The organism is Vibrio sp. FF145 (assembly GCF_041439075.1).
GTDB lineage: Bacteria > Pseudomonadota > Gammaproteobacteria > Enterobacterales > Vibrionaceae > Vibrio > Vibrio tasmaniensis_A.
Genome location: NZ_JBGONH010000003.1, coordinates 1 through 57,671, shown reverse-complemented (window position 1 = coordinate 57,671; position 57,671 = coordinate 1). Strand labels below are relative to the sequence as shown.

Annotated in this window: 56 protein-coding genes and 2 pseudogenes (1 of these 58 running past the window's edge); 27 read left to right on the top strand and 31 right to left on the bottom strand. The window is 44.3% G+C overall.

The features are described 5' to 3' along the window. The 5 genes from ACED42_RS02025 to ACED42_RS02005 all read left to right on the top strand — a co-directional run. Positions 1-783, top strand: partial view of a LysR family transcriptional regulator gene (locus ACED42_RS02025; RefSeq protein WP_017097581.1) — the 3' portion only. Its footprint begins 114 nt before the window's first position; the window shows 783 of its 897 coding nt (coding positions 115-897); the start codon falls outside the window, past its left edge; it ends in the stop codon at positions 781-783. A 185-nt stretch (positions 784-968) separates the two neighbouring features. Next, a complete protein-coding gene (locus ACED42_RS02020; RefSeq protein ID WP_059017662.1) occupies positions 969-2,507 on the top strand; it encodes a sulfatase-like hydrolase/transferase in 1,539 nt (512 codons plus the stop codon). 72 nt (positions 2,508-2,579) lie between these two features. Continuing rightward, on the top strand, positions 2,580-4,028 hold the full coding sequence (locus tag ACED42_RS02015; protein WP_371701200.1) for a DUF1254 domain-containing protein: 1,449 nt from the start codon (positions 2,580-2,582) through the stop codon (positions 4,026-4,028). 176 nt (positions 4,029-4,204) lie between these two features. Beyond that, positions 4,205-5,449: an NADH:flavin oxidoreductase/NADH oxidase family protein gene (locus ACED42_RS02010; protein ID WP_012600116.1), complete on the top strand. Its 1,245-nt coding sequence runs from the start codon at positions 4,205-4,207 to the stop codon at positions 5,447-5,449. Between the two features lie 217 nt (positions 5,450-5,666). Beyond that, positions 5,667-6,581, top strand: a complete 915-nt coding sequence (locus tag ACED42_RS02005) for a LysR family transcriptional regulator (protein WP_248382721.1) — start codon at positions 5,667-5,669, stop codon at positions 6,579-6,581. Positions 6,582-6,687: 106 nt separating this feature from the next. Here the strand turns inward: ACED42_RS02005 and ACED42_RS02000 are convergent, their stop codons facing one another. Then, a complete protein-coding gene (locus tag ACED42_RS02000; protein ID WP_371701198.1) occupies positions 6,688-7,728 on the bottom strand; it encodes a DUF1214 domain-containing protein in 1,041 nt (346 codons plus the stop codon). Positions 7,729-8,395: 667 nt separating this feature from the next. Between ACED42_RS02000 and ACED42_RS01995 the strand changes: the two genes are divergently transcribed. Next, positions 8,396-8,632 carry a YdcH family protein gene (locus tag ACED42_RS01995; RefSeq protein ID WP_012600119.1) on the top strand — a complete coding sequence of 79 codons (237 nt, stop codon included), beginning with the start codon at positions 8,396-8,398 and terminating at the stop codon, positions 8,630-8,632. Positions 8,633-8,913: 281 nt separating this feature from the next. On the opposite strand, the gene glpD is transcribed toward ACED42_RS01995, so the two are convergent. The 5 genes from glpD to ACED42_RS01970 form a co-directional block, all read right to left on the bottom strand. Then, positions 8,914-10,473 (bottom strand): glycerol-3-phosphate dehydrogenase, encoded by a 1,560-nt coding sequence (gene glpD / locus ACED42_RS01990; RefSeq protein ID WP_371701196.1) that lies wholly within the window; start codon positions 10,471-10,473, stop codon positions 8,914-8,916. Positions 10,474-10,743: 270 nt separating this feature from the next. Next, positions 10,744-11,529 carry a DeoR/GlpR family transcriptional regulator gene (locus tag ACED42_RS01985; RefSeq protein WP_017100307.1) on the bottom strand — a complete coding sequence of 262 codons (786 nt, stop codon included), beginning with the start codon at positions 11,527-11,529 and terminating at the stop codon, positions 10,744-10,746. Between the two features lie 275 nt (positions 11,530-11,804). Then, positions 11,805-13,325, bottom strand: coding sequence for a glycerol kinase GlpK (gene glpK / locus ACED42_RS01980; protein WP_017108454.1), 1,521 nt, complete (start codon positions 13,323-13,325; stop codon positions 11,805-11,807). Between the two features lie 59 nt (positions 13,326-13,384). After that, positions 13,385-14,239, bottom strand: a complete 855-nt coding sequence (locus tag ACED42_RS01975) for an MIP/aquaporin family protein (protein ID WP_004732234.1) — start codon at positions 14,237-14,239, stop codon at positions 13,385-13,387. 448 nt (positions 14,240-14,687) lie between these two features. Further along, a complete protein-coding gene (locus ACED42_RS01970; protein ID WP_371701194.1) occupies positions 14,688-15,119 on the bottom strand; it encodes a PACE efflux transporter in 432 nt (143 codons plus the stop codon). 131 nt (positions 15,120-15,250) lie between these two features. Here ACED42_RS01970 and ACED42_RS01965 point away from each other — a divergent pair, with 131 nt between their 5' ends. After that, positions 15,251-16,141, top strand: coding sequence for a LysR family transcriptional regulator (locus tag ACED42_RS01965; protein WP_371701192.1), 891 nt, complete (start codon positions 15,251-15,253; stop codon positions 16,139-16,141). Positions 16,142-16,243: 102 nt separating this feature from the next. Here the strand turns inward: ACED42_RS01965 and arsB are convergent, their stop codons facing one another. Together arsB and ACED42_RS01955 are read right to left on the bottom strand one after the other, a co-directional pair. Then, positions 16,244-17,299: an ACR3 family arsenite efflux transporter gene (arsB, locus tag ACED42_RS01960; RefSeq protein ID WP_371701190.1), complete on the bottom strand. Its 1,056-nt coding sequence runs from the start codon at positions 17,297-17,299 to the stop codon at positions 16,244-16,246. Positions 17,300-17,401: 102 nt separating this feature from the next. Beyond that, on the bottom strand, positions 17,402-17,743 hold the full coding sequence (locus ACED42_RS01955) for a helix-turn-helix transcriptional regulator (RefSeq protein WP_017092734.1): 342 nt from the start codon (positions 17,741-17,743) through the stop codon (positions 17,402-17,404). 319 nt (positions 17,744-18,062) lie between these two features. On the opposite strand from ACED42_RS01955, the gene ACED42_RS01950 reads away from it, so the two are divergent. From ACED42_RS01950 to ACED42_RS01940, 3 genes are all read left to right on the top strand, one after another. After that, entirely contained in the window at positions 18,063-18,860 is a 798-nt protein-coding gene (locus ACED42_RS01950; protein ID WP_371701187.1) for a Cof-type HAD-IIB family hydrolase, read from the top strand. Between the two features lie 181 nt (positions 18,861-19,041). Next, positions 19,042-19,689: a DsbA family oxidoreductase gene (locus tag ACED42_RS01945; protein WP_081229299.1), complete on the top strand. Its 648-nt coding sequence runs from the start codon at positions 19,042-19,044 to the stop codon at positions 19,687-19,689. Positions 19,690-19,723: 34 nt separating this feature from the next. Beyond that, a complete protein-coding gene (locus ACED42_RS01940) occupies positions 19,724-20,932 on the top strand; it encodes a winged helix-turn-helix domain-containing protein (protein ID WP_371701185.1) in 1,209 nt (402 codons plus the stop codon). 27 nt (positions 20,933-20,959) lie between these two features. Here ACED42_RS01940 and ACED42_RS01935 read toward each other — a convergent pair whose 3' ends face one another. Continuing rightward, positions 20,960-21,817: a LysR substrate-binding domain-containing protein gene (locus ACED42_RS01935; RefSeq protein WP_371701184.1), complete on the bottom strand. Its 858-nt coding sequence runs from the start codon at positions 21,815-21,817 to the stop codon at positions 20,960-20,962. A gap of 106 nt (positions 21,818-21,923) precedes the next feature. Here ACED42_RS01935 and ACED42_RS01930 point away from each other — a divergent pair, with 106 nt between their 5' ends. The 3 genes from ACED42_RS01930 (at position 21,924) to ACED42_RS01920 (ending at position 23,762) form a co-directional block, all read left to right on the top strand. Continuing rightward, positions 21,924-22,247 carry a putative quinol monooxygenase gene (locus ACED42_RS01930; RefSeq protein ID WP_371701182.1) on the top strand — a complete coding sequence of 108 codons (324 nt, stop codon included), beginning with the start codon at positions 21,924-21,926 and terminating at the stop codon, positions 22,245-22,247. A gap of 3 nt (positions 22,248-22,250) precedes the next feature. After that, the gene (locus ACED42_RS01925; protein WP_102249464.1) at positions 22,251-23,225 is read left to right on the top strand and encodes a Gfo/Idh/MocA family protein; all 975 of its coding nucleotides are present in this window, start codon (positions 22,251-22,253) and stop codon (positions 23,223-23,225) included. 198 nt (positions 23,226-23,423) lie between these two features. Then, on the top strand, positions 23,424-23,762 hold the full coding sequence (locus ACED42_RS01920) for a hypothetical protein (RefSeq protein WP_017102298.1): 339 nt from the start codon (positions 23,424-23,426) through the stop codon (positions 23,760-23,762). A gap of 85 nt (positions 23,763-23,847) precedes the next feature. Here the strand turns inward: ACED42_RS01920 and ACED42_RS01915 are convergent, their stop codons facing one another. After that, positions 23,848-24,747, bottom strand: coding sequence for a GyrI-like domain-containing protein (locus tag ACED42_RS01915; protein WP_371695349.1), 900 nt, complete (start codon positions 24,745-24,747; stop codon positions 23,848-23,850). Between the two features lie 416 nt (positions 24,748-25,163). Between ACED42_RS01915 and ACED42_RS01910 the strand changes: the two genes are divergently transcribed. Then, positions 25,164-27,395 (top strand): hypothetical protein, encoded by a 2,232-nt coding sequence (locus ACED42_RS01910; RefSeq protein WP_102249463.1) that lies wholly within the window; start codon positions 25,164-25,166, stop codon positions 27,393-27,395. Positions 27,396-27,448: 53 nt separating this feature from the next. Here ACED42_RS01910 and ACED42_RS01905 read toward each other — a convergent pair whose 3' ends face one another. The 3 genes from ACED42_RS01905 to ulaR form a co-directional block, all read right to left on the bottom strand. Continuing rightward, complete coding sequence (locus ACED42_RS01905; protein ID WP_009845904.1) at positions 27,449-27,691, bottom strand: hypothetical protein; 243 nt, start codon at positions 27,689-27,691, stop codon at positions 27,449-27,451. Positions 27,692-27,759: 68 nt separating this feature from the next. Then, the gene (gene ulaG / locus ACED42_RS01900; RefSeq protein WP_017089479.1) at positions 27,760-28,827 is read right to left on the bottom strand and encodes an L-ascorbate 6-phosphate lactonase; all 1,068 of its coding nucleotides are present in this window, start codon (positions 28,825-28,827) and stop codon (positions 27,760-27,762) included. A gap of 119 nt (positions 28,828-28,946) precedes the next feature. Further along, entirely contained in the window at positions 28,947-29,702 is a 756-nt protein-coding gene (gene ulaR / locus ACED42_RS01895; RefSeq protein WP_017096290.1) for an HTH-type transcriptional regulator UlaR, read from the bottom strand. 339 nt (positions 29,703-30,041) lie between these two features. Between ulaR and ACED42_RS01890 the strand changes: the two genes are divergently transcribed. The 6 genes from ACED42_RS01890 to ACED42_RS01865 all read left to right on the top strand — a co-directional run bounded on the left by ACED42_RS01890 (position 30,042) and on the right by ACED42_RS01865 (position 35,583). Next, positions 30,042-31,865 carry a PTS ascorbate-specific subunit IIBC gene (locus tag ACED42_RS01890; RefSeq protein ID WP_371701180.1) on the top strand — a complete coding sequence of 608 codons (1,824 nt, stop codon included), beginning with the start codon at positions 30,042-30,044 and terminating at the stop codon, positions 31,863-31,865. A gap of 66 nt (positions 31,866-31,931) precedes the next feature. Further along, entirely contained in the window at positions 31,932-32,399 is a 468-nt protein-coding gene (locus tag ACED42_RS01885) for a PTS sugar transporter subunit IIA (protein ID WP_009845900.1), read from the top strand. A gap of 16 nt (positions 32,400-32,415) precedes the next feature. Beyond that, a complete protein-coding gene (locus tag ACED42_RS01880; protein ID WP_029222802.1) occupies positions 32,416-33,108 on the top strand; it encodes an L-ribulose-5-phosphate 4-epimerase in 693 nt (230 codons plus the stop codon). 111 nt (positions 33,109-33,219) lie between these two features. Further along, complete coding sequence (locus ACED42_RS01875; RefSeq protein WP_371701178.1) at positions 33,220-34,041, top strand: pyridoxal phosphatase; 822 nt, start codon at positions 33,220-33,222, stop codon at positions 34,039-34,041. Positions 34,042-34,045: 4 nt separating this feature from the next. Next, positions 34,046-34,693 carry a 3-keto-L-gulonate-6-phosphate decarboxylase UlaD gene (locus ACED42_RS01870; RefSeq protein WP_054541612.1) on the top strand — a complete coding sequence of 216 codons (648 nt, stop codon included), beginning with the start codon at positions 34,046-34,048 and terminating at the stop codon, positions 34,691-34,693. An 8-nt stretch (positions 34,694-34,701) separates the two neighbouring features. Further along, positions 34,702-35,583, top strand: coding sequence for an L-ribulose-5-phosphate 3-epimerase (locus tag ACED42_RS01865; protein ID WP_371701176.1), 882 nt, complete (start codon positions 34,702-34,704; stop codon positions 35,581-35,583). A 166-nt stretch (positions 35,584-35,749) separates the two neighbouring features. On the opposite strand, the gene ACED42_RS01860 is transcribed toward ACED42_RS01865, so the two are convergent. Further along, a complete protein-coding gene (locus tag ACED42_RS01860; protein WP_009845895.1) occupies positions 35,750-35,959 on the bottom strand; it encodes a hypothetical protein in 210 nt (69 codons plus the stop codon). Positions 35,960-36,205: 246 nt separating this feature from the next. Between ACED42_RS01860 and ACED42_RS01855 the strand changes: the two genes are divergently transcribed. The 3 genes and pseudogenes from ACED42_RS01855 to ACED42_RS01845 all read left to right on the top strand — a co-directional run bounded on the left by ACED42_RS01855 (position 36,206) and on the right by ACED42_RS01845 (position 37,419). Beyond that, entirely contained in the window at positions 36,206-36,835 is a 630-nt protein-coding gene (locus tag ACED42_RS01855) for an HAD family hydrolase (RefSeq protein WP_371701174.1), read from the top strand. A gap of 4 nt (positions 36,836-36,839) precedes the next feature. Further along, positions 36,840-37,034, top strand: a pseudogene (locus ACED42_RS01850) (ribulose phosphate epimerase); the annotation flags it as partial. 247 nt (positions 37,035-37,281) lie between these two features. Next, positions 37,282-37,419 (top strand): hypothetical protein, encoded by a 138-nt coding sequence (locus ACED42_RS01845; protein WP_012600138.1) that lies wholly within the window; start codon positions 37,282-37,284, stop codon positions 37,417-37,419. A gap of 234 nt (positions 37,420-37,653) precedes the next feature. Here ACED42_RS01845 and ACED42_RS01840 read toward each other — a convergent pair whose 3' ends face one another. The 13 genes from ACED42_RS01840 to yiaK all read right to left on the bottom strand — a co-directional run bounded on the left by ACED42_RS01840 (position 37,654) and on the right by yiaK (position 49,081). After that, positions 37,654-38,853, bottom strand: coding sequence for a sugar MFS transporter (locus ACED42_RS01840; protein ID WP_371701173.1), 1,200 nt, complete (start codon positions 38,851-38,853; stop codon positions 37,654-37,656). 89 nt (positions 38,854-38,942) lie between these two features. Then, positions 38,943-39,266, bottom strand: coding sequence for a hypothetical protein (locus ACED42_RS01835; RefSeq protein WP_102382788.1), 324 nt, complete (start codon positions 39,264-39,266; stop codon positions 38,943-38,945). 10 nt (positions 39,267-39,276) lie between these two features. Continuing rightward, the gene (locus ACED42_RS01830) at positions 39,277-40,146 is read right to left on the bottom strand and encodes an L-ribulose-5-phosphate 3-epimerase (protein ID WP_017072595.1); all 870 of its coding nucleotides are present in this window, start codon (positions 40,144-40,146) and stop codon (positions 39,277-39,279) included. A 9-nt stretch (positions 40,147-40,155) separates the two neighbouring features. Beyond that, positions 40,156-40,914, bottom strand: coding sequence for an IclR family transcriptional regulator (locus ACED42_RS01825; RefSeq protein ID WP_371701172.1), 759 nt, complete (start codon positions 40,912-40,914; stop codon positions 40,156-40,158). A gap of 7 nt (positions 40,915-40,921) precedes the next feature. Continuing rightward, on the bottom strand, positions 40,922-41,587 hold the full coding sequence (locus ACED42_RS01820) for a 3-keto-L-gulonate-6-phosphate decarboxylase UlaD (protein WP_371701170.1): 666 nt from the start codon (positions 41,585-41,587) through the stop codon (positions 40,922-40,924). Then, positions 41,580-43,073 (bottom strand): FGGY-family carbohydrate kinase, encoded by a 1,494-nt coding sequence (locus ACED42_RS01815; protein ID WP_371701168.1) that lies wholly within the window; start codon positions 43,071-43,073, stop codon positions 41,580-41,582. Before ACED42_RS01815 ends, ACED42_RS01820 begins: the two co-directional genes overlap by 8 nt. After that, a complete protein-coding gene (locus ACED42_RS01810) occupies positions 43,073-43,561 on the bottom strand; it encodes a YhcH/YjgK/YiaL family protein (protein ID WP_017096281.1) in 489 nt (162 codons plus the stop codon). The genes ACED42_RS01815 and ACED42_RS01810 overlap by 1 nt, the downstream gene beginning before the upstream one ends. 48 nt (positions 43,562-43,609) lie before the next feature. After that, complete coding sequence (locus ACED42_RS01805; protein WP_269335158.1) at positions 43,610-44,473, bottom strand: Cof-type HAD-IIB family hydrolase; 864 nt, start codon at positions 44,471-44,473, stop codon at positions 43,610-43,612. Positions 44,474-44,483: 10 nt separating this feature from the next. Next, positions 44,484-45,194 (bottom strand): L-ribulose-5-phosphate 4-epimerase, encoded by a 711-nt coding sequence (locus ACED42_RS01800; RefSeq protein WP_017108909.1) that lies wholly within the window; start codon positions 45,192-45,194, stop codon positions 44,484-44,486. Between the two features lie 96 nt (positions 45,195-45,290). Beyond that, entirely contained in the window at positions 45,291-46,265 is a 975-nt protein-coding gene (locus ACED42_RS01795) for a DctP family TRAP transporter solute-binding subunit (RefSeq protein ID WP_012600146.1), read from the bottom strand. Positions 46,266-46,286: 21 nt separating this feature from the next. Beyond that, positions 46,287-47,567, bottom strand: coding sequence for a TRAP transporter large permease subunit (locus ACED42_RS01790; RefSeq protein WP_009845881.1), 1,281 nt, complete (start codon positions 47,565-47,567; stop codon positions 46,287-46,289). Then, a complete protein-coding gene (locus ACED42_RS01785) occupies positions 47,567-48,055 on the bottom strand; it encodes a TRAP transporter small permease (RefSeq protein WP_371701164.1) in 489 nt (162 codons plus the stop codon). Before ACED42_RS01785 ends, ACED42_RS01790 begins: the two co-directional genes overlap by 1 nt. 24 nt (positions 48,056-48,079) lie before the next feature. Continuing rightward, a complete protein-coding gene (gene yiaK / locus ACED42_RS01780) occupies positions 48,080-49,081 on the bottom strand; it encodes a 3-dehydro-L-gulonate 2-dehydrogenase (protein ID WP_009845879.1) in 1,002 nt (333 codons plus the stop codon). Between the two features lie 427 nt (positions 49,082-49,508). Between yiaK and ACED42_RS01775 the strand changes: the two genes are divergently transcribed. The 3 genes from ACED42_RS01775 to ACED42_RS01765 all read left to right on the top strand — a co-directional run bounded on the left by ACED42_RS01775 (position 49,509) and on the right by ACED42_RS01765 (position 53,421). Then, entirely contained in the window at positions 49,509-50,678 is a 1,170-nt protein-coding gene (locus ACED42_RS01775) for a glycerate kinase (RefSeq protein ID WP_371701162.1), read from the top strand. A 201-nt stretch (positions 50,679-50,879) separates the two neighbouring features. Continuing rightward, the gene (locus tag ACED42_RS01770; protein WP_017102305.1) at positions 50,880-52,331 is read left to right on the top strand and encodes a catalase; all 1,452 of its coding nucleotides are present in this window, start codon (positions 50,880-50,882) and stop codon (positions 52,329-52,331) included. Positions 52,332-52,548: 217 nt separating this feature from the next. After that, positions 52,549-53,421, top strand: a complete 873-nt coding sequence (locus ACED42_RS01765; RefSeq protein ID WP_371701161.1) for a patatin family protein — start codon at positions 52,549-52,551, stop codon at positions 53,419-53,421. Positions 53,422-53,541: 120 nt separating this feature from the next. Here the strand turns inward: ACED42_RS01765 and ACED42_RS01760 are convergent, their stop codons facing one another. From ACED42_RS01760 to ACED42_RS01750, 3 genes are all read right to left on the bottom strand, one after another. Continuing rightward, positions 53,542-54,534, bottom strand: coding sequence for a 2-hydroxyacid dehydrogenase (locus ACED42_RS01760; RefSeq protein WP_017102307.1), 993 nt, complete (start codon positions 54,532-54,534; stop codon positions 53,542-53,544). A gap of 486 nt (positions 54,535-55,020) precedes the next feature. Next, positions 55,021-55,353: a DUF1971 domain-containing protein gene (locus tag ACED42_RS01755; RefSeq protein WP_009845875.1), complete on the bottom strand. Its 333-nt coding sequence runs from the start codon at positions 55,351-55,353 to the stop codon at positions 55,021-55,023. A 66-nt stretch (positions 55,354-55,419) separates the two neighbouring features. Beyond that, positions 55,420-56,223 (bottom strand): ferredoxin--NADP reductase, encoded by an 804-nt coding sequence (locus ACED42_RS01750; RefSeq protein WP_032500572.1) that lies wholly within the window; start codon positions 56,221-56,223, stop codon positions 55,420-55,422. 340 nt (positions 56,224-56,563) lie between these two features. Between ACED42_RS01750 and ACED42_RS01745 the strand changes: the two are divergent. Next, positions 56,564-57,046 (top strand): annotated as a pseudogene (locus ACED42_RS01745) (acetyltransferase); the annotation flags it as partial. 2 nt (positions 57,047-57,048) lie between these two features. Here the strand turns inward: ACED42_RS01745 and ACED42_RS01740 are convergent. Continuing rightward, a partial coding sequence (locus tag ACED42_RS01740) for a transposase (RefSeq protein ID WP_371701158.1) occupies positions 57,049-57,671 on the bottom strand: 623 nt, incomplete at its 5' end.

Here is a 57,671-nt window from a genome sequence, read left to right as displayed (position 1 = left end):
CGTAAGCTCAGAGAACAATTTGATGATGAGTTGTTTGTTAGAGATAAAGCAAGGCTTGAACCCACCCCAAAATGCTTGAAGCTCATCGAAACCTTGCCTCTACTATTAGAACAGCTAGACAACCTTTACATACCCAATGATGAGTGGGGCTTGGAAGATTTAAGAGGGGAGGTTCAAATCATGCTGCCTTCCCCGCTGTTGATCCCAGTGGGTGTGCCACTAATCAAAAAGCTGACCAAAGAAGCGCCGCAAGTGACGTTCCAATGCTCACCTTGGTTAGATAATGGCGTCCAGTCTCTAGAGACCAACCGAATGTGTTGGGGAGTGAGCTATCTTCCTATGGACGTCAATAAAACCCTGACTGAACGCCCAGTTGGCTTTGATAAGTTCATGTTGGTGCTAAGAGCAGACCACCCAATTCAAGGCAACTCCCTTGAGGACATTCTGAAATACCCACTCTGTATCAATATGATCCCTGGTTACATTCAGCCGACCAAGACGGAAATGTTGATCAAAAAATACGACTTAGATAAACACATCGGGCTCAGAAGCAACAATATGAATTTGATGCTAGAAGTCGTTAAGGACAGCGACTTCATCTATGTAACATCGTCGAAATGCCGCTATTTGCTTGATCACTCTTATCGTTGTATCGATTTACCGCCGGAACTATTGAAAGATACCTATCGTCGAGAATTGGCACTGTTTACTCATCAAGCAAACCGCAATAATCCGTTCACGGATTGGCTTCAAAAAGAAATCACGTCGATTATTCAATCCTAGCATCACGCTACTATTCCCTTTAAATAACTCCCCTTTCTAACGGCCACTATTAAGAATCGTAATAGTGGCTATCAAGCCATTTTTGGCCTCTTTCTTATACCATTTACCTCAACAATGGTTCGCTGAGACATGCACAATTTTCGTTGTGACTTCAGCGATTTACTCATAGTGAATGAGGGTTATAAATGTATAAGTCTTTTGTTAAATCCGCTCTGGCGCTTTCGGTACTGGCGAGCGTCAATGTACACGCAGCGAGCCAACCCAATGTGGTTGCCATCATGCTCGATGATGTGAGCCCAACGGATCTGTCTGCCTACCACCGCGGTTTAGGCGCGGTGGATACGCCGAACATTGATCGAATTGCCGAACGCGGCATGATGGTCAGCGATTACTACGCGCAAGGCAGCTCTACTGCAGGTCGTTCTGCCTTTATCACGGGTCAATATCCATTCCGAACAGGCTTAACGTCTGTCGGTCAGCCGGGTTCTTCACTTGGCCTTCAAAAAGAAGATCCAACCCTAGCCGAAATGTTGAAAGACAAAGGCTATGCGACCGTGCATGTCGGTAAAAGTCACTTAGGCGATAACAATAGTCACCTGCCAACGGTGCACGGCTTTGATGAATTCTTCGGTTTCCTTTACCACCTTAATGTTATGGAGATGCCTGAACAGCCTGAATTCCCAACAGACCCTAACTTCAGAGGACGCCCTCGTAACGTTCTTCACACTATCGCTACCGAGAGTGTGGACATGCAAGAAGACCCAAGGTTTGGTGTGGTTGGAAAGCAAACGATTGAAGATAAAGGTCCTTTAGGCGCTAAACGCATGCAAACCGTTGATGGCGAATTTTTAGAGTTTGCTACAAATTGGCTTGATAGACATGAAGCGGAGAAAGACGAACAACCTTACTTCATGTGGTACAACCCGACTCGTATGCACCAAAAAACGCACGTACGTCCGGAATATCAAGGCGCGAGCCAAATCAACACTTACTACGATGGCTTGATCGAACTGGATGACCAGATCGGTGTGTTACTCGATAAGCTTGAAGACTTGGGCGAAATCGACAACACCATCATTCTCTTCACCTCTGACAACGGCGTAAACCTAGATCACTGGCCTGATTCAGGCTCTGCCTCATTCAGAGGACAAAAAGGCACGACATGGGATGGCGGTTTCCGTGTGCCTATGCTGGTCAGCTGGCCAGATAAAATCCCTCAAGGTGAATACACCGATGGCTTCATGACATCTGAAGACTGGGTGCCAACCATTATGGCTGCAGTGGGTGAAGGCGACATTAAGCAAGAGCTGCTTGATGGAAAAGAGTTAAACGGCGAGCGTTACCAAGTCCACTTGGATGGTTATAACCAGCTGGATATGTTGACCAAAGGCGAGCCGAGTCAACGTCATGAGTTCTTCTTCTACAACGAGCAAGATTTGAATGCGTTCCGAGTTGATGATTGGAAAGTGCACCTAAAAACCAAAACGGAGTGGATTGCGCCTCCTGAAGAGTGGCCACTAGGGATGCTCATCAACATCAAGGCTGATCCTTACGAGCGTAGCCCTGATACTCGTGGTTGGTTCTTATGGATGAAAGAGAAGTCTTGGGTATTACCAAAGCTGCAAAAATCAGCGGCGGAATATCAGAAGTCACTCAAAGCGTTTCCACCAAGACAGAAAGCCGGTGGTATTGGTATGGCAGACAAATCAGTGGTTGCTGACTAACGCCAAATACGACTAATACAAGGTGTGCTGTAACAAGCGCACCTTACATATTGCTTTTAGTTGGGACATTAAATGATGAAAAAAAACATACTTGCGGCAGCACTGACTTGTGCTTTCATGGTTGCACTTCCGTCTCCGGTACTTGCGAGCCAATCCGTGGACGCGACCAGCGCAGCTGTGGCAACAAAAACAGCAATGGGGATAAAAACGGAAACTCTCCCCGTTGAGATGGCGAGTTTAGCGTCGCTCAAAAAGGATAATCAGCTATTGGCACAACTTGCCTATGAGTACGCGTACTCGATAGATGAAGCCTACAAATACTTTTACAAAACCGTCGTTGAGCAAGACTACCCTTTGAATCGATTCCAAAATATTCGAATACTTGCTGACGACACATACACTGCGCACCCGACGATTAACAATGACACGTTACATTTGATGGGTTGGATGGACCTAGCAGCAGAGCCTGTCATCGTTACGATTCCAGACCATGATGACAATCGATACTGGTTGTTCCATACCATGAATATGCAGCACTTTACTGACTCGGCTTTTGGCTCTCCACAGCGAGGCACAAAAGGCGGCAGCTTCATGTATGCAGTTGAAGGGTGGAAAGGTGAAGTGCCTGCGAGTGTCGATCAAGTCATCTATGTCGAGCATCCGCTGGTCAAGATTATGGGGCGAATCATGGACCTTGGCGGTGACGATTCTGCAACTGCTCAAAAGTTAATGGATCAATGGAATATTAGGACGTTGTCGGAATATTTAGGTCAGAAAGGGCCAGATCCTGTTGAGCGCGAGTATCCAGACCCTGAAGATTCTAATTGGGTCGAACGAACCAATTTCATCCTGTCTGAAGGAACAATGAAGACGCATGACCAAAAGCTGCTTGAACTGTTCGAGTACATTGGCTTAGGAGATGTTGAATTAGGCAAAGCCAATCATCCATTTACGGCAGAGCAGCTTAGTATGATCGAGTCTGGTCAAAAAGACGGACTGGAACGAATCATTAATGCGGGCTTTGATGATTCACGTGACGTATTAGGCACTCGCGATGAAATGACCAAGGTTCCAAGTTTTCAGCACGCCTACGGCACCTTAATGGGCCAATGGGGGCTGCCTGCAAAACACACTATGTACAGCGGTGACTTCTTCGATAGTGAAGGTGGTGCGCTCGATGGTAGTAAGTATGATTACACGGTGACCTTCGATGCGCCGCCGCTAGAAGAGGGTGGTTTTTGGTCATACACGGCCTACAGTGGTGAAACCCGATTGATGGAGAAAAATGACTTAAACCGTCATTCCCGTGGAGACAGAACGCTAACGCCTAATGCTGATGGCAGCTACACCATTTACATGAGTAGCGATGTAAAAGGGCATGAAGATGATCCTAACTTCTTACCTATCCCCGATCATCAATGGTATTCAGTGTTACGTATGTACACGCCCGGTGAAGAGGTAAGAACAGATAAATGGAAATCGACACCATTTACTAAGGTCAAAAAATCCACGATAAAGTGATGACTTAAATCGCCTGTTTAAGGTTTTGTTTATAATCGATTAATGCCAGCTGCTATGCCGCTGGCATTTTTTATTGAGCGAAACTTGCTTCGAAATAGGCGTTAAATGCTCAGAACTGTCGGATAAAATAGGGCATACTGGACTGAATATATAAACCAAAGAAAGTAACCACGCGCATGAATCCAATCTGCCTCAACGACCCTTTTTCCCTTCCTAATGGTCAAGTGATTAAAAATCGTCTGTTCAAATCGGCAATGAGTGAACAGTTAGGTGATAAACACCATAACCCTAAGCAAGGTTTGGTCACGCTTTACCAACGTTGGGCTCAAGGAGGAATTGGCCTATCCATGACGGGCAACGTGATGGTCGATAGAGGCGCGCTTGGTGAACCTAAAAACGTTGTGTTGGATGAGCAAAGTGACTTAAGCGTATTTCGTGAGTGGGCGAAGGCTGGAACACAAAATGGTTCGCAGATATGGATGCAATTGAACCACCCAGGAAAGCAAATTCCTAAATTCTTATGTGATAGCCCCGTTGCTCCTTCGGCGATCTCTTTAGAGCGCGGATTAGAAAAAGGCTTCAATACGCCACGAGCTCTGAATGAGACGGAAATAATCGCAATTATTGATAAATTCGCGCTGAGTGCAAAGCTATCAAAACAAGCGGGTTTTACTGGCGTGCAGATTCACGGTGCTCATGGTTATCTTGTAAGTCAGTTTTTGTCTTCGAGACACAATCAACGTCAAGACAAATGGGGTGGCTCACTCGAAAACAGACTTCGTTTCGTGCTTGAGGTTTATCGCGCGATTCGAAAAGAGGTCGGTGAAGATTTCCCTGTCGGAATTAAGCTCAACAGCGCTGACTTTATGAAAGGTGGCTTCACTGAAGAAGAGTCGATGCAGGTTGTGCAAACACTGAGTGATAACGGTATCGACCTGATTGAGATCTCTGGCGGCACCTATGAAAGTCCATCAATGATGGGTTCAAAGAGCAAAGCTGAACCAATCAAGGCCAGCACGGTAAAACGTGAAGCGTATTTTATGGATTACATGGTGAAGGCGAGAAAACTCGTCAGCACTCCGCTGGTGGTCACGGGTGGTTTTCGAACCGCGCAAGCAATGAATGAAGCATTAAACACCTCGGCGACCGATTTTATTGGTATTGCGCGCACAATGGCGGTTGATCCTGATTTCCCTAACAAGTTAATTGAAGACCCTAGCCACGGCATGCCACTAACCGTGCCAACCACAGGAAAGCCCGCTTTAGACAAGATGGCGATGGTCGGGCTGGTTTGGTATGAACATCAGATGTGGCGCATTGCCTCTGGCAAGAACGCCGATCCAAAACTAAGCGCACTCGGTGTGGTGTTAAAAACAATTTTCAGCGCCGGCTGGCACGCTTTCAAAAAGCGCAGAGCGTAAGCAGTCATGGATTGTTAAAGCAGAACTTTGAGGAATTGAAGTTCTGCTTTTTCTATGATGATTTATTGTTTAGTTTGTCTAGATAGTAAGAAAGAGCTAAAGATCGTTAAGCGAATCAATCGTCAAATGAGCCATAATGAGAGAGATCTTCGCTAAGTTAGCGTTTATCGCCAGACGGCTAAATATCTCCCTGACCAAATTTTAATGACAGGTAACTATGAAACAATTGGATCTCAATTTAATCCGCGTTTTTCTGGTTTTGCTAGAAACCCAAAATACTCGCATTGCTGGCAATAAATTGGCGCTGAGTCAGCCCGCAGTGAGTAAAGCTCTAGGGCGATTGAGAGAATACTTTGATGACGAATTGTTTACTCGTGTCCATTCAGGTTTGAAGCCAACTCCACGTGCGTTAGAGCTTGGTGAACGGCTGCCAATGATCATGGAAAGCTTGGACGACGTGATTCTTGAAACTCCAAGCTTTGACCCTGCCGAGTATCAAGGCAACATCACGATTGCGATTAACGGTTTTATCTCGAACTGGCTTGGGGCGCGTTTATGCCTTGGTCTCATTCAAGAAGCGCCGAATGCTCAAGTCAATATTGTTAATTGGGGCTCTCAAACGCTGAAAAAATTGTTGGATGGCGAGATACAAGCAGCTATCAACTTTTCTCCAATCGACACGAATAAGCAGTTTACCCATCAGATTATCGGTGAGGATGACTTTGTCGGGTTGGTTAAAACCGGCCATCCATTAGCTGGCAAAGTGATTTCACAGCAAGAGATAGATGAAGCGGAATACGCGAGTTTGGTGATACCGGGGTGGAATGATATTCAGCCTTATATCGCTAAGCATTTGTCGACAGAGCAGCTTAAAGTGAAAGCAAGAAGCTCGTATTTGCACACGCTATTAGAGGTCATTAAACAAAGTGACATGATTCTACCGTGTTCCAAGCAGCTCGCTCTTTATCTTCATGAAGAGTTCGATTATCTCTCTTTTCCTGATTATGCACCGGAAGAGCTCAAAAAGATCGTGTTGGTGGAATCTCATAACAAGAGAATGCACCCGATGAATCAATGGCTTAAGCGAAAAATTGTCACTACCTCCCAAGCCATCATAAAAGAAAAGCAATAAGCCTCTCAAATGAGAGGCTAGATTATTGTTAGTAGCTGTGATTGTTAGCAGCTGTTATTGCCAGTTAATTAACACTAATCACTCGCAACTCAGTCGTTATTCCCCGCTACTTAGCCGTGACCTGTGGGAAGTTGTGCATCTCACCTGATGCTACCGCTTCATCGCTAGGACGGTATGCACGAACTGCGAAGTTCCAGCCATCATCGTTTACTTCAATTACGTTATTTGCAGCGTCACAGGTTTGCCCTTTTGGCGCAAAGTGAATCGTGTAAGAACCGTCTTTATTGGGTGTTGATGTCGTTGAATCAGCGCTGTTGTTGTTCGTCATTAACCAACCTTGGCTTGAATAGGCCGTAATTGACCAATAACCGCCTTCGTCATAACGTAATGAGGGTGCTTCAAACGTGATGTTTGCACATTCTGTTTTACCCGTGCCCGCTCGTGATGTATACACAGCATGCTCTGCCGGCATACCAGCCCAACCTACCGCAGTACCAATCATAAACTGCTTGTTATCTGATGTTGCTGTGATGTTTGGTGTGAAGGCTTCTTCTGTCTTGATGTCATTAACTAGCTTCTCCCATTTTGCTCGGACGTTATCTCGAGAAGCATCATCCCAATCTGAAGCAGCTTCAAAAGGCTTAGCTGATTTCGCATTAATGACCGCCGCATCTTGCAGTCGATGCGCTTCACCTGCGCCAGCACTTGTTGCAGTTCGCATCAGTATGTAGATGTAGTCTGAACCTGCGATTTCTGAGTCGATGTAAATTTCTTCGCCACCATAAATGGCCATGTGGTTATCATGATTGTTATTGAAGATATGCATGATCTGGTACGCATCGCCTTTCGCCAGTTTGAATGTTGCGCCTTCTGAGACATCGACAACCGCGGTTGAATAGAGCAGGTCGGTGTTAGAGCGGATAATCATTTGGTTCTCTACCGTTACGTTCTCGCGATTATGCTCAAAAACATTAACCGGTTGATGCTCTAACTGTTGAGTGAAGTAAAGGTCGCTTTCTGCACGAGCGAAGTTTTCGTCGGTTACTTCAACTGCTGCCATTGTTTGCATTGATGTGATGGTAATCAGTGTTGCTAAAATGGTCTTTTTCATATCGTTTACCTTGAGGTCGTCATTAGGAGATGACACTAATGTATCGGTTTGGTGGTGATTCTAAAAATGAATTGATGTTATTTAGGTAATAACTAAAAGGAATTGAAAGGCCGGTTTTTGTGAAGCTTAGAGAGAGTTGTGACTGTTTTTTGTTCGTTTGGTGAAAGTTTTTTGCACGGAGACTGGTCGTTAATTAATGAAGCGATGCTTTGTTCATTAACTAAGGCTTTATCGGCAGGTAAGGCTTTAGTTAATGACTGAGGTATTCGCGCTTTTAAGCACTATGCTTTAGTTATGACTAAAAGAGGATTAATTATGAAATGGCTTATCTTATCTGTAACGCTATTGTTTGTGGCGGGATGCCAATCAACAGGCTCTGAAACATCTTCACATGATCAAATGAATCGAGTTCATTCTGGTGGGTGTAGCAGCTAATCCTTTTTTGAAAATACTTTTTAGCTGCTGTTATTATCATTTCTGTCACTGTTCTTATAAAGAACTCACCTCTACAAAGCCTTGCGATTACGTGAGGCTTTCTTCTATGTAAAACAACGCATCCCTACCGATTTATGTTGTAAATTTGTGAATCTGAACTGTCTATATTCTAGGCTGTGTACTGGATCTCATTTGTTATTTGAGTCCCTTGCTAAGGTAAATAATGAATGTGTACTACCAATCACTTTACTCAACTTAAGAGGTTTCTATGCTAGGTGAAAATCACTCTCTTGTTCACGAATTTCCTGAAATGAAAGACAAAATTGCTGAGCTTGCTAAAACTGACGATGGCTTTGCAGCAGATATGAAGACATACGACAACCTTGATAAAGAGATTCGTAAACTAGAGCTGAAAGATTCACCCATTGATGACGGCTCGATGCACCAATTGAAACATGATCGTTCTGAGCTTAAAGATTCACTGCATGCTCGTTTAATTGCCTAGCTAGCGGGTTGTTTTGCTGAATAGCTAAGTTAAATCGTTAGATCGCTAAACGGTTACTGCAGGTTTAGACAATAAAAACTCCTTCGGGAGTTTTTTTTCGTTTCTGCATTCCAGTCTCTATCTGAACGCATAAGAATATTTGGATACAAGAAACCGTAGATATAGACAAACTCAGTTAGCACTAAGGTTTTGTAAATAGGGTGGATATAAAAAAGCTTAGCGCGGGGGACGCTAAGCTTCGTTGTTAAGTATGTTCTTGAACCATGTTTAGGCTAGTGGGGTTAGCCTACTTGAGAAAAGCTCACTACCTTGCTTTGTAGTTTCTCTTTCAGGTAATCCGCCACCGCTTGCTGCTCGGATTCGCTCATGTACAGGCCAAGTTTGGTTCTGCGCCACAAGATGTCTTCGTCAGTCATCGCCATCTCTTCATTGATCAAGTAATCGATTTCAACTTGATAAACGCCATGAGCTTCGCTTGAGAATTGGCTGCCAAGGTCAGCTTCGCAATTTGCGCCTTCCAGTAGCTTCCACGTGTAAGTACCGAATTGAGTCACGTAACGAAGTAGTAGCGCTTCAGATGCCCAAGGGTATTTAGTGTGGATCATCTTCGCAAGCTGCTCTCTGCTACAGCTGAAGTTACCACCTGGAAGCGTGTTGTTGGCTGTCCAAGGCGCACCCATATTGGTTAGGTGTGGTTCTAACTTCTTAAGTGCTGCTTCGCCTAGTTTACGGTAAGTGGTTAGTTTACCGCCGAAGATCGAAAGCAGTGGTGCTTGATCCAGCTCTGCGTCCAATTCCAACGTGTAGTCACGAGTGATCGCTTGCGGTGAATCCGATTCGTCATCACAAAGCGGTCTTACGCCACTGTATGTCCAAACCACATCTTCACGGCCAAGTTGTTTAACAAAGTGTTGGTTAACAATATCAATCAAGTAATCCACTTCGACATCATCAATTGCGACGTTACGTGGGTCGCCTTTGTATTCAAGGTCGGTAGTACCGATGATCGAGAACTTATCTAGGTAAGGGATCATGAACACAATGCGATTATCTTTGTTTTGCAGAATGTACGCTTGTGGTTCGTCATGAATGCGTGGCACAACAATGTGTGAGCCTTTGATAAGACGAATATTACGAGGCGAAGCCTGCTCTAATCCATCATCAAAGAACTGTTTAACCCAAGGACCAGCAGCGTTAACAAGCGCTTTTGCTTTGCGTTCAAAGCGTTGGTTTGTCATGACATCAAGGATCGTCACATGCCAAATACCACCTTCACGGTGCGCTTTTTCAACACGGCAGTAGTTACGTACTTCTGCGTTGTTTTCTTTTGCCGCCAACACGTTGAGCAAGACCATACGCGCATCATCTACCCAGCAATCTGAGTATTCGAAACCTGTTTTCATCTCTGGCTTTAGTAAACCTGATTTTGCCAAGTTCACTGTTTTGCTGCCAGGAAGCGTGGTGCGTTTACCCAAGTTATCGTAAAGGAATAGGCCACAGCGGATCATCCAAGCTGGGCGTAAAAATGGTCGATGAGGTAAACGGAAACGCATTGGTTGAGCAACATGAGGTGCTTTTCTTAACAATACTTCACGCTCGGCCAGTGCTTCCGAAACCAAACGAAACTCGTAGTGTTCAAGGTAACGTAAGCCACCGTGGATAAGTTTTGAACTTGCAGACGATGTCGCAGAGGCGAAATCATTTGCTTCGTATAAGCCTACGTTTAGACCACGACCTGATGCGTCTGCCGCGATGCCTGCACCGTTGATGCCGCCGCCAATCACGATCAAGTCTAAAGTGGAAGGTGTACTGTTGTTTGAATTATTTTGTTGAGCACTCATGGTTTTGACCTCTTTCTGAGCGAACGAGCATTTTAGAACATAATTGAATCCTATATGAACTTTCGTTTGCGGTCATTTATTATTTTCGTTTATGCGCGTTTTATGTGATTTGGGCATAAAAAAACCTCTGCTTATGAAGGCAGAGGTTCAAATAAGTCTAATTCGAGCATAGAAGCGACAGTGACAGCGAGCAAGTTTTACTTTATTAACTTTTCTATAAAGAATCGTGAATCATTTAAGAAAGTGGCGTCACTGAGCTCTTATGTTTAGTTATTCGCTCATAGGACGAGCGGTATCGATCACTTCTAATGGTATTGCGGAATCTTTAAGGATGTTGAGAATCTCTTCTGGTGGCTGCTTATTAGTAAACACCATGTGGGCTTGAGAGATATTACCGAGCTTAACCATCGCGTTACGGCCAAACTTAGTGTGGTCGACGGCTAAGAAGATGCTGCGACTGTTTTCGATGATGGCTTGTTTTACACGAACTTCGTGGTAATCAAAGTCGAGCAGTGAGCCGTCAAAGTCGATGCCACTGATGCCCAAGATACCGAAATCGAGGCGGAACTGCTTCACGAAATCGAGTGTCGCTTCACCGACGATGCCACCATCGCGGTTACGTACTTCACCGCCCGCCAAGATAACCTTGATCTCAGGGTTCGGTAGAAGGATGCTTGCAACGTTAATGTTGTTGGTCACAACTCGTAGCTGTTTGTGGTTTTTGTTGAGTGCGCGAGCAACCGATTCAGGTGTGGTGCCGATATCAACGAACAAGGTTGCGCCATCTGGGATATGTTTAACCAGCTCGTCGGCGATCACGTCTTTTTCGTTGAAGTTAAGCGCTTTACGCGTGTTATAAGAGGTGTTTTCTGAGCTTAAAGGAATGGTTGCACCACCGTGATAGCGACGGATTTTGTTGCTATCGGCCAGTTCATTGAGGTCTCGTCTGATGGTTTGTGGGCTAACATCGAACTTTTCAACGAGCTCATCGGTACTCACATATCCTTGTGTTTTTACCAGATCTACAATCTGCTGGTGTCTTGGTATCTGCTTCACTTAACTTACCACTCCCTGCGCGCAAAGGGCTCTAGCGCGTCAAAATCGAAAATATAAACTCACACTATTGTGCTCGAATTGATGAAAAGAGAGAAGTAATGATGGTAAGGAATCATGTCTAAACCGCAAAAACGCTGCTCAAAACATGGAGTTTGAGCCTGAAACGCAAAAAAGAGCACAAAATAGTGCTCTTTTTAGTTTCGTTTGCTGAGGTTCGAACAATCGAATCGATTAATAAGGGATTATTCGTGCTCCTCTGTTAACTCACGCTTAGATTACTCTTCGTCGTCATCGTGCAGTTCAGACCAAACCTGTGCACACTTGATAGCACGCTTCCAACCTTTGTAACGGCGGTTACGCTTCTCTTCGTCGTGGTGTGGCATGAAGGTACGGTTAAGAACGGCTTTGTCTTGAAGCTCGTCAATGCTGTCCCAGAAACCAACCGCTAGGCCAGCAAGGTAAGCGGCACCAAGAGCCGTTACTTCTGTTACTTCCGGGCGGTGAACTTCAGTATCCAGCACGTCTGATTGGAATTGCATTAGGAAGTTGTTCGCTACTGCGCCGCCATCAACACGTAGTTTCGCTAGCTTGATGCCTGAATCCGCTTGCATCGCGTCTAGTACGTCACGCGTTTGGTAAGCAATGCCTTCCAGCGTTGCACGGATGATGTGGTTAGAGTTAACACCACGAGTTAGGCCGACAATCGTACCGCGAGCATAAGCATCCCAGTAGGGTGCGCCTAGGCCAGTAAATGCAGGAACCACGTAAACGCCGTTTGAAGAGTCTACTTTGGTTGCGAAGTACTCAGAGTCTTCTGCACCAGCCAGTAGCTTCATTTCATCACGTAGCCATTGGATAGATGCGCCACCCATGAATACCGCACCTTCAAGCGCGTATGCAGGTTCGCCTTTAGGACCACATGCCAGTGTGGTTAGAAGGCCGTTCTTTGATGTTACTTTCTCTTGGCCCGTGTTCATTAGAAGAAAACAACCCGTGCCGTAAGTGTTCTTAGCTTGGCCTGCTTCTACACACATTTGACCGTAAAGTGCAGCTTGTTGGTCACCCGCAATACCCGCGATTGGGATACGCGTACCGCCTTTACCACCAAGGTTCGTTTGACCGTATACCTCTGAAGAGCGTTTTACTTCTGGCATCATGACTGCTGGAATACCCATTTCATCAAGTAGCTTCTGATCCCAGCATAGGTCGTTGATGTTGAACAACATAGTACGTGACGCGTTGGTATAATCCGTAACGTGAACACGTCCTTGAGTCATCTTCCAAACTAACCACGTATCAACTGTACCGAACAGTAGTTTGCCAGCTTCTGCGTCTTCGCGAGCGCCTTCAACGTTGTCTAGAATCCATTTTACTTTGGTACCTGAGAAATACGGGTCAAGGACTAAGCCTGTATTGTCACGTACGTAGTCTTCTAGGCCACGCGCCTTTAGGTCTTCACAGATGTCTGCAGTACGGCGACACTGCCATACGATTGCGTTATAAACAGGCTTGCCTGTCTCTTTGTTCCAAACAATGGTGGTTTCACGTTGGTTCGTGATACCAATGCCCGCTAGCTCATCGCTGCGGATGCCTGCTTTAGCAAGAGCTTCAACCAATGTAGAGCTTTGAGTCGCCCAGATTTCCATTGGATCGTGCTCAACCCAACCTGCTTTCGGGTAAATCTGAGTGAATTCTCTTTGAGAAGAGCTAACGATGTTTGCATCGTGGTCGAGGATTACAGCGCGAGAACTTGTAGTGCCTTGGTCTAGGGCAACAATGTATTTTTGCTCGGTCATGGTAAGAATCCTTTTTCTTTCGTTATTTATATTTTAGTAAATGTAAGGTCGCTTAGGGATTAAGCTTGAGCTTGTTCAGCTTCTTCTTCTGTTTCACATTGGTTTGGAATTGTGCAGCCTTGGCCTTCTACTGGTAGGTAAGCACCGATAACACGTGGGTACAACCAACCACCAAAACACGCACCAGCAATTGGAGCAAGAATTGGAACGATGAAGTAAGGAATATCACGAGCACCGCTTAGTGCGAAATCCCAACCTGCAAAGTAAGCGAACAGTTTTGGTCCGAAGTCACGAGCAGGGTTCATTGCAAAGCCCGTCAGTGGACCTAAAGAACCACCGATAACCGCGATAAGAATACCGATCAGTAGAGGGTTCATTGCACCGCGAGATGCGCCGTTGTTCTCATCACCTAACGCTAAAATGGCAAACATCAACACTGCAGTAATCACGAATTCCACAGCAAAAGCGCCGAAGAAAGAGAGTGAAGCATGTGGGTAAGTCGAGAAGATACCAGCAGTTGATAGTGCGTCTTGGCTGCTACGAACGAAGTTGTGTGCGATTTCGTAGTCAGTAAATAGGTTGCTGTACAGGCTGTAAACCAATGCTGCAGAGCAGAAAGCGCCAAGCAGTTGCGAAATGATGTAAGGCACCACTTTCGCTTTATCAAAGCCATGGAACATGGCCAGTGCAATCGTTACGGCTGGGTTGATGTGCGCGCCTGAAACGCCGGCAGTACAGTAAATTGCAATCGCAACACCAAAGCCCCAGATGATGCTGATTTCCCATTGTCCGAATGTCGCACCAGTTAATACCAGAGCGGCCACACAGCCAACGCCAAAGAATATGAGTAATCCTGTACCGATAAATTCAGCCAAGCATTGCCCAAATAAAGAAGGGTGTTTGTTTGTTGTCATGTTCGAGTCCTTTTTAGTTTTGCTTATCTAGCACGTGTATTGTGCATATATTTGCGAACTCGAAAATAAACGAACATCAAAAGTGAGCGTTTGAGCATAAAATTGTTAATTAAAGTCACTTGAAATGTTAATCCGAACACTTTTGCTCGAAAAAGATGCTCGCATGAACGTCATTGCTCGAATTGATAGGTTGCGAAGCCGCTCAAACTACCTATATGTAAATGAATGCGCAACTGGTACGAGGAGTTTATGTTTGGATTTGTGATGCTACTTCGTGAGTGGCGGATTATTAGACTTAATTAGGGAGGGCTGTGTGATGTTTTTGCTATGTAACAAGGGCGTTAACAAATGAGCTTATATGCATAAATGAATAAACTGCCAACTATGTTGTAGTTTGGCAGTTTTCATTTGGGTGTATGTTCTTGTTATACGAGACGAACTTACCGCTCTAAACCAGAGCTGCAACTTTTCCTTTCGAAACCAATTGAGCTCGGATTGAGTCATACGCCCAATTGAACGCAATCGCGTAAAGTACGAAGAAAATAACTAGGCCGATGTCCATGATCAGTACGGTTAGGAAGTCGAGTTGTAGAACCCACATCAAGACAGGTAGAGTCACTGTCATCAACCCAAGCTCAAAACCTAATCCGTGCAGAACACGTGTTTTCGTGGTTCTTTTGCTTCGGTCTGCTCCGTAAATTTTGTCGTAGCCATAGTTGTAAATGTAGTTCCAAGCCATCGCTATCAATGATATTGCAAGCGCTAAGCCTGCCATTTCACCTGCGCCATTTCCTGTAATATAGGTTGCAAGCCCTGCCATCAAAACCAAAGCAACCAATTCAAATAGCACCATGTGCAACATGCGTTCTTTATGTGACATTTTTCTAACTCTCTTTACGATTAAATAGCCGCCGATGGGCTAGTGACTTGGCTAGATAATATCTACTTAAGTGATAATATAAAGATAGTTAGTATCACATATAGTGATAATAAGTTTTTGGGAGAAACCAAATGTACAACATTGAACAACTGAAAATGTTTGTGTATGCCGTTGAATTAGGGTCATTTTCTGCCAGTGCTCGTCATTTGGGTAAGGTGCAGTCGGCGGTGAGCCAAGGCATCAGTAATCTTGAAATAGATTTTAATGTTGAGCTTTTTGATCGTTCGACTCGAAAGCCTTCACTAACCAAAGCGGGCGAGCAGCTGTTTAAACAGGTCAAAGCAATCGTGCTTCAGGTTGAAGATCTGAATGTGACGGTTAACGCGATGGGCAGCGGTGAAGAGGGGCTCATCAAAATTGCATTAGATGATTCATTACTGGTTCCGAATCTATCTAAGATCCTTAGTCAGTTCAGTCAACAATTCCCTGCGACTGAAGTTGAACTGGTTGCGTGTACCACAACAGAGGTCAATCCGTTAATTATCGAAGAGAGAGCCGACATTGGATTGATGTTTACCAACTTGGCTTTTGATGTCGGTTCTGAGCCATGCTTTATCGGTCACTTACCGTTTATTGCTGTGTGTCATCCAAGGCATGCGCTCGCAAAAAAAGGTGTGGCGAAACTCACTGATTTACTCCCGCATCGTCAGTTAATGTTGAGGGGAGACAAAGGTAAGGTGATGGATCAGTTTCCGCTTATTGCCGGAAAGGTATGGTGGTCAAACAGCTTTATTGTGATCAAAGAGATGGTACTCGGCAGTGATATTGGCTGGGCATACTTACCTAAGCACCTCGTCGAAGAGGAGTTGAATAAGCAGCGTTTAATGGAGATTAATGTCTCATTCGATCACAAAACATGGTCGCCGCCCGTTGATCTTGTTCTGTCTAAAACACGCTCAAAAGGTCCTGCATTACTTTGGCTTGAACAAGCATTGAAAGGCTTATTAGACGAAACTGAATAAAGAAAAGGCTCACCGCTTAGCGTGTGAGCCTTTCTGTTTAAAGTGATACTGCTTGCTTGCTAGATGTAGATGTAGATGTAGATGTAGATGTAGATGTAGACGCTAGACGCTAGGTTTAACCGTCTGACCGTTGTAGTACTTGTCTTTCATCTTAAGCGTCACGTTCACTAGGTAAATCAACACAGGTACTTCAATCAGTGGACCGATAACACCGGCAAACGCTTGGTCTGAGTTGATACCGAATACTGAGATAGCAACGGCAATCGCTAGCTCGAAGTTGTTACCTGTCGCTGTGAATGCAATTGAAGCGTTCTTGTCGTATTCAATACCCATCTTCTTACCAATGAAGAAGCTGATGAAGAACATCGCTGTGAAGTAGATAGTCAGTGGAACCGCAATCAACAATACGTCCATTGGCAGCTCTACAATCATCTCGCCTTTTAGGCTGAACATCAGAACGATAGTCGCCAATAGCGCAATCAGTGTGATTGGCGAGATGCGTGGAATGAACACATCGTTGTACCACTGCTCGCCTTTCATCGACACCAGGATCTTACGGCTTAGGAAGCCCGCTAGGAATGGGATTCCTAGGTAGATAAGAACACTGTGTGCAATATCGATCATCGAGATATCAACCATCATGCCTTCGTAACCAAATACTGGTGGAAGAACGCTGATGAACAACCACGCCATAAAGCTGTAGCTCACCACTTGGAATGCACTGTTTAGAGCAACCAATGCCGCGCCGTATTCTTTGTTACCGCCGCCGATGTCGTTCCAAACTAGCACCATCGCCACACAACGAGCTAGACCAATCAGAATCACGCCGACCATGTAACCTGGGTGGTCGCCTAAGAATGTAAGCGCCAACACAAACATCAGAATTGGGCCAACAAGCCAGTTCATGATCAAAGATAGCTTGATCGCTTTCTTATCTTTTACCACGGTGCCTAGCAGGCTGTAGTTAACCTTAGCAAGAGGCGGGTACATCATTAAGATAAGGCCAATCGCAAGCGGAATGTTGGTGGTACCAACCGACATAGATTCATTCCACTGTTCGATTTGTGGGAACAGGGTGCCAAGCAATACACCAAGGCCCATGGCAATAAAGATCCACAGCGTTAAGTAGCGATCGAGAAAACCTAATTTTGGTTTCATTATATTGTCTCTTTGGTTGTTATCGTCAATCGTCGAAAAGCGATATTTAAAGGCAAAAAATACGCTTAGTTTATTGTGTTCGACAAACTAAGCGTGGTTAATCTATTTTAAAATGGTGTCGATAAGCGATTCAAATTGCTGAATATTATCTCGGTTAATACGATAGCACATCTTCGGTGGTATCGATTCAGCAGTGATGAAACCAGAGGTTTTCAAGATTCTTAGGTGCTCTGATACTGTCGATTGCGCCAAACCTAATTCGCTAACCAAGTCACTGTTCAAACAGCCCCCCGATTTTTCTAGCGTTGAAAGGATACTCAATATACGAACTCTTGCCGGGTGAGCGAGCGCTTTGGCCAGAGCTGCCATTTGCGTTTCAGCTTCGGTATCACCATGTCCGATTGGTAGAGCACAGCCACCAGTTGTAGGGCAAGTTTCGTTCATATTGATGTTTCGCTTTCCATAATCGTTAAAAGACGATTAATGGTAGGCATATTTCTTTTATTGGTCAATGCGAAATTTATAAGTCGGCTTAAATTGGCATCTCAGAACAATGGTTTTAGTTAAGCTTGATATTCGATTTTTATCTGTTTTTACTTTCTTATTGCGCATAAACAAGATCTTAGATTTAAACAAAGAAATCGACCGAAAAGCATTGCATTCACTGGCTACTCTAGCGATATAATCGAAGGCAGAACCGTTACACAAGATAACGAAAAATCATAATTTACACTTTAATCTTTACTTATAGGTAAGCCCTGAAATGCCACAACAGAACATCAAATTTATCGCTGCTGATATGGACGGCACTCTTCTTAATGAACACGGAAAGTTAGACCCAGAATTCTTTAATCTTTATGAGCGACTAGAAGCTCAAGACATCATTTTTTCTGCGGCATCGGGTCGTCAGTATTACAGCCTGATGGAAACATTTTCTCCGCTAAAAGATCGCATGATGTTCGTTGCTGAAAACGGCACATTAGTGATGCACAAAGGGCAAGAGCTCTACAGCTGCTTACTTGATACTGATGCCATCAAAGACATCATCAAAGAAGCGCGTGCGATTGAAGGTGCACACGTTGTACTTTGTGGTAAAAAGTCTGCATACATTGAAACCAAAGATGAGCGTGCTTTAGCGGAGATCTCTAAGTACTACCATCGCCGTGCGCAAGTAGAAGACTTACTGGCGGTAGAAGACGATTTCATCAAGGTGGCTATCTGTCACTTCGACGGTTCACAAGAGAAAGTGAACCCAACTATTGATGCCAAATTCGGTGAGAACTACCAAGTGGTTGTGAGTGCAAAAATTTGGTTGGATGTGATGAACGCTGAAGCGTCAAAAGGTGCGGCGATTAAACATCTACAAAACACACTTGGCTTCACTTACGAGCAGACCATGAGCTTTGGTGACTACCTCAATGACTTGGAAATGCTTAAAGAGAGCTACCACTCTTACGCGATGGAAAATGCACATCCTAAGTTAAAAGAGATCGCACGTTTTAGCGCGCCAAGTAACGTTGACGCGGGTGTATTCCAAGTACTTGAGAAGTTGCTAGCGTAACGCGGTTAAGCTCAATCCGATTTTTATCAAAGCCAACTCGGTAATAGGAGTTGGCTTTTTTGTTGGCTACTGGTTCATCGAGTTAAATTTGAACGATTGTTCAGGTTGTTGTAGTCTGAAGATAAATTGGATGCCTGCTTATACAGCAGACATGCCTTATCAATGATCATTTGGAATGACGATGAGCAAGAAACTTCAACTTGATATTATTTCTGACGTGATGTGCCCGTGGTGCGTAGTCGGTTACAAAAACTTAGAGCAAGCCGTTTCAGAGCTTGGCTTAGAACAACAGATTGAACTTGAATGGCAGCCGTTTGAGCTTAACCCTGATATGCCGCAAGAGGGCGAAAACCTGCGTGATCATATCATGAGAAAATACGGTTCTAGCGCAGAAGAGAGCCAGCGTTCACGTGAACAGCTTGCGGCTCGTGGCAAAGCGGTTGGTTTCGATTTTAACTTCTATGACAGCATGAGAATGGTCAATTCACGTCATCTACATGTGCTTCTCGATTTTGCACTAGAGCACGGTAAACAGACTGAGTTAAAGCTACGCTTTTTTACTGCTCACTTCACAGAGCAGAAAGACCTGTCCGATCTTGAAGTCATTGCACAAGAGCTTGAAGCGGTTGGGCTAAACTCAACGAAGGCACTGAAGCGCCTAAAGAACACCGACAACTTGAAGCAAATTGAAGCGCAAGAGTTTGAATGGCAACGCATGGGGATCTCTGCGGTTCCTACTGTGGTGTTCAACCGCAAGAGTGCAGTCACTGGTGCGCAGACGGTCGAAACGTACAAGCAAATTCTTCAAGAACTTATTGCTGAATCATAAGCCGATTATTGGTATCAATTAGAGTCTGAATTACATGGAATCATTGTCACTCGCTCAAGCGCAAAAACTGGTATTGCTTTCGCAAAAGCTGCCGCCTAAGAAGTTACCACCTAAAAAGCAACGCAATGGGGGCACTTTGGCGAACACGCTGTCTGCGATTGAAAACCTTGGATATGTGCAAATTGATACCATCTCTGTGATTCAGCGAGCTCACCATCATACGCTGTGGAATCGTAATCAAGACTACAAGCTTGATCATCTGGATAAGCTGTTAGAGCGTCGAGAAGTGTTTGAGTATTGGTCGCACGCCGCCGCGTATTTACCCATGCGTGACTACCGTTTCAGCTTGCATCGAAAGAACGGGTTTGCGAGCGGTAAGCTTAAGCATTGGTATAAAAAGGATGATGCACTGATGGCGCATGTTCTCAAACGCATTGAGAGCGAAGGGCCATTAATGGCGAAAGACTTTGAAGGGGATAGACCAAACCCCGGCGGATGGGGCGGTAAACCTGCCAAACAGGCACTAGAGACTTTGTTTATGCAAGGTGACTTAATGGTGCCGAGCCGAGTGAACTTCCATAAGGTGTATGACCTAACCGAACGAGTTTTGCCGAGTGCTATTGATACCTCAGAACCAACGGAACAAGAGTACATCGAGCATCTAATTACGCGTTATTTAGAAGCTAATGGTGTGGGAATAGCGTCGGAAATGAGCTATCTACTCAAGAACACAAAACCTCTGATTCAGACAACACTCCAGCAGATGCTTGAAGATAAACAAGTCGTGAAGGTGGATGTTCAAGGTGCTGATTATTATGTGTTGCCTAATGCGTTTGAGTTGTTGAATCAACCCCTTTCTAGAACCAAGTTAAAGATATTGTCTCCGTTTGATAACCTGTTGATTCAACGAAAGCGAATGCAATCACTGTTTAACTTTGATTATCTTCTTGAGTGCTATGTTCCAGAAGCCAAGCGTCAGTTTGGTTATTTTAGCTTACCGATTCTCTGGCAAGGTGAGCTGGTGGCACGAATGGATTGCAAGGTCGACAGGAAGAGTGGTTTGCTCAATATCCGTAACTTGGTTGTGGAAGAGCGAATTAAAAACCATGAGTCTTTGGTTCATGCTTTATGCGATGAACTAAAACACTTCATGGTGTTCAACCAATGTGATGAGATGATCGTCCATAACACCACGCCCTCTGATCTTGGCAAACGCTTGATGAGCCATTGGCAAACAGTCTAGCGGTTTTGTTGTTTAGAAAGCGCTTAGTTACTCAGAAAGAGTGGCTAACAAGAATTCGACAAAGGTTCGGTTCTTCAACGACAGTTGCTTGGTCTTGTACAGCAAGTGAATCGGCTTAGGGAAAGGTGCCATGCCGGGCAAGATCTCCAATAGCATTCCACGCTCAATTTCTTCGGCAACTAAGATAGTCGGCTGTAACAACACGCCTACGCCTTGTAGAGCGGCATATCGCAACACATCACCATTATTCGACATCAAGCGCACACGCTCTTTATTCGGTGTGGCGTGAGGGGCTTGGCTGCTATAGCTGAATCCAAGCGATGGGTGTTGTGCGAGATCTTCCAACACGCAGATCTCAGCATGTTGGTTAAGGTACTCAGGAGCCGCGCAGTAACACATCTCATAATCCCCTAAGTATCTGGCGACTAAACTGGAGTCAGACAGGTCACCGATTCGAACCATCAAATCAATATCGGATGAATAAGGATCGACAAGGTCGTTGTTCAGAACGAGTTCGACATTAATCGTTGGGTGATGCGCGAGGAACTTAGCCACAATCGGGGCAAGCACCTTGTTCCCATAGGTGACCGGGCAGTTTATCTTTACCGTCCCTTGTGGCTGGTTTTCCAAGGTTTGAATCAGGTTTTCAGCGTTGCTGATGTCTTCGAGAATTCGCTTACATTCTCGATAATAAAGTTGACCTGAATCGGTTAAAGACTGCTTACGCGTGGTGCGATGAATCAGTTGAGAGTTGAGGCTCGTTTCAAGGTGGTGGACATGTTTACTGATCATGGTCGCCGACAAGTTGAAGTGGTTGGCGGCGCTGCGAAAGCTGCCTTGCTCGACCACGTAAACGAAGACCTTCATACTGGTTAACTTGTCCATTAAACACTCTTGGTTGATAAACAATAAACAAAAGGTGAGTTTATCAATTATTAGGGGTTAATTATATTAATGGCAAACCGATAATTAACTAAAATAAGAGCGTGAAATGCCTCAGACGAATGAAACCATCTTTGTTACTGCAGAACTTAAGATCAAAACTAACATCGAGCGAGCTGTTGCGGTCGAAGCCATCGAACAGTTTTGTTTAGACATGCAAAGCGAGCCGGGCTGCTTACAAGCGATAGCAACCTATGATCAAAACCAAAGCGATCGAGTGATTTTGCTTGAGCAATACGCTAACCGTGAAGCGATCAATCAGCACTTTGTGATGCCTCATACCCAAGCGTTTATTGAGCGTGATATAACGGAATTAGTACAAGCATTTGAAACGCAACGTGGACCTATCAAAACACAAGAGCAGGAGATCTAAGTCATGAAATGGGGAATCCTAGGAACCAGCTTTATCTCAGGCGTAATGGCGGATGCGATCAAAGGCGATGCTCAAAGCGAGCTGTATGCCGTCGTTGGTCGTACTGAAAAAACACTTAACGAGTTTGCAGCCCAATATCAACCAACACGAACCTTCAACTGCTATGAAGCCCTGATTGAAGATGAGTCAGTCGACATTATCTATATTGCTCTACCAAATCACGTTCACCACGAATACGTGATTAAAGCGGCTCAAAAAGGCAAAGCGATTCTGTGTGAAAAATCGTTATCGGTTGATATGGAAAAAACCGAACAAGCTCTGCAAGCGGTAAAAGAAGCGGGCGTATTCTTCGCTGAAGGTTTGATGTACTTAAACCATCCATTGATTGCCAAGCTTCATCAAGAATTAGCTATTGGTGAGATTGGTGAAGTGCGCTCAATTCAAGGTTCCTACGTTGCTGCAATTGACCAGTTCGTGAATCCTGCGAGCAAAGGCGCGCTATACAACTTAGGTTGTTACCCAATGTCGCTGATTCATTCTGTTGCGCAACAACAGTTTGGTGAAAGTGTGTTTGATGACGTGCAGATCTCAGCAATCGGTCGACGAGGCCAAGATGGTAATATCTGTGAATCGTCGGCGATGATGCGCTTCAACGACCGCTTCACCGCGCAAATTCATACTGCAGAAGACCATGGCTTAAAGCATGGCTTCACGATTCTAGGCAGCAAAGGTTGTATTACACTCGACACCAACCCATGGCTACCGACCGAAGACAATACATTCACGGTTGAGATCTATGAAACATCGACACGTGAAGTGAAAGTCGAAGCGCAAGGCGATGGCTTCCATTATCAAGTGCGTAATATTCGCCAAGCGGTTGAGCGAGGTGAAACACAACTTACTGCACCAATGGTGACTCACCAAGACTCTCGCGTAATCATGAAGTTACTGACTGATTGGGAACAAGTGGCGAGCTAAGATCTTCGTAAATTCTATATTCGGCTCATGTTTGATTGCCTTATCAGTGATCAGCATGAGACGTTTCCTCTAAATCTTCTCGCCAATTATCTCCCACAAATACTTTGCATTTGAAACAGCCACAGTGTCCAATGTCGGTTAAGACAATATTGACCGAAAAACCTTATTTTTTAAGGTGTTAAATAGGAACTTTGCTTCATGCGAAAATCAGATAAGAAGATCGAAAATCAAATCAGAGACGTGTTAACGGACGTTTGTGAAGACACGTTAAAAGGCTTCGATGGTTTTCTGTGGGTGACTCATACGGTCAATTTCTCTTCATTCCCGCAAAGTTTGAAAATCGTCTGCGTATTCGATACCAATCAGGATAGAACGAACTTTTTAGAGGGGGGGGGTCAGCAGAGTGCCTCTCGGGCTATCCAACAAGCGTTCAATCAAGTTGGGATTCAACTGAAGAATATCGATAAGCATGTTAGCTACGATACACAAGAAAATTGCGACCGCGACCATCAAGGGAAGTGGTTCAATAGACTTTAAGAAGCTTTCGTAAGAGTCTTTATTGGTTCGTTAACGAAAGAACGAAAGCCTACGCGAGGTAGGCTTTGTTACTGAATTTTATTTGTTATTTAATTGCGGTGCAGAAGCTAACGTTTGAATGCTGAGTTTGTGGATCGTAGCTGTGGTAAAGCTCAAAGCAAGGGCGGTCTTCGGTTTCTATGCCGGACTCTATGACCTTACTCATCAGGTCGTCCCACGCTTTAGCGTATTGGCTTAGCTCGGTGATGGTTTGGCGCATCACTGCATATTGTCCGCCGGGAAAATCTTTTAATTCTATTCCATTTGGCACTTCAGTGTCGTCTGAAACCATCAAGCAGATGTCGGTACGGCATTTATCGTTCGGCGTGATTTCTGGATTGTCATGATAGATAAAGATGCAGCTGTTACCTGCTAATCCTTTCATTTCAGCCCACTGATAAAGACGACCGCTTGGTTCTTCATAACCCTGTCCATAGGGGCCTGTCACTCGTACATACGCTAGTTTTGACGGTTCGAATTGTTGCGTTTTCATTGTCCTACTCCATGTTGTTGGTTCGGAGTCAGTATATGAATTGCCTGCGGTTGCTGCGTTTCCATTCTTGCGCAACGTGTGTCCAATCTTGCTATTTCGCGTCAACTCAGAAAACGCTTGGTAATCTTCACAATCACGAAATGCCGTAGGAGTTACTCCAAAGTGCTGTTTGAATGCTTTGGCCAAGCTTTGCGAGGACGAGAAACCATATTCCAGAGCGATATTCAGGACAGGTTGCTTGGATTTGAAAAGATCATCAGCTGCGGATTCAAGCCTCAGTCGCCTGATGAAATCAGCAAGCGTCTCGCCTTGAACGGCTTTAAAAGTGCGATGAAAATGGTAGGGTGGAAAGTTGGCTAACGCCGCGACTTCGATTAGGTTGAGTGGCTCGTTAAAGTGTTTCTCTAAATAGCGGACAACGGGAATCAGCCGCTTATGATAGTCAACGTACATTACTTTATTTACCACTCTCTGTTGTCATCGTTCTTGTTTAGATCACCGAGACTAGCTTATCTAAGTTGAGTTTCAATAGAGGAGCCTTGAAACTGAGATTAGATGCGTTAATCCAATCATCTCGTTATGTTTCTCTATCTACTAACGCGATTATTTAACCTCAAAATTAGGTCGTGTTTGTATTGAAACCGTCATTTCCCCCTTAAGCTGGCGGTAGTTTCAGATTGTCTTCGTTCGGGTATTTGATGGCACACTTAAATGCTCGTTGAACCGGGTGGCTTAACGCTTGAACTATGAACTTTTCTAGACGATACTTTTTTCGTACATTGCCCCCCCCAAAAAAAGTTGATGTTTAATATGTTGATTTTAAAGGAAGTATTTTGAATGGCAATGGTGTCGATTAGGAAGTTTGAATCATGAAAATTTACATTTCTGGGCTGCTCACACTCATTCCTTCATATTTAATCACCGGCTATTCTTTTGCTGTTGGTACAGCGATTGTACTGCCAGGGCAACATGAATCCGGCGCTGATCTTTCGGGCTCCCCAATGTCTGCGAATGCTGTCATTGATTGGGAAATTGCGAACAGTGACCTCGTATTTGGCTCTTATGCAGATAAAACCGACAATAAGCGAGCTACGACAATTGGGTATATGTATAACCAAAAAATGGAGCTCAATTCTGGTTGGTTGGAGAACGACCTTCGTAATAACGCAGAATCACATGGCGTTAATTTTGAAGACTTCTTTCTCCATTTTTCTGAAGATACAGTGCTCGCAGAAGTTGATAACACCCACGGTGAAAATACTCTCTTAAGTGGAAAGCCTATGATCTTGGGCTATACAGCCAGTGAAGACCATGCTGGCTTTTGGCTGTATCAAGAGCCTCCGTGGGATGCTGATGTGTTTGAGAATTTCGAACTGGGCGGGGCTTTGTATGTCTATCATGCTGAACAGTTCGAACGTCTGACCTTTAAGTTCTCACAGTTTGCTGTCAGCGGCGAATTCTGGATTGAATACCCAACAGCTATTGACTCTCACGGAAGGGTTTCACAGTGGGAAAGGCTCGATGTAAAGAAAGACAAAACGCTCAATATGACCAGAAACCAATCGGTGATTTGGAACCTTCCGGGTAACTGGGTAAGAGCCACAAATCATGATGGCAGTGGGGTGAGTTATGGTGGCGGCCAGTATTTTGGTTCAACCTTTTTGAGAGAGGGTGGCCGTTTATACGTTGTGAGAGTTCGTTGGCAAAGTGAGAACGCAGACGACAGGCCGCGGTTAAAAGAAGTAAAACTCAAAAGCAGCTTTCCAACCGTTAAGTTAACCGACGCTCCGACCACAACTCCGGATGGCAATGCTATCAGCCAATGGCGAAAAATTCGTGGCTTTGACGTGTCTGCAGACCTGAATGGCGATAACTACTTGTCGCCAAGCGAGTATCGAAATCGAACCAATAAGAATGCGACAGCGCGTTTTCGTTGGGAATCAAGAGTGGTGCCATTTGGTCGAATGTGGAGCACGAATTCATCTTGGTCGTTAACGAACGTCGCAAACGCGGATTATTTATCGGCCATTCATCGCTACTACAAGCAAAGTTGGGCAATCCAAGGTTTGAATGGTGCATACAACGACGACACAAATAAACTCATTGGCTCGAACCAGTTCTATGTCCATTCTGGCGGACATGTTCAAGAGTTAGGAGCTGTTGCGGGTTCAAATCAAGCGGATGCTCTCTACACGCAACAATTTTCAGCGTTTCTCAAAAATCTATCTGCTTTAGAAAGTGATGCGTCTATTGGGCTGAACATTGGTACGGCGAACTTGCTGGGTCGAAATGGGCAGTCTCATCTTAGCGAAGCCGGGTCTTTGTATCTGAGAGAGCATTACATTTTTCCGTCTACTGGATTTAGTGGTTACTCGGGGATCTCTAAATTCTGGGATAATTCTGCGCTCGCCTACAATGGAAAAGGAGTGATTTTTCAGGCGACAACGCGTTACGGGCGAGTCCAGTATCTAGGAAATAGTGAAGAGAATTGGAAGAAAGACCAATACTCGACCCTAGCGATTTACCACCTCAATCGACATGCTCAATACAGCTATTTTAATCAGTGGAACAATAGTTACGTCTATGGGAGTGATAACACGACTGCAGACATTTTCTGGCAAAGTGGTGTCCCTAAAAATATCGCTTATCAACCAAGTTCGTTATTAGCCGTTGATTTGGGAGAGCCGAGTCATCAGGTCCTACAGGGATTTGAGCCAATTCCTTTGATGCTGTCGACAACGACACCTCAGCTCGCTGATTACACCATCGTTGGTGATTCATCGATGAGTGAAGTGATGCATGCTGATCTGCCCAATGGTATGACTCATGTTCTACCGACGTTCACGTACTTTATGTATCAATCTAAAAATCTGGTGGCCGCTGGTGGCCCTGAAGATATGGTGTTAGCGAGAGAGTTCAGCAATGGTCGTGTGTTGTACCGCACGGATTTCCACGGTAAGAATTCGAGCTTTTATGAGGCAGAGAAGCTGATGATTGTATTGGACGTGCCGATGAAGCCTGTCGATGAAAACGGCAACATCGGAGAGTATGTGACTGAAATTCATATTGGCGGTTATGAAGGGCTGTTCTTGCTTTATTAGAATTATTTAGATAGACGAAGGGGATCATTTGATAGAGCAGGAGGCAGAAGGCTCTAGAAATTTTGCATATCGACTGATTGATGACTGAAGCCAATTGATTTTGCCGCATTTAGTAGAGCTTGTTGGGTCTTGAATACCCTTGGTTTCAGCTTTCGGTCGGACTCTAAGAAACTATTTATTCCCCATTTGCTGCTTAGAACCATCAAGTAATAGCCATCATTGTTTGGAGAGTTTACGGCAATTGCTGATTCTAAATCGCCACGTTTGAAATGCTCCTTAAATTCGCGTAATACCATATCAATATCCTTATTCGATGATTAAAAAAGGGAGCGAATCGCTCCCTAATTAATGTTGGTACTAATGATTACAAGAATGCGCGGTATGGCAGTTCTGGGTCATTTTTAAAGATATCTGCAAAACCACGGAAGTGTTGGTAGTGCATGCGACCTTTATCTGTAGGGTAAGTGTATCGGCCACCGACTTGCCAGAAGAAAGGTGCGAAGCCGTATTGCAGACGTTCTTTCTTCATGTTCCACAGCATTTCAATTTCACGTGGGTCATTTTGGAAGTTAGCCCAGATATCGTGGTGGAAAGGAACAACGACTTCACAATCCAAAGATTCAGCGGCACGTAAAATGTCTGAAGACGTCATTTTGTCAGTTACGCCACGTGGATTTTCACCGTAAGAAAGCAGTGCAACGTCGATCTTGTGGTCATTACCGTGCTTAGCGTAGTAGTTTGAGTAGTGAGAATCACCAGAGTGGTAAACTGAACCGCCTGTCGTTTCTACTAGGTAGTTCACTGCACGATCGTCCATGCCACCTAAGATATCAGTGTCTAAAGAAGAAGTGCCTTCAGGAAGTGTCACTAGAGCAGTACGGTCGAATGCATCAAGAACCTTAATATTGACGTCTTTGATCTTAATCTCGTCGCCAACTTTCGCGATAACACAACGATCTTCTGGCACACCCCATTTCATCCATAAATCAACACACGCTTTAGGACCAATGAATTTAACGTGCTCGCCACAGTTTTGTAGAACGGCTGCAGCAACGTTGATGTCAATGTGGTCGCCGTGATCATGAGATGCCATAACCGCATCGATCTCTTTAATAGCGAAAGGGTCCAATGGGAAGATTGCAGTACGTAGGTTTGGCTGAAGTGCTTCAACACCGCCCATACGCATCATTTGGTGCTGGTTTTTCATTTTTTGAACAGCTTGTGTTTTTTTACCAGTACCACACCAGAAGTCCATTGATAGGTTTGCACCACCTTCTGATTTTAGCCAAATACCTGTACAGCCAAGCCACCACATAGAAAATGTATTTGGTTGCACGACGGTTTGCTCGATCTCTTCATTTAACCATGTGCCCCACTCAGGGAATGTATTTAGGATCCAAGACTCGCGAGTGATTTCGTTTACGTTGCTCATGATAATACCTTTTATTTCAATAATTTGATTAATTTTGGATGTAGGGAGCCGAGCGCCTTAATTTTGATTAAGGCACTGAGCTAAATTTATTATTATTGGTGGGCTAGTTAGCCTTCGATTTAAACTAGGATGACTTGCGTCCCTTGAGCTTCAATCCGCTTGACGACTTCGGGGTTGGCATCTTTACCAGTGATGACGATGTCTATTTGCTTGGTGCTGCAAAAGAGCATTCCGGTACGTTGTCCAACCTTTGAACTGTCGACAACAACAACGAGTTTATCGATCTGTTCAAGCATTTGCTGCTCTGCTACAGCAGTTAACATGTCGGCCTTGTAGAGGCCAGCATCGGTTAAGCCTTTACCAGAGGTAAACATCCAGTTTCCGGCATAGCCTCCCAGCGAATTGGGCGCGGGATTTAAAAAGATGTTCTGCGCTTTGTTGTATTGACCGCCAATGATGATGACATCGTCATGATCTTCGTTGATCAAGTAGCTTGCGAGTGGGAAGTAGTTCGTTACGATCTGTACATCTTCCCCACATAACTGTTGTCCAAGTAGGAACGCAGTAGAACCACAGTTGATCACAACTGTATCTCCAGCCTCGCAAAGTCCTGCTGCTGCTTGCGCAATCTCTGCTTTCTCTTCATAGAACTCAGTGCTGTTGATATTGAGTGGTGACCACTTTCTCTTCTGATTCTCTACTCGCTCAGCGCCATTTCGAACTTTTCTAAGTCGGCCAACTTCATCTAATTTAGCGATGTCACGTCTTGCAGTAGCAGGTGAAACACTAAATTTATCAATAATATGTGAGACGTTTATTGTCTGCATATCTTCTAATAGCGACACGATGCCGTTATGTCTTTGTACTTCATTCATATTTATCACTCTTTATGTCGTTGTGACAATTTGATGATTACTTTTGATTTGTTTTGATTCTAATAATCACCATCATGATTGTCAAACTACATTGCTATAAAAACTAGATCTTAATCACAATGATTTATAAGTTATTGATTTTATTTGATTTGTTGTTTTTTGGTGTGATCCGAAGCTCAATTAGGCACATTCTGGGTGTGGTTAATTGATATAAATCAAAGTAATCACAAGTGAGCATTGAATGATTACTTTTGATTGGTAAAGTCTAATTCGTGAGCAAAAATAGACATCATCACATCCTACATACCATTAAAATTAAAATTAATCAGGGGTAAAGATATGGAATTCTTATACGATATTTTCTATATTTTTTACAGTCAGGTAATGACCAAAGCACCTTTGCTACTCGGTCTTGTTACTTGTCTGGGTTACATTCTACTCAAGCGTGACGCAACAACTATTATCTCCGGCTCTATCAAAACCATCGTTGGTTTCATGATAGTGCAGGTAGGTGCAGGAACATTGGTAGCGGGTTTCAAACCAGTGATTCTGAAAATGAGTGAGATTCATGGATTGACGGGGTCAGTGATAGATCCGTACACAACCATGATGTCTACCATGGAGACCATGGGAGACAATTATTCTTGGGTTGGATATGCCGTATTACTGGCACTTGGTCTCAATATTCTTCTTGTTGCCTTCCGCCGCATCACGGGCATCAGAACCATCATGCTTACGGGACATATCATGTTCCAACAAGCTGGCCTCATTGCTGTTTTCTACTTCGTGCTTGGTGCAGGTATGTGGGAAACCATCATCTATTCAGCAATATTGATGGCGTTGTACTGGGGTATCTCGTCTAACATCATGTTCAAGCCTACCCAAGAGGTTACTGGCGGGGCGGGTTTCTCTATTGGTCACCAACAACAGTTTGCGTCATGGGTAGCGACAAAGGTTGCTCCTAAGCTTGGCGACAAAAATGACAGCGTTGACCACATCAAACTGCCTAAATGGTTACACATTTTCCACGACAGTATCGCAGCGACAACGCTAGTCATGACTGCTTTCTTCGGCATTATTCTTCTTTCATTTGGTCTTGATAACCTTCAAGACATGGCAGGAAAAACACACTGGTTTATCTATATTTTCGAAACTGGGTTGAAATTCGCAGTGGCTATTCAAGTTATCGTCACCGGCGTCCGTATGTTCGTAGCGGAATTGTCTGAGGCATTTAATGGTATTTCTCAACGCCTTATTCCTAACGCTGTGTTAGCAATCGATTGTGCGGCTATCTACGCATACTCTCCAAATGCAATGGTGTTCGGTTTCATGTGGGGCGCTGTTGGTCAATTCACAGCCGTTCTTGCAATGTTAGCCTTTGATTCTCCTATCATGATCATTCCTGGCTTTATCCCAATGTTCTTCTCGAACGCGACGATTGGTGTGTTTGCGAACCACTTCGGTGGTTGGAAAGCGGTAATGAAGATCTGTTTCGTGATGGGCATCATCGAGGTGGTTGGTTCTGCTTGGGCAATTCATATCTTTGCTCAATCGGGAGCAGAGTTTAATGGCTGGATGGGTATGGCTGACTGGGCTCTCGTCTTCCCACCTATCATGCAAGGTATTTCGAGCACTAACATGTTCTTCTTCGGGATTTTGGCTTTAGCTGGTGTCTACATGTACTTCGCTTCTAAACAACTACGAGCTGAAGAAGACGCAGAAGCTGCCGCTGAAACAATGACCGCAGTAACACCTGAGGGCATTGAGGTTGAAGTCGCAGTACCACAACAATCAACAGCAACTGCTCAATCTCTATCAGCTCCTACAACGTCAGAAATTCGCGTCTCACCAGCAGCTGAACAGAAACCGGTTCGTGTCTTAGTGTGCTGTGGTTCAGGGCAAGGTTCTTCAATGATGTGCTCTAAGAAAATCAAAGAGTACTTGGACAAGAAAGGCATTCCTAGTTCGACCTTTAACAGCGCTATCACTGATTACAAATCGCACCTTGGTTCATTCGACATCATCGTTACTTCGGTTGCGCTTGCAGCGAAGATTACGGGTCTGCCGGAAGGTAAGCAACAGTTAGCGGTTAAGAACATGATTATGGTGAAAACTTTCGGCGACGAGCTTGTTTCCATCATCGAGAACAACTTCCACAAATAATGATAAACGGCTCAGTGGTATCGCACTGCTGAGCCAATAAAAATAATTATATAAGTGAGCAATAACATGAACTTAAAAGAATCTCTTATCAAGAATAACTCTATCCTACTGAACGCAAAAGCAACTGACTGGAAAGCGGCGATCAAGCTAGGTACTGATGCATTGGTTAAAGCCGGTGTTGCTGAAGAGCGTTACTACGACGCGATTACCAAAGCGATTGGTGAAGAAGGCCCTTATATCTGTATTCACGATGCGTTCGCTCTGCCTCATTGCCGCCCTGAAGATGGTGTGATTCGTACCGGGTTTGCGTTAACCGTGCTTGAAACGCCCATTACGTTTGAAGGTGTTGATGAGCCAGTTGATGTACTGATCACGCTAGCGGGTAAAGATTCAGAAGAACACATCGACGGTACCATGCAAGTGGCGAACTTGATTGAGTTCGATGAAGATTTCTCAAAACTTCGCGCATGCAAAAGCCCAGAAGAAGTGGCGCGTTTAATTGATGCTGCGTTACTGCAAGCGGAAGCTGCGTAAGGAGACAACTATGTCTATATATAGCCAATTGAAACAACGCGTCTTAGAAGCCAATTTGCAGCTTCCGAAGTATGGTTTGGTGACATTCACTTGGGGCAATGTCTCTGAGTTTGACCGTACTAATGGCGTGATAGCGATTAAGCCATCAGGTGTCGAATACTGCGATATGACAGCTGAAGATATGGTGGTCGTCGATCTAGAAGGCAACATTGTTGAAGGGAAACTTAATCCTTCAAGTGATACCGCAACTCATTTAGAGCTTTATAAAGCTTTCCCGGAAGTGAGTGGCATTGTTCACACTCATTCACGCAGTGCCACAATTTGGGCACAAGCTGGTATCGATATTCCAGCCTTGGGTACTACTCATGCTGACTATTTCTACGGTGACATCCCATGTACACGTCGATTGTCTCACTCTGAAATTGCTGAAGAGTATGAGAAAAATACCGGCTTGGTGATCATTGAAGAGTTCAAGCAGCGTCGAATCGATCCAATGGCAGTTCCAAGCGTGATTGTTGCAGGACATGCGCCTTTCTCTTGGGGCAAAGACGCCAACGATGCTGTTCACAACGCGGTGGTATTAGAAGAAGTTTCTGCAATGGCGTTGGCAACGCGCACCTTGAACAGCGGCATCAAAATTCAGCCAGAACTATCCGACAAACACTACTTACGTAAGCACGGTGAAAATGCTTATTACGGCCAACAGTAAATCGGCTTTTTGTTTAAATAAGCCGTTTAAGTAAGCCGTTTAACGAGCTTCGGCTCTAAGTAGTTTCAATATTGATTAGGCCCGACTGCAGGGAATAAGTGAGAGGACTCTATGTATAAAGTGCTGGCGTTAGATCTCGATGGAACCGTGTTAAAGGATGATCACACGATTCATCCAGAACTGAAAAAGGCGATCCAAGAAGCCAAACAAAGTTGTCATGTCGTGATAGTGACTGGTCGACACCACACAGCAGCACGACCTTATTACTACGAATTGGGGTTAGATACGCCAATCATTTGCTGTAACGGCACTTATGTTTATGACTATCAAACTGAAACAGTACTGACTCAAAACGCGATAGATAAAGACAAAGCGCTGACCTTCATCGATATGGCTGATGAGTTTCAGCTCAAAATGGTCATGTACATCACGCATGCCATGACGTACTCACACTACAACCCATTTGCCTACATGTTGGCATTGGAAAGTTGGGCAGAAACGGCACCAGAGCAACATCGCCCTCAAATTTACCAAGTGGAATCATTCATTGAAACGGCTCAGCAAGCCGAACACGTTTGGAAGTTTGTGGTGGAAGGTAGCCAACACTCAGTAGACCGTTTAATGCAACACCCATGGATAGAAGAGAACTTCAACGGTGAGCGTTCTTGGTCAAATCGAATCGACTTTGCTGCAAAAGGTAACAGTAAGGGCCTACGCCTTGCTGAATACATCGCAGAACTCGGTTATCACGCCGATGACGTCATTGCCGTCGGTGACAACCATAACGATATATCCATGCTCAAGTACGCCGGATTAGGTGTAGCGATGCCCAATGCTGATGACATCGTCAAGTCACACGTCCAACGCGTGTGTTCAACAGATAACAACCATGATGGCTTAGCCCGTCTAATACGCGAACAAATTAAAGGATAACAACATGACTAAACCAATGATTCAGATCGCCCTAGACCAAACAAACCTTCCTGCTGCCATTGAAGTGGCAAACAATGTAGAGAGCTTTGTTGATGTGATTGAAGTGGGCACTATTTTGGCTTTCGCAGAAGGCATGACGGCGGTTTCTACGCTTCGTAAAAACCACCCAGACCATATCCTTGTATGCGACATGAAAACCACCGATGGTGGCGCTATTTTGGCTCGCATGGCATTCGAAGCCGGTGCTGATTGGATTACCGTTTCTGCTGCTGCACACATCGCAACCATTGGTGCATGTAAGAAAGTCGCTGATGAATTTAACGGTGAAATCCAAATCGAAATTTACGGCAATTGGACAATGGACGACGCTAAATCATGGGTAGACTTAGGTATCTCTCAAGCTATCTATCACCGTTCTCGTGACGCTGAATTAGCCGGTGTGGGTTGGACAGAAGAAGATCTTGTGAAGATGCGTGCATTGTCTGAAATGGGCATCGAGCTTTCTATCACAGGTGGCATCGTGCCTGAAGACCTTTACCTATTTGAAGGCATTAAAGCGAAAACCTTTATCGCAGGCCGCGCACTTGCAGGCGATAAAGGTAAAGAGACAGCAGAAGCGCTAAAAGCTCAGATCGACCGTTACTGGAACTAGGAGGCGTTATGTATCAAAACCTGTTACGCCACCGTGTAGGGCTTTATGAAAAGGCCCTACCTAACGAACTCAGCTGGGAAGATAAACTTAAGCAAACCAAAGAACTCGGCTTTGATTTTCTTGAGATATCGGTAGACGAATCAGACGAGCGTCGCAGCCGATTAGATTGGAATGACGAAGAAGTGTATGCCTTGCGTCGTCTTTGTGAAAAGCACGGCGTACCGTTGCAGTCCATGTGTTTAAGCGCGCATCGTAAGTTCCCATTTGGGTCTGCAGATCCGGTGATTCGTGAACAAGCTGTCATCCATATGGAGAAAGCGATCTCGTTGGCTTACAAATTGGGTATTCGTACCATCCAACTGGCTGGGTATGACGTTTACTACGAGCCAGCCGATAAAGTGACTCACCAGAGGTTCATTGAAGGAATGAAGCTTTCGGCGCTGTTGGCGGAAAGATCAGGGGTAATGCTCGCTGTGGAAATCATGGATACCGATTACTTGAACTCTTTGAGTAAGTTCGAAGTGCTGAGTCGCGAAGTCAATTCACCGTATTTCACGGCGTATCCGGATGTGGGCAATATCTCTGGTTGGAATTACGACATAGTGACTGAGCTAAAACTGAGTAAGCCTCGTATCACTCAGATCCACCTCAAAGACACTTATAAAGTGACTGGCGAGTACAAAGGGCAATTTCGAGACTTAGTGATTGGTGATGGTGAAGTTGACTTCAATGCCATTTTTGAAACGTTGAAGGAGACTGAGTGCGTCGTACCACTCGTGATCGAGATGTGGGCTCAAGATGAACGTTGGAAAGAGAACATTCTCACGGCACAAAAACGTTTGAATGATGTTTGTGTGCAAACGGGTGTTCCGAGATTGTTTGACCACTAACTCTACTTAGAATGATTAACTGGTTTCTCTTTGCGTTCTCGATGCTCCTAACGAAAAGAGAAAATGCAGCATATTGCCCCCAATATGCTGCATTTTTATATCAACTCGGCACTTTAAGCCATTTAAAGCAGCAGAAATGATGTCAATTTCGCAATAGCTACAGTGTTTAAACAGCGATCGTCACATGATCACGGCCCACTTCAGCCATCTGAATCAGGTAGTCCGTGTGGTATTTCTTCTTGATGACGATTTGGCTACCGATTTCAGCAACAATCTTTACCACTTCCAACGCATCAGAAGGATGCAATGAAGAGTCTTTTGAAATTTCGATATTAACGCCTAAATTTGCTAATTTGATGATGTCGCTAGAATGCATGGTCGTGTCCAAGGTATTTGATTTTCGTGGACTATATCATCTTCAATTTATGCAACTCTACTTGGTTTAAGTAAAAATGGGTGAGATGTGCTCAAAATATGATTTCAATAGTAAAACAACGGCTTTTATTGCATCAATTCGTTTAATTGTCGGATTGTTGAATAAGATCATATTAAGACGATCATGAATAGGTTTTATGTATGGTGATTAGTAGTATGAGTCTCAAAACAATATGAGAGATTGACGATGCCAAAGTTAGATAAATATAAAGGAATTATTTTTGATCTCGATGGGACTCTGGTCAATTCTATGGTGGCACACGCTCATGCATGGCAACAAACTTGTCAGAAGTTTGGTATTCCCTACGACAAAGAGTGGCTCGATCAACTTGGTGGGATGCCATCGCGAAAAGTGACTCAAGAGATCCTTAAGCGTTACGATCTAACTCTTGATGCTCAACAAATTACTTCGGACAAAATCGCTAACTTTGAGGCTATTGAGCACAAAGGGGATGTTATTCCAGAGACATACGCACTCTTACAGCAACAGTATCAGTTGAAAAAGATAGGCATCGGAACTGGTGCTCAAGCCAAGCATGCAAGGGCGATTTTAAAGACGACCGATATCCCATCAATGATACGTACGATTGTGACTTCAGATGACGTAGAGAATCACAAACCTAACCCGGATACTTTTCTGAAAGTCGCTAGCCAGTTAGAGCTTGAACCGAGCGATTGTGTGGTGTTTGAAGATACGATTATAGGCCAGCACGCAGCGACATCGGCAGGCATGGATTGCTACATGGTTGAAAACGGGCAGATAACTAAATTTGTTCCAGCGAATGGTTTGGAAGTGGGTAGCGGACCTGAGCTCTGAAACTAAGCTGCGTTCAATCAGATCGCGCATTAATGAATCAGGCCGAAATATTCGTTTAGAAGTCGACGGTGGTGTGAAAGTTAACTACATAAAAGAGATTGCTGAAGCGGGTGCCGATATGTTCGTTGCGGGCTCTGCTATTTTTGATAGTGAAGATTATCAACAAGCTATCGATTCAATGCGAGCTGAGTTAGCTTAATTGAATTAAGTAGTGTATCTACTGATGTATAAAGGCTCGAAGTATTCTGTAGACCAGGCTTCGAGCTTTTTTGTATCTAATAGATGTTGATTTAATGGAAAACTACGTGGAGTCAGGGGAGGTTGCGTTGTTGGAGTTCTTTTCAGTTATAGCTTTTTTGTTGTGTAATAAAACTACAGTTAATGTTGACTTTGGTCACATAACGGCGCAAAATTGACCTAAGATCACATAACGATGAGAACACAGTATGAACGCTACAGTAATCACGAATGAAAACAACGTATCACTAGCAAAACCTTCAGTAATGAATGAAGTTCTATTTTTTGCTAAGTCTACCGTTATCATGGGTGCAATTATCCTACTTGTTGCTTCTGCTTGGGTTTAATTTCTAAAATAACCCGCGTTAAGTGTGATCAGTGGTGGTGATTAGCCACTCACTGATTCAAACTAACGTCAGAAGCACCAAATTCATTTCCTTATCTTTCTCCAGTTCATTTCCTTATCTTTCTCCAGTTCACTTTCTCTATCTTCTAGGCCAATCAGGCTGACTTTTTAGTCATCGACTTAGTTACTGAATCAAGTGATTGACTAAACCAAGTTACCTATCTAAACCAACAGTTTAAACACGGTGTTTTAAACTAGACCAGTACAAAACTATCATTAATACATACGCTAATGCGGGCGCAATATAACTCGTACTCAGCGAAAGCTCATCAATCAAACTCGCCTGTACGAATGGTAAAACAACCCCTCCAATTGAACACATAATGAGAATTGCTGCTCCTTGTGAGTTTTGCTTACCTGATGCATGTAGCGCTTGTGCGTAAATGATAGGGTAGAGCGCAGAATTACATAGCCCTACGACAAGCATCAAATAGCCAATCCAAACATAATTTTGATAGACCGCAACGGCACTAATCAAAGCGGCAATAACGCAAGACAGTGAGAAGAGATAGTGCTTGTTTACAGTGTTTCCAAACTTGGCGAATAACACTCTTCCAACAAACATTAATACCCAATAAAGAGCGATGATCTGTGTTGCGAAGACCAAACCAAGGTCGCCATATTGCTGGTCGGCAAGATACGCAATAGTAAAAGTACCAAAACTGACCTCTACACCGATGTACAGCAACAGTACCAACGCTAACTTCATAAACTGCTGATTTTTAATTAGAAGCTTTAACCCTCGCCAAAAGCCAGTCATCTGTTTTGGTTTGATATCTGGAAGCGTCATTTTGCTAAAAAATACCAGTAAGCCGAAAAAGAACAGGGCGATGAATAAGAACAGATACGAAACTTGATGGGCGGTGTTGTCGACGTTAAAACTTGTAGCCACGAGAATGACAGCGGTAAGCACTAGCGGACCAAGCACAGTGCCAACAGAGTTCGATGCCGTTGCCACACTTTGACGTATAACACTCTTATCGGGTGTCGAGAGTAGTGATACGTAAGGTGAACTCACAACTTGAATTGCTGATACACCTGAGGCCATCAATAAGATCCCGATGAGTGTTGGAACAAGCTCTTCTCCTCGTACTAAATATGCCATGGCTAGACAGCCCAGAAGGCACCATATCAAGCAGAACTTCAGCGTAGTTCTATAGCCAATTTTTGCCATGACAAATGACGTTGGAAGCGACACCGTAATTCGGGTGATAAAAAAGGCCATGGGAAATAGCATCGCCATTTTATAATCGAGAGAGAAAGCTTCTTTGTAATGTGGAATTAGCGAATTACTTGAAACGGTAATTAAACCCCAGATAAAAAAGATCAGAGACAGTAAGACCAGTGGGGCATCTTTTAACGGGAATACTCTCATAGTGATTCCTTATTGATAGCGATAAAAAAAGCAGAAGATGATCTTCTGCTTTTCGATTGAGACTTTACGGTGTATTGCCTATTAAGCTGTTAATCACGAACAAAATTGATGTGATGAACATGAATGTTGTATTTCTCAATAATCACTTTGGTCGCATGCATACTTTTGATTCGTTGCTCAGAATCTAAAGCAGCAGCCATTGCTGACTCGTTCTCGTAACTGTGTTGCATCATAAGCAGTAGGTTTTTATGGCTTTCAGCTTCAATTGCTTCAGGCTTGTTGAGCGTTAGCCCTTGGTTATTCGGAAATGTGCGAATAATAGGCGCGACTTCGTTTTCCATGTATTGGTAGAAGTCTTGTTTTTGATCTTCAGTTAAATCAGCTTCGAAAAAAGCAGTGCGGAAAATAGTCATGGTCGTTTCCTTACAGTTCAAAGCCAGATTGGTTAGCGATAGATTTCAACGTTGCTTTTGCTTGTTTGATATCGTCTAACCAGTTGTCATTTTGAGCCCACATTTCAATCACTAATGGTGCGCTGTAATCAATTTCAGCGAGTGTTTTGAAAATAGCTGGGAAGTCGACTTGGCCTTCGCCTATAACAAGATCTCGGAACTGGCCTTTGCAGGTTTCTGAAACTCGCAGTGTATCTTTTAGGTGCACTTGTACTAGGTGATCACGGCTTAGCTTTAGTTCGGTACACACGTCGTAGTTCCAACCAGAAATATTACCGACATCTGGGTAAGCCATAAAGTAAGGTGACGGGATTTCACGTTTAAGAACTTCAAACTTGCTTAACGAGTTGAGGTACGGAGTATCCATAATCTCAACACCTAGCATGATACCTGCGCGTTCTGCCATTTTGGTGGCTTGCTGCATGCCTTCAATGAAGCGAGCGTGAGTTTCAGCCGATTGCGGCTCGTAGTACACATCGTAGCCCGCCATTTGAATACAGCGAATACCAAGCTTGTAAGCCAATGAAATCGCTTTTTCCATGATGATCAGCGATTCAGTGCGAATAGCATCATCCATTGAGCCAAACGGAAACTTACGGTGTGCGCTTAGGCACATTGATTGGAAAGGCATTTGGTGCTTTTCACATAGACGGCGAAGCTCATAAATTTCTTCGTCTGACCAATCTAAACGAGCGCGGCGCTCATCGGTTTCATCTACTGAAATTTCTACAAAGTCGAAGCCAGCTTCTTTGGCGTGAATCAAACGCTCTTCCCATGTAAGGGTGGTTGGCATCGCTTTTTCGTAAATACCTAATCTGAATTTGTTTTTAGAATCAAACATTCTTTTTCCTTAAAAGAGTTGTTGTTCTATACGCGTTGTTATGTCTTGAATTCTGCCAGCGATCTCTTCGTAGCCAAGTGCTTTCATTTTTGGCGTAAGCGAAGAGACGCTAACCGCGTATACAGGAGAATTGTTCTTGTCAAAAATAGGGACAGCAACACAAGAAATACCTGCTTCGTTCTCTTCATCATCGAGCGCATAACCACGGTTCTTAATTTTATCGAGAACACCAAAAAATTGAGACTTGTCGAGAATCGTGTTTTCAGTTAACGGCTTCATTGTGCTGACATTGCGTTTCCAATAGGTTTCTCGAACGCTGTCAGAGCTAAATGCTAAGTAACATTTTCCTGCCGCTGAGCAGTACATTGGAGAATGCAGCCCTACGTAGGTTCGAGTTCTAAAGGAAGAATTAACGGGTTCAAACTTGTCTTTAAAAATGATGTTGTCAGCATCAAAAGAGAGGAAGTTAACCGTTTCATTCACATCGTCGAGTAGCTCAGATAGGTATGGCTTAACGGTGCCAGTGACATCAGAGTTGATAGCAGCGTGTCCAAGCTGAACCAACTTCATTGTTAAGCGATATTCTTTACCTGAACACATTTGAGCAACATAACCAGAGGCTTCAAACGTTGCTAAAATACGATGGACAGATGACTTGTTGAAGCCAGTCCCTTCAGACACTTTTTGTAGCGAAACGCCATTAGGATAATTCCCAAGGAATTCCAATACGGTCAGTGCTTTAGACAACGATTTAATTTGCTCACTCATATATGTGCTACCAGTGTTTACCTATTTCAGTATGGAAGTTTTCTGCGATGTCACGTCCATCGCTACCAGCTAACGCTCGGCCAGCAATAAACGATTTTGCAGACAGATTCTTAAACAAATGCAGATCGTCAGGAACAATACCACCAGTAATGGATAGTTCAATTCCAATATCCGATAATTTCTGCATTTTTATCAAATCTTCTTCGGTCCAGCTCACACCAGCAAGTTCCGCATCACGAGAACGGTGATAAATTGCTTGTTTAATGCCCATGTCGACCCAAGCTTGCGCATCTTCCATTGTCCAGTGTCCATACAGCTCAATTTGCACTTCGCCGTCGAATTCATCCGTTACTTTCTTCGCTGAACGAATAGTTTCGATGTGTGCGGCTGCACTTACTGTTACCCAGTTAGCGCCGGCATCCATCGCAAGACGCGTTAAAATGGCGCTGGCATCGGTGATTTTCATGTCACAGACAATGATGTGATTTGGGTATTTTTCTCGTAGGATTCTTACGCTATCTACGCCGTGGGCGAAGGCTAAGATCGTCCCGATTTCAATCACATCTAACTTATCTGCAACATGCTCTATTGAGGCTAATGCCGTGTCGATATCTGTGGCATCAAGAGCCATTTGTAGCAGTGGTTTAGATGGTTTTAATACAGTGCTAGACATCTATTTCATCCTCAAATTGTTTAAACAACTGCACCAGTCTTTGATAGTGCTTATATTTCTTTTGGTATATATCGTAGTGTTCAGGATTCGGCTCGACACGTGACGTAGAATTAGTGATCGCTTGAGTACATTCTGCTAATGAAGCGAACTCACCTGCGCCGACCATTGCCATCATTGCGGCACCTAATGAGCCGGTTTCATCCACGTCTGATATTTCAACGGTCATGCCGGTAAGGTCAGCCAGCATTTGCATCCATACAGGGCTAGATGCAGGGCCGCCTGTCACTTTTAGTATGTTGGCTTTTGGAAAACGCTGACGCATACGTTCTAGGTGAATGTTGTGGCAGAATAAGATACCTTCCCAAATGGCTTGAATTAGGTGCCCTTTAGTATGGTGCGATTGCAGGCCATAGAAGCCTGACTTTAGGCCAAGCCCTTGGTTAGAACCGTAAAGGAATGGCACAAAGTAGATACTGCTTGATGCCGGATCTAATGTTTCCACTAACGCTTGATTTTGCTGGTGGTTAATCTGGCCATTTTCACCAAGGTAGTCGGCGAACCATTCATAGTTACCCGCAGAAGTCGGGCTCGCTTCGTGAATGATGTATTCGTTATCGACGGCGTAATGGCCGTAAACAAAATTGTGTGATTCTTGAGTCACTTGTTTTGAGATACCAGACGTGACCGCCCATGTGCCCATTACGTAATTCAGAGTATCTTCAGCAGAGTTGATTCCAGAACAGATCGCTGTTGATACCACATCAAATAACCCGCCGAACACCGGCGTACCTATTGCTAGTCCGGTTTCATTGGCAACGGCCGCAGTGATTTTCCCTGCTTGCTGTTGAGGTTTTACAACGGGTGGTAGCGCATCCCAAATTTCTTCGATGCCAAAGGTTTCCAAAAGTGCTTTGTCATACTCACCAGTGATGGAGTTGAAAAAATTACTTTCTGAAATATTGGTCAGTTCTGCTGCGACTTCGCCCGTTAAGCGATATCGAAGGTAGTCGTGAGACATCATCACTGCGCCAATGTTGTTGTATCGTTCGGCATCGTTTTCTTTGATCCAGCGAATAATCGATACAGGGTGACCTGTCCACAGTGTTTGCAGTGTGGTTGGATAGATCTCTTGTGCTTTACCCTGTTCTAGCCACTCTTTAACGATAGGCAGTGAGCGAGAGTCAGAAGACATAATACCGTGGCCGAGGTTTTGTCCCTCTTTATCAAGAAGGTAAACGCCTTTGCCTTGGGCTGAAATGCTCAAGCCTTTAATAGAGGTTGGTTCTACTTTTGTGGTCTCTAAAAGCTGCTTAATGACATCGACAGCGTTACCCCATAGTGCGTTTAGGTCGCGTTCTACCCAACCTTGTTTTTCGTTGATGACGCTCGCCGATACGCGGGCAAGACCTTGTTGTTCACCTTTTGCGTTAAACAACGCGGCTTTCATAAAAGTGCCGCCAGAATCAATTCCAATGTAGTAATTCATTATTTGGCTTCCAGTAAATCGTTGTGAATCTTCACCACCAGTTTTCTTACCGGTTGGCTGTCATCATTTTCAATATTGGTGATATGCACGATATTTGGCGTGAATAAATAAAATTGATTGCGTTTTGCATGAATGAAGCTGAGCTCAACCCCCGGGTATTCGTAAAACTGAAGGTCACGTTCTTGGTTATAAGGTTGTGCGTTGCTGTGTTCGCCAGTGTCTATAGCCCATGCCATCACTTCAGAACCTTCGAGAATGATCTGCAAGTCAGAATGGTATTTATGGACTTCAGGTTGGAAGTTTCCTAGAGGCTCTTTGTCATATTCCAATACAACAAACCATGCTTGTTTTGAATCAAAACCAGGGAGTTCATGGCGACCTAATGCGAGTTTTTCTTGGTCGAGACTGTTCAAGTACTCAAGCACGTTTTGAATAACGACAGGGTACGACTTGCTGATCTGCGTAGGTTGAGTATTTCCGACTAACATAAAAATTCTCTTTAAATATAAACAGCTTAATTAAGCCAATGCTTTAAATTAATGGGCACTAAATAGGTCTTGTAAAAGCGTCGCTAACCCTGTCTTATCATCATTGTTTTTGGGCGTGATTAGGTTGGCTGAGCTTTTTACGGTGTCATCTGCGTTTTGCATTGCGATGCCAAGTCCTGCTGCTTTAAGCATCGAAATGTCATTGTGGTTATCACCAATCGCGACACACTGCTCTAGGCTGATACCGAGCGGCTCAATGTAGCGAGTCAATGCATTACCTTTGCTATTACCTGTTGCTGCGAAATCGACACGATCAATCCAAGATCGTTCGCCGTTGAAGTTCTCTTTCACAAAAGGAATCTCTGCGAATGTGTTTACTTCACCTTCAACGACAAACTTCCACACATACTCTGAAATTTGTGCTTCATGTTGGAAGTCGTCGACCTTTTGAATGTTTGGTCGCTGGCTTTCTGGAAAGGTTTGAGACCACGTCAGTAGCGCTTCCATGTATTCAATAGGGCGTGCTCTCGAGTAGAGCATTGCATCACGCACATACATCACCATCTTCAGATCATGAGCTTGAGATAGGGTGATAAACTCAGCCGCAATTTCTTTGTCGATTGCGTTTTCTTGAATGACCGTATCGTTCTGGTAATCAAAGATGTAAGTGCCATTGCAACAAATTATTGGAGTCGATAAACCAAGCAGATCGTAATAAGGTTTTGCCGCGACATGATGGCGACCCGTAACGATAACCACATGAGTGTGTTGAGCGACTTGCTTGATGGCTTCAACTAACTCTTGGCTAATAGTGTGCTGCGAGTTGAGCACCGTCCCATCGAGATCTAACGCCAATAGCTTGTGCTTATACAATTTATGTTTATAGGACTTATGCGGTGATGACTTATGCATGTGCGAGGCCTTACTTCTGTCCGTAGTATGAGTTCTTGCCGTGTTTACGGTTGTAGTGTTTATCTAGCAGCTCAGGTTGAATCGCTACTTCTGGACTGATAGCGCGAGTGGCTGTTGCCATGGCAGCAATCTCTTCCATTACCACTGCATTGTGCACTGCATCTGAACCATCCTTGCCCCATGTAAATGGTGCGTGGCCTGCGATGATGACACCTGGCATTGCTTGCGGGTCGATATCACGTTGGTTGAATTCTTCGATGATCACCAAGCCTGTGTTTTTCTCGTAATCAGATTCGATCTCAGCTTTTGTTAGCAGGCGAGTACAAGGTACATCACCGTAGAAGTAATCGGCGTGTGTTGTGCCCAGCGCTGGAATGTCTCGGCCGGCTTGTGCCCAAATTGTTGCGTTACGAGAGTGCGTGTGAACGATGCCGCCAATGGTTGGGAAGGCTTTGTAAAGCTCAATGTGCGTAGCCGTGTCGCTTGAAGGGTTCAGCTTGCCTTCAATGCGGTTGCCTTCTAAATCGAGAACAACGATGTCATCTGCCGTCATTACATCGTATTCAACACCTGACGGTTTTATTGCAATCACGCCACGTTCGCGGTCGATCTCAGAGACATTGCCCCAAGTGAAAGTCACTAAGCCATATTTAGGAAGTTGCAAGTTTGCTGCGAACACGCGTTCTTTTAATTCTTGGTATGTTTTTTGTTCTTGAGACATTGTGTTTGCCCATGTTGTATTGAGTGAATGACGAGCGGATTGCCTAGCTAAATTCCCTAGCTAAAAAAGAGGACTAGGCAATCGCACTCAATTACGTTACTTAGCTGCTAGTTTGATCTTGTTGATCATCACATCGCCATTTTTCTCGATGTAAGCGCTCCAAACTGGTTGGATAGCTTGTTGGAAAGCAGCACCATCAACGTCACGGTTTACTTGCATGCCGTTTGCTTCTAGTTGAGCAATCATCTTGTCTTCTTTCTGGATGCTTAGCTCACGTTGCATTGCTACGGCTTCAGCAGAAACTTCTTCGATAATCTTTTGCTCATCTTCAGTTAGCTTGTCGAACTTACGTAGGTTCATTGTTAGAACTAATGGTGAGTAAGCATGTTGTGTAAGGCTTAGGTATTTTTGTACTTCATCAAACTTGAAAGACAGCGTTACAGAAATTGGGTGGTCTTGAGAGTCAACAACGCCTGTTTCAAGTGCAGTATAAAGTTCAGATACTGGAAGCTGTTGCGGGTTAGCACCGAGCTCATTGAACATATCGTTTAGCGCTTTCGAGCCATTCACACGCATTTGTAGGCCTTCAACATCTGAAGGAACACGAATAGGTTTTTCGTTGTTGGTCATGTTGCGGTAACCATTTTCAGGGAAACCAAGACCTTTAAGACCGAATTTTTCAAAGTTCGCTAACACTTCTTTACCCGGCTCGCCGTCCAGTACTTTGTATGCTGTTTGACGATCTGGGAACATGAACGGCAGAGTGAAGGCCGCTGATTCAGGCATTAGGCCGTTGTAGTTGTTCAAGCCAACCATCGCTAAATCGACGATGCCAGCACGTGAACCATCGATCATTTGCTTATCACTGCCCAATTGACCTTGTGGGTAGATGTTTACTTTGATTTCGCCGTTTGAACGAGCTTCTACTTCTTTCTTAAAGAACAAAGATAGGTCTTGTTGCAAATCCGACTCTGGTGCAGCGTGCGCCAGTTTTAGAGTCGTAGCGGCAAAAGCGCTAGAGCTCATTGCGATAGTCGAAGCGAGTAGAGTAAGTTTTAGTAGGGTTTTCATTATTATTTTCTCCGTCGAGGATTAACCAATGACAAACGACATTGGCACAGTGATAATGCTTGGGAAGATGACAAACAGTGTGAGCAGAGCCATGTAAGCCGCGATGAAGGGCAATACACCTTTCACTGCAGTCGACATTGGTACTCTCGCTACACCACACACTACGTTTAGTACGGTGCCTACAGGAGGCGTAATCAAGCCAATTGAACAGTTGATAACGAACAGTAGGCCGAAGTACGTTGGGTCAATCCCAGCCATCTTGATGACAGGCATTAAAAGGGGTACAAGGATTAGAATCGTTGGGCTCAAGTCCATAACCATGCCGACACAAAGTACGAGCAACATAATTACTGCCATTAATAGGCGTGGGCTATCCACCAGTGGACCTAACATTTCTGCGAGTTGTTGAGGAAGCTGAGCAACAGTAATTAACCACGCAGCGACCATTGCACAACCCACCAAGAACATAACCATTGCGGTCGAGCGACCAGCGTTGAGTACGATGTGGTAGAACTTCTTAATAGTGAGTTCTTTATAAACAAACGTTGAGATGAAAATAGCGTAAGTGGCGGCGACTACAGCGGCTTCTGTCGGTGTAAAAATACCAAAGCGAATACCGACAATGATGATGACTGGTAACATCAATGCCCATACGCCATCTTTAAGTGCAGCGCGTTTTTCAGCCTTTGTTGCACGTTCAGACGTTTCTAAGTTTTCTTTACGAACCGTCCAGCGCCACACAAACATCAATGTCATACCCATTAACAGGCCAGGAACGATGCCGCCTAGGAATAGGTTTTTGATCGAGATACCGCCAGCAACACCTACAAGGATCAGAGGGATTGAAGGTGGAATAACGGGTGCGATGATACCGCCTGAAGCAAGTAAGCCCATTGAAGGTGCTTCTGGGTATTTCGCTGCTTTCATCATTGGGTAAAGAATACTGACCAAGGCTGCTGCATCAGCTACAGCTGAGCCAGAGAGACCAGCAAGCAGTACCGAAGTCATGATTGCAACGTAACCTAAGCCACCTTGACGGTGTCCCACGTAAGTGGTTGCTAGGCGAACAATACGCTGCGACAAACCACCCGATGCCATTACTTCACCCGCAATGAGGAAGAATGGAATGGCAAGCAGAGTGAAGCTGTCGACACCATTAATTAAAGACTGCGCAAGAATGTCTGCACTAAAGAAGTCCATGTGAAGCATCAGCGCCATTGAAGACAATAACAGTGCAAACGCAACAGGAAGACCAAGTAAGATTGAGACAATCAATACCGATAAGAAAATGGCTAACGTCATTATTCTTTCTCCTCATCTAAGCTATCTAGCTGCCAGTCGGGCTTGAAGATTCGCATAAAGGCAATCACGCCCATTAACAAACTTGACACCACACCGGCTAAGTAAAATAATGCTGAAGGAAGCCCTGTAAGCTGAGAAATATCTGACCAGTTAGACATCATTTGACGGTATGAACCGACGTAAAGCATGCCGACAGAAATCAGTACTATTACCCAGCAGATACGTCTTAATACGGGTACTGCTTTTGGGAAAAGTCGTTCAGAAAATTCCGCAACAGCGAGGTGTTCACCTCGGCGCAGCACAACGGCAGCACCGAGCATGACAACCCATACAAGACCAAGGCGAGATAGTTCTACAGAGGGACGAAGACCAGAAGAAAAGCCATAACGTAAAACTACGTTAGTAAATACGAGCGCAACCATACAGGTCAGAATGACCGCCATGATGACATCGATACTTTTCCAAATACTCTTTAATACACTTTGCATAACGCTTTCCCTACCTTTGGCTAATTACAGAGACGTAATTTGTTCCCAAATTCCATCGTTAATTTCAATGCCGCCAGCTGCTTCGTGTTTCTTAATGAAGTTTTCAATTTCAGAACCAGCAATCATCACTGAACCCGTTTCTGCAGGCTCTGACTCAAGCACGTAATCGCGGATGCGCTTCATCTCTTGTGCGTAAGTGCTTTGATCCATTGTCTTGCTTAAGTCGATAGCGATAAGGAATTGAGATACACCAAACTCACCACCCATATCTTCAGTCAGCGCTGGTACTGAGTGGCCGCCAGTGATTGCCGTTAGCATCATGTCAAGTACGATTGCCATTGATGAACCTTTCCAGAAACCCATTGGAAGTAGGCGTTTGTTTTCCCACAGTACATGCGGGTCTTTAGTGAGTTCACCTTCGTTGTCAAAGCCACCAACAACAGGTAGTTCTTTGTCAGCAAGCACGAAGTTTTGTAGTTGGCCGTAAGAAAATTGGCTCATTGAACAGTCAACAACCACCGGTGGATCGCCCGCAACCGCCATGATGAGAGGGTTTGAACCAACACGGTGATCTTTACCACCCCATGCTGGCATCACTGCGATTGAGTTGGTTGATGCAATTCCTGCAAAACCTTCGCGAGCCATTTTCAATACGTAAGCACCGCCACGCATCCAGTGGTTAGAATTACGCATACCGACCATGCCAATGCCGTAGTCACGAGCCAATTCCATGGCACGTTCTGCACAGATAAGACCGTTAAGAACGCCAGGACCGTAGTTACAATCCCATTGCTCGAGTGCACCCATGCTGTTAACGCATTCTGGTTCCGCATTGAGTTTGATCTGACCTTTATCTACTTGGTCAATGAATACAGGAAAACGGTTGATGCCATGTGAGTATGTGCCTTCGTTTGCCATCTCAACAAAACCAGCCGCAAGCTTGGTTGCCATCTCTGGCTTCATGTCGCGAGCTAAAAGGATTCGTTCGTATTCTTGTTGTAGTTTTTCTGTTGATACTAAAGGCATCTGTGTTCTCCGATAATTTGAATTCCATAATACGGAATCAATTATTGTTTTTATTCCGAAAAAATTCTGTGAGCAAAGTTACGAAATATTTCCTTATTAAGTTTTTCTCTAATAACTGTTAACTGGTTAAAAAGTGGAACAAAAAGATTTAAAGATTCCGCAATGCGAAACAAAAAGCGTGTTCAGGATCTGGTTTCTACGACTAATTGAGGTGAAATTCGACAATTTGGCGGGATTAAACTTGTCAAAAGATGGGTTATTAACCAACCGTAACTTTACTGAATATAAAATAGTGGCGGTGAAATCTGAGGTGTTGGTCAAATTCGGAGAGGGAAGTACGCACAGTTGACCCGTCTTCTATATAGTGGTTTTGTTGTTTTTGTACTATTGCTTGGTAGATATTTGTGAAGTATTGGAGCCAGCTTCTATGAAAATTGTTATTGCACCAGACTCGTTTAAAGAATCTTTATCGGCGGTATCGGTGGCGGCGTGTATTGAAAAGGGCTTTCGTGAAATCTTTCCTGACGCTGACTATGTGACTTTACCTCTGGCCGATGGTGGCGAAGGTACGGTAGATGTATTGCTACAAGGTTTAGCCGGACAAAAGCGAACAAATAAAGTTCAAGGGCCATTGGGAACATTGATTAGTGCTGAATGGGCGATGTTAGAACCGTCAGTTCAGAGCTCCAAGAGAACGGCTTTGATAGAGATAGCTGCTGCGTCTGGTTTAGACTTGCTGACACCAGAACAGCGCGATCCTTTGGTTGCTTCTTCTTTTGGTACCGGACAGCTGATATTAGAAGCGATAGAGCAGGGGGCTCAAACCATCATTCTTGGATTGGGTGGCAGTGCGACCAATGATGGTGGTGCAGGCATTGTACAAGCGTTAGGTGGTAAATTGCTTGATCGTGCAGGGCAAGAGCTCAGCCGAGGTGGCGCTGTGCTAGCGGATTTGGCTTCAATTGATCTTACAGGCGTCGATTCTCGTTGCTCCGATATTGAGTTGATTGTGGCGTGCGATGTGGATAATCCATTGTGTGGTGATAACGGTGCCAGCTATATATTTGGTCCGCAAAAAGGAGCGACACCTGAACAAGTCTTAATGCTTGATAAGGCGCTTGAGAATTTTGCTCAAGTTGCAGAAACGCAAGGTTATGCCGGTGGCGATGAGCCTGTTTACAAGCGCGTGGGTTATGGCGCAGCTGGTGGCACGCCGATGGGGCTTGGTTTGTTATTCAATATCCAAATTAAACCCGGCATTGAGATGGTGCTCGATGTTTTGCAAGCTGATGATCTATTGAAAGGTGCCGACTTGGTGATTACTGGCGAAGGGCAGATGGACAACCAAACTCTGCAAGGGAAAACGCCTTATGGCATTGCTAAACGAGCGAGCTTACAAGGCATTCCGATCATAGGCATTGCTGGCTCACTGGGAACAGAAGTAGAAGCACTTTATGGTGAAATGAACAGCTTGTTTGGTACGGTTCGTTCTCCTCAGTCACTTGACCAAGTTCTGCTAGAAGCCGAACTAAACCTTACCAGAACGGCGAGAAATATCGCTGCGACTCTGAAAGTAGGCCATGCGATCTTGAAATAAAGTGAGGTTTGACAATTGGTTACTTAACATCATGGTTCGATAGGTTTTATAGATAGCAACGATAAATAGAAACGATTATATTTTATACCATTAGAGGTCTATTCTATATCCATAATATTTTAGGGGCTTTTGAAAGGAAGTCAGTATAAATATCAAGGTGCACTCACTATTGCTGCACCTTTGGACCTTAAGGAATAGATCATGAGTAAAAAACTAACTACAGCTGCGGGTTGTCCTGTTGCTCATAACCAGAATGTTCAAACTGCGGGTAAGCGCGGTCCTCAACTTCTTCAAGATGTTTGGTTTTTAGAAAAGATGGCGCATTTTGACCGCGAAGTCATTCCAGAGCGTCGTATGCACGCGAAAGGTTCAGGCGCTTACGGTACATTTACTGTTACGCATGACATTACCAAATACACCAAGGCAAAACTGTTTTCTGAAATAGGCAAAAAGACCGACCTGTTTGCACGTTTTACAACGGTGGCGGGTGAGCGTGGCGCTGCCGATGCTGAGCGTGATATCCGTGGCTTTGCATTGAAGTTTTATACTGAAGAAGGTAACTGGGACATGGTGGGTAACAACACGCCAGTATTCTTCCTTCGTGATCCTCTCAAGTTCCCAGATCTAAACCATGCGGTTAAGCGTGACCCGCGCACTAACATGCGCAGTGCGAAGAACAACTGGGATTTCTGGACTTCTTTGCCGGAAGCTCTACACCAAATTACCATCGTGATGAGTGATCGTGGTATCCCTGCTACTTACCGTCATATGCATGGTTTTGGTAGCCATACATTCAGCTTTATTAATGCAGACAACGAACGTTTCTGGGTTAAGTTCCACTTCAAATCTCAGCAAGGTATTAAGAACTTGTCTGATGCAGAAGCGGCACAAGTGATCGGCGATGACCGCGAAAGTCATCAACGTGATCTGCTAGACAGCATTGATAATCAAGACTTCCCTAAATGGACACTGAAAGTACAAGTGATGCCAGAAGCGGATGCGGCAAAAGTGCCATACAACCCGTTCGATCTAACTAAGATCTGGCCGCACGCAGATTATCCATTGATTGAAGTAGGTGAGTTTGAATTGAACCGTAACCCACAAAACTTCTTCGCTGAAGTTGAGCAGTCTGCATTCAACCCGGCAAACGTGGTTCCGGGTATTAGCTTCTCACCAGACAAGATGCTACAAGGCCGTCTGTTTGCTTACGGTGATGCACAGCGCTACCGTTTGGGTGTTAACCATCAGCATATCCCAGTGAACGCACCTCGTTGTCCTGTACACAGCTACCACCGTGATGGTGCGATGCGTGTCGATGGTAACTTTGGTAGCACATTGGGCTATGAGCCAAACAACGAGGGCCAATGGGCAGAGCAACCAGACTTTGCAGAACCGGCATTGAGCCTAGATGGTGCTGCAGCGCATTGGGATCACCGCGAAGATGAAGATTACTTCTCGCAACCGGGTGATCTGTTCCGTCTAATGACACCAGAAAAACAAGCGATTCTGTTTGATAACACAGCGCGTAACCTAGGCGGCGTGCCTAAAGAGATTCAACTGCGTCACCTAAGACACTGTTACAAAGCCGATCCAGCTTACGGTGAAGGCATTGGTAAGCTACTTGAAATCGATGTAAGCGAATTTAAGTCGTAATCAATAAGTTTGATTAGTTAAATGAAAGGCCGTTGAGTGAATCACTCAACGGCCTTTTTTGATCTCGCTGATCATCAAGCAACCCTAAATCATTGAAAAGTTGAACTATTCACATTGATAGTTTTTACCTATCGAATTGATAAATTTATCCCATTATCTTTGTAAGAACGATCGGATTATTCTACGACTATCAGTTTATAAAGTAGAAGAGTTTGAGATGAGTAAGAGCGCATTAATCGTTGAAGGTGGGGCAATGAGAGGCATCTTCGCTGCCGGAGTGTTGGACGCCTTTATGCAAGACGATTTCCGTCCTTATGATTTTGCCATCGGCGTATCAGCAGGTGTGTCCAATTTGGTTGGTTACTTATCTCAAGCTCCGAAGCGTAGCTACAACGTGATCACCACTATGGCGACCGATAAAACGTTCTTTAACTCTGCTCGCTTTGCTAAAGGTGGCAATTTGGTCGACGTTAAGTGGTTGTGGGATGAATCTAACCAACGTTATCCACTGGATTGTGGTGAGCTGTTCTCAAGTGTTCCTTTAATTGCTGCTGTAACTAACGTCGATACTGGCAGTGCAGACTACTATCACATCAAGCCAGAAAACCTTTCTAACGTGGTTGAAGCAACAACAGCTCTACCTATCGCTTACCGTGAAACACCGTGCTTCTCTGGTGGTTGCTATACCGATGGTGGTGTAGCCGACTCTATTCCGGTTCGCGAAGCCTATCGTCGTGGTGCACGAGACATTACCGTGATTCTTTCTCACCCATTAAGCTACCGAATGAAGCCGCAGAAGTATCAGTGGATGCTGAAAAAGCTGTTAAAGAAATTCCCTAATATTGCAGAGTCGATGGCGGTGCGTGCCGAAAACTACAACCAGTCTCTGGAGTTCATTCGTAACCCTCCAAAAGATGCGACCATCAAGGTGATTGCGCCGCCAGAAGCGTTTGCGGTTAAGCGACTCACTATGGATCAATCAACGCTTGATGCCGGTTATGAGATGGGGGTTAAAGCAGGGGAAGAGCACCTTGCTATTCGAAAAGGCGTGTATGGTTTAGACACCGAAGATTGTCATTTCTGCGTCTAGGAACGGTTTTAGAATACTGGATAAACGAAAAAGCCACGCTGTTCACTTAGGAATAGCGTGGCTTTGTGTTTGTAGATCTGGTCTGTTATTAACTCAGCCAGCTATTAACTCAATCTGCTATTAAACGAGTTCGTTACCGCTGTTGTTGCCTGTAAAGAAGGCATCAACACTATTTAGCGTTGTATTGGCAATGTTGAACAGAGCATCTTTAGTCAGGAAGGCTTGGTGACCTGTGAACAATACGTTATGACAAGCAGATAAGCGACGGAATACGTCATCCACAATCACATCGTTAGATTTGTCTTGGAAGAACAACTCTTTCTCGTTGTCGTAGACATCAAGGCCAAGCGCGCCAATCTTGCTTTGTTTCAACGCTTCGATTGCTGCGGTTGAATCCAGTAGTTCACCACGGCTGGTGTTGACGATCATCACGCCATCTTTCATTTTCTCAAATGCCGTTGCATCCAACAGGTGGTAGTTCTCTTTACTCATTGGGCAATGCAGAGAAATCACGTCAGATTCTTGGTAAAGCTCGTCGAGCTCAACGTATTTAGCGCCCAGTTCTTTTGCCAATGGGTTCGGGTATGGGTCGTAGCATAGGATGTTCATGCCTAAACCTTTCAGAATACGCATGGTTGCTAGCCCAATTTTGCCAGAGCCGATCACACCAACAGTTTTACCGTGGAAGTTAAAGCCAACCAAACCCTCAAGAGAGAAGTTCGCATCACGAGTGCGTTGGTATGCTTTGTGTAGTTTACGGTTCAAACACATCATCATGCCAACCGTGTGTTCTGCTACCGATTCTGGTGAGTAAGCCGGAACGCGAACCACTTGCAGACCAAACTCTTTGGCTGCATCTAAATCGACTTTATCAAAACCGGCACAGCGCATTGCAATCAGCTTAGTGCCGCCTTTCGCTAGAATCTCTAGCACATCTCGCGATAGGTCGTCGTTTACAAACGCACAAACGACTTCGTTGTCGTGCGCCATTTTTGCTGTTGTTGTAGTGAGGCGAAAATCGTGAAAATGGAACTCGGCGTTGAGTTCGCCTTTTGCCAGTTCAAATGATTTTTCGTCGTATGATTTTGAGCTAAAAAAAGCAATGTTGAGCATGGCTTCCTCTCTTACCTAAAATATAAATAACCCACTGATTCATTCTTTGAAACGGGATTAAAACAAGGGCATGTTGACCTTTCGCGGTTAAGTTTTGTTCGAGATAAAATCGTTTTAATCGCGACGAGAGGTTTGCCGCCTAGTCATTCTAAGCAAAACCCTCTCAACAAAGAGTAAAACGATTTTAGCCGAACCCTTCGGGCAGTGTTTGTGGTTCCTTTCTACAGCGTTATCGAATTCTCATGTAGGCGAGCTACACCTCGAATTCTCTGCCTTGTATAAATAACCCACAAACGGCTGCAAAAATCAGCTCGATAGGTCAACATGCCCTGCAACTCTGTTCAGTGTGCTAGAGTTTTTTTGTCTTGTCTATCACCATTAGTCACTGTAATTACTATGGTTATTTGGTCTTTTTCTTCACTTATGAACACTGAAAATCACATTACGAAGTAGCTTGCTTATAAGTTCATCAATATTGAATGGATCTTACTTTCTGGTGTTGAACATCTTCTTGGTCTCTTTCTCTGACCAGAAGTTAATGTTGAATTGTGCGTCGTCGCTAAGTTCTACTCGATGCCAATATTGAGGTGGGCTTGTGGCAAATTGTCCAGCTTCGATTGTGATAACACTTTCGGGTTCTGTCGCTTCTGCATCGGCAAAACCGTAGAAGGTGACCGTGCCTTCCATTACGCAGATCTGGCCGAATACGCCTTCTGCGGTGTTATGGTGATTAAGCAATGCAGCCGGTATGTTGTCTTTGGTGAAAAATGGCGTTGAACGTTGAATTTTCCAGTGTGACGGAATACGTAAATGACTCATATAAAACCTCTTATCTGTCTGTATTTTGAATACAAGCATTAGCTTTGATGGAATTGGTGACTGTGATTACCAGTAGTTTTCACTGCTGAATTGGCCGGGTTTTCTGCGTAAGTGCTTCTCGAAACCTAAGCTGGTTAGTGCTTCACTTGTGTCGCGAACCATTTGCGGATTGCCACAAAGGTAGAAAAAACTGCGGGTTTGATTGAAAGCGACAGACGTGGTTTGCTCAAGGTTGCCTCCAAGTAACAAGCTTGGGATTCGTCCGCGCAAAGTTCCGGTGACTGATTCTCTAGAAATAATTGGCACATATTGTAGTTTCCCTTGGAAGTGATTAACGAGTTGAGCGATACGGTCTCGATAAGTCAGGTCTTGTTCTGTTCTTACGGCATGAACCAGTACAAGGTTTTTGAATGACATTACTTTTTCGACATCTGAGCCGTTTTGCTGTTGTATCTGCATGCTTTCGAGCATTGAGATAAAAGGCCCAACGGCAGTCCCGGTTGAAAGCATCCATAGATCGTCGGCGATCTCTGGGATCTCATCTAAGGTCATAAAGCCGCTTGGGTCTTTGCCGACAAAGATGTCATCGCCTACCTTCAACTCATGAAGTTGAGGTGAAAGCTGACCGTTCTGATCCTTAATAATCAAAAACTCCAGATGTTGGTGACCTTGTTTGTGCTCTGGCGCATTCACCATTGAATAAGCCCGTCTTACGAACTCATCCTCTCTGTTAAGCAAGCCAAGTTTCGTGAATTGACCCGCCTGATAGGGAGAGACGGGAGCACTGACTTGCAGCGAGAACAGTTGATTTGTCCATTGTGTTTTATGTAAGACTTTGCCAGTTACCAAACCATGAGGAATATCTGTCATATCATCACCTTTACTTAGAGAAGTTATCTCATTAAGGATACTCAACTATTTACACTTTGGAGTTGCATGTACCATGCCATTAATGAGAATGCTTATCAATACTGGTTATTCGGTAAAAATTAACTTGAATGATGTCAAATAGACTTTGTACTGCTGTGTCTAAATGACCTCTTTATTGTTTTTTGATGTGGCACTTTCAGATTAAGGGGAGAGATTGATTTATGGGCACAGACCAAAATTAGTTCCGTGGTTTGACCCTTAATGTATTCACCAATAACTAAAGAGAATATTTTATAGATGAGTATAATGGCGGCTTTCGATCTCAATATAGCCGTGTTTTATGCTTGATAATCTTCGTATGGCCTTGAACGTGTTGTTCGTGACCATCAATACCGCAATGACTGCGTTTACCGTGAGCTTTTTTGGCCTCATCAAACTGATTCTTCCAATCTCTATTGTTCAAAAGTCATGTACTCGTTTAGCGAATTTCACATTTTGGTGTTGGGCTTCGCTCAATCTTTGGATGTTGAATGTGAATAACGATATCGAGTGGCAAGTTGAGGGCGGGGAAGACATCTCGACTAAGCAATGGTACTTGATGATGTCGAATCACCTCAGTTGGGCGGATATCGTGATTTTGTCTTCGATCTTGAAAGACAAGATGCCAATGACTAAGTTCTTCCTTAAGCATGAATTGCTGTACGTTCCTTTTGTTGGTTTGGCTTGTTGGGGCTTGGATATGCCTTTCATGAGACGTCACTCACGTGAGTTTTTGATTCGTAACCCTGAGCGTCGCAATGATGATTTCGATGCAATTAATAAGGTTCATCGCGGCTTTCCGGGGAAAGCCGCTTTTATCTTCAAGAAGAAGTAGTCTGTATCTCGATAACCATATCCCATTCGCTTGATTAGCTTTATCTTGTTGTTTATCCCTTCCAGTGTGCAGGTGTTTAGTGGATAACTTGCCGATGCGATAACCCCGTGAAGATATGGTCTGAGTTTTCGTGCGAACTCTTTTAATGGCTTAATCCCACTCTCTTGCACTTGTTCCCACCACGCGTCCCAGAGCCCCTTAGCGTGCCCTTCTGATTCACAATACCAAAGCTCTTTGAGTTGTGCTCCGAGTATATAAGTGGTCATTAAGTCCTTATTGATATTCAATATTTCAGTAAGATAGCTATCTTGGCGTGTATTTAAGTTGCCTCTATTTTTCAGCAGTACCCAGCGTGAACGCTTCACCCATTGCCTAGCTTTTTTGTCTTGCTTAAGTTTGTTGGCTTGGTCGACTCTAACTCTATCCATCACCTCGCGACCGAACTTAGCGACAACATGGAATAAGTCGTAAACGATTTTTGCGTTCGGGCAGTGCGCTTGAACTTCAAGATCGAAAGCCGTATTCATGTCCATCGCGACGGCTTCGATATTTATCCCATACTCGCCTAGTTGCT

What these genes read in the sequence shown, in the direction of transcription:
- ACED42_RS01815 (WP_371701168.1), bottom strand. Translation starts at nt 43,073, where the DNA reads ATGAATTACTACATTGGAATTGATTCTGGCGGCACTTTTATGAAAGCC.
- glpK (WP_017108454.1), bottom strand. Translation starts at nt 13,325, where the DNA reads ATGACCGAGCAAAAATACATTGTTGCCCTAGACCAAGGCACTACAAGT.
- ACED42_RS01860 (WP_009845895.1), bottom strand. Translation starts at nt 35,959, where the DNA reads ATGCATTCTAGCGACATCATCAAATTAGCAAATTTAGGCGTTAATATC.
- ACED42_RS02010 (WP_012600116.1), top strand. Translation starts at nt 4,205, where the DNA reads ATGAATCCAATCTGCCTCAACGACCCTTTTTCCCTTCCTAATGGTCAA.
- ACED42_RS01760 (WP_017102307.1), bottom strand. Translation starts at nt 54,534, where the DNA reads ATGCTCAACATTGCTTTTTTTAGCTCAAAATCATACGACGAAAAATCA.
- ACED42_RS01770 (WP_017102305.1), top strand. Translation starts at nt 50,880, where the DNA reads ATGAGTAAAAAACTAACTACAGCTGCGGGTTGTCCTGTTGCTCATAAC.
- ACED42_RS01975 (WP_004732234.1), bottom strand. Translation starts at nt 14,239, where the DNA reads ATGACAACAAACAAACACCCTTCTTTATTTGGGCAATGCTTGGCTGAA.
- ACED42_RS01790 (WP_009845881.1), bottom strand. Translation starts at nt 47,567, where the DNA reads ATGACGTTAGCCATTTTCTTATCGGTATTGATTGTCTCAATCTTACTT.
- ACED42_RS01940 (WP_371701185.1), top strand. Translation starts at nt 19,724, where the DNA reads ATGGAATCATTGTCACTCGCTCAAGCGCAAAAACTGGTATTGCTTTCG.
- ACED42_RS02015 (WP_371701200.1), top strand. Translation starts at nt 2,580, where the DNA reads ATGATGAAAAAAAACATACTTGCGGCAGCACTGACTTGTGCTTTCATG.
- ACED42_RS01875 (WP_371701178.1), top strand. Translation starts at nt 33,220, where the DNA reads ATGTATAAAGTGCTGGCGTTAGATCTCGATGGAACCGTGTTAAAGGAT.
- ulaR (WP_017096290.1), bottom strand. Translation starts at nt 29,702, where the DNA reads ATGAATGAAGTACAAAGACATAACGGCATCGTGTCGCTATTAGAAGAT.
- ACED42_RS01795 (WP_012600146.1), bottom strand. Translation starts at nt 46,265, where the DNA reads ATGAAAACCCTACTAAAACTTACTCTACTCGCTTCGACTATCGCAATG.
- ACED42_RS01855 (WP_371701174.1), top strand. Translation starts at nt 36,206, where the DNA reads ATGCCAAAGTTAGATAAATATAAAGGAATTATTTTTGATCTCGATGGG.
- ACED42_RS01810 (WP_017096281.1), bottom strand. Translation starts at nt 43,561, where the DNA reads ATGTTAGTCGGAAATACTCAACCTACGCAGATCAGCAAGTCGTACCCT.
- ACED42_RS01920 (WP_017102298.1), top strand. Translation starts at nt 23,424, where the DNA reads ATGCGAAAATCAGATAAGAAGATCGAAAATCAAATCAGAGACGTGTTA.
- ACED42_RS01835 (WP_102382788.1), bottom strand. Translation starts at nt 39,266, where the DNA reads ATGACTATTTTCCGCACTGCTTTTTTCGAAGCTGATTTAACTGAAGAT.
- ACED42_RS01865 (WP_371701176.1), top strand. Translation starts at nt 34,702, where the DNA reads ATGTATCAAAACCTGTTACGCCACCGTGTAGGGCTTTATGAAAAGGCC.
- ACED42_RS02020 (WP_059017662.1), top strand. Translation starts at nt 969, where the DNA reads ATGTATAAGTCTTTTGTTAAATCCGCTCTGGCGCTTTCGGTACTGGCG.
- ACED42_RS01845 (WP_012600138.1), top strand. Translation starts at nt 37,282, where the DNA reads ATGAACGCTACAGTAATCACGAATGAAAACAACGTATCACTAGCAAAA.
- ACED42_RS01955 (WP_017092734.1), bottom strand. Translation starts at nt 17,743, where the DNA reads ATGAACGAAACTTGCCCTACAACTGGTGGCTGTGCTCTACCAATCGGA.
- ACED42_RS01910 (WP_102249463.1), top strand. Translation starts at nt 25,164, where the DNA reads ATGAAAATTTACATTTCTGGGCTGCTCACACTCATTCCTTCATATTTA.
- ACED42_RS01775 (WP_371701162.1), top strand. Translation starts at nt 49,509, where the DNA reads ATGAAAATTGTTATTGCACCAGACTCGTTTAAAGAATCTTTATCGGCG.
- ACED42_RS02005 (WP_248382721.1), top strand. Translation starts at nt 5,667, where the DNA reads ATGAAACAATTGGATCTCAATTTAATCCGCGTTTTTCTGGTTTTGCTA.
- ACED42_RS01805 (WP_269335158.1), bottom strand. Translation starts at nt 44,473, where the DNA reads ATGCATAAGTCATCACCGCATAAGTCCTATAAACATAAATTGTATAAG.
- ACED42_RS01915 (WP_371695349.1), bottom strand. Translation starts at nt 24,747, where the DNA reads ATGTACGTTGACTATCATAAGCGGCTGATTCCCGTTGTCCGCTATTTA.
- arsB (WP_371701190.1), bottom strand. Translation starts at nt 17,299, where the DNA reads ATGAAACCAAAATTAGGTTTTCTCGATCGCTACTTAACGCTGTGGATC.
- ACED42_RS01885 (WP_009845900.1), top strand. Translation starts at nt 31,932, where the DNA reads ATGAACTTAAAAGAATCTCTTATCAAGAATAACTCTATCCTACTGAAC.
- ACED42_RS01800 (WP_017108909.1), bottom strand. Translation starts at nt 45,194, where the DNA reads ATGTCTCAAGAACAAAAAACATACCAAGAATTAAAAGAACGCGTGTTC.
- ACED42_RS01830 (WP_017072595.1), bottom strand. Translation starts at nt 40,146, where the DNA reads ATGTTTGATTCTAAAAACAAATTCAGATTAGGTATTTACGAAAAAGCG.
- ACED42_RS01905 (WP_009845904.1), bottom strand. Translation starts at nt 27,691, where the DNA reads ATGGTATTACGCGAATTTAAGGAGCATTTCAAACGTGGCGATTTAGAA.
- ACED42_RS01970 (WP_371701194.1), bottom strand. Translation starts at nt 15,119, where the DNA reads ATGTCACATAAAGAACGCATGTTGCACATGGTGCTATTTGAATTGGTT.
- ACED42_RS01870 (WP_054541612.1), top strand. Translation starts at nt 34,046, where the DNA reads ATGACTAAACCAATGATTCAGATCGCCCTAGACCAAACAAACCTTCCT.
- ACED42_RS01995 (WP_012600119.1), top strand. Translation starts at nt 8,396, where the DNA reads ATGCTAGGTGAAAATCACTCTCTTGTTCACGAATTTCCTGAAATGAAA.
- glpD (WP_371701196.1), bottom strand. Translation starts at nt 10,473, where the DNA reads ATGAGTGCTCAACAAAATAATTCAAACAACAGTACACCTTCCACTTTA.
- ulaG (WP_017089479.1), bottom strand. Translation starts at nt 28,827, where the DNA reads ATGAGCAACGTAAACGAAATCACTCGCGAGTCTTGGATCCTAAATACA.
- ACED42_RS01890 (WP_371701180.1), top strand. Translation starts at nt 30,042, where the DNA reads ATGGAATTCTTATACGATATTTTCTATATTTTTTACAGTCAGGTAATG.
- ACED42_RS01950 (WP_371701187.1), top strand. Translation starts at nt 18,063, where the DNA reads ATGCCACAACAGAACATCAAATTTATCGCTGCTGATATGGACGGCACT.
- ACED42_RS01925 (WP_102249464.1), top strand. Translation starts at nt 22,251, where the DNA reads ATGAAATGGGGAATCCTAGGAACCAGCTTTATCTCAGGCGTAATGGCG.
- ACED42_RS01820 (WP_371701170.1), bottom strand. Translation starts at nt 41,587, where the DNA reads ATGTCTAGCACTGTATTAAAACCATCTAAACCACTGCTACAAATGGCT.
- ACED42_RS01945 (WP_081229299.1), top strand. Translation starts at nt 19,042, where the DNA reads ATGAGCAAGAAACTTCAACTTGATATTATTTCTGACGTGATGTGCCCG.
- ACED42_RS01825 (WP_371701172.1), bottom strand. Translation starts at nt 40,914, where the DNA reads ATGAGTGAGCAAATTAAATCGTTGTCTAAAGCACTGACCGTATTGGAA.
- ACED42_RS01840 (WP_371701173.1), bottom strand. Translation starts at nt 38,853, where the DNA reads ATGAGAGTATTCCCGTTAAAAGATGCCCCACTGGTCTTACTGTCTCTG.
- ACED42_RS01785 (WP_371701164.1), bottom strand. Translation starts at nt 48,055, where the DNA reads ATGCAAAGTGTATTAAAGAGTATTTGGAAAAGTATCGATGTCATCATG.
- ACED42_RS01935 (WP_371701184.1), bottom strand. Translation starts at nt 21,817, where the DNA reads ATGGACAAGTTAACCAGTATGAAGGTCTTCGTTTACGTGGTCGAGCAA.
- ACED42_RS01930 (WP_371701182.1), top strand. Translation starts at nt 21,924, where the DNA reads ATGCCTCAGACGAATGAAACCATCTTTGTTACTGCAGAACTTAAGATC.
- ACED42_RS01755 (WP_009845875.1), bottom strand. Translation starts at nt 55,353, where the DNA reads ATGAGTCATTTACGTATTCCGTCACACTGGAAAATTCAACGTTCAACG.
- ACED42_RS01750 (WP_032500572.1), bottom strand. Translation starts at nt 56,223, where the DNA reads ATGACAGATATTCCTCATGGTTTGGTAACTGGCAAAGTCTTACATAAA.
- ACED42_RS01765 (WP_371701161.1), top strand. Translation starts at nt 52,549, where the DNA reads ATGAGTAAGAGCGCATTAATCGTTGAAGGTGGGGCAATGAGAGGCATC.
- ACED42_RS01965 (WP_371701192.1), top strand. Translation starts at nt 15,251, where the DNA reads ATGTACAACATTGAACAACTGAAAATGTTTGTGTATGCCGTTGAATTA.
- yiaK (WP_009845879.1), bottom strand. Translation starts at nt 49,081, where the DNA reads ATGCCTTTAGTATCAACAGAAAAACTACAACAAGAATACGAACGAATC.